Source organism: Halocatena salina, from assembly GCF_023115355.1.
In the GTDB taxonomy this organism is placed as follows: domain Archaea; phylum Halobacteriota; class Halobacteria; order Halobacteriales; family Haloarculaceae; genus Halocatena; species Halocatena salina.
Genome location: NZ_CP096021.1, coordinates 345,031 through 402,701 on the forward strand (window position 1 = coordinate 345,031; position 57,671 = coordinate 402,701).

Consider the following 57,671-nt stretch of genomic DNA (forward strand, 5'->3'; position numbering starts at 1 on the left):
AGAACAATCGTCCAAAGTCGAAGAAGTTGGGGAATACTCGCAAGCCGTGTTAGGACAAGCGTTACAGGGGTAAGTGTATTTTCCGTGAACAGCTGATAGCTCCCGAGAACGATGATTACAAATCCGAGCGGATAGAGCAGGTTCCCCATCACGGTTGGATCTGCTGGGTTCGCCGCGGTCATGGCCGAGCGTGCAAGAAACGTTGCCCCGATACTGAGACCCGCAGCGAGTCCACTGAAGAACAATAGTCGTGTGCTTCGTTCGACCTCGTCATCCGCAGTTGCTGTTACTCGTTGGAAGATTTCATCGGCTGAAAACCTATCACGAACGGCTTCACCGGCGGCTGGGGCGCCTCGACGGGAGCGATCGATAGTCTCTCGAAGTTCTCGATCCTCCGGTTGCATCGAGCGCTTGATGTCCATGAAATTCCCCGCATCAGCGATCGCAGCGAGCAGGGAATCGAATTCGAGTGGGCCATCGTAGCGTTTACCGTTGATATAGAACGTTGGTGAACCGTTCACACCACTATGGATTCCACTTAGAAAGTCATCCCTGACTCGTTGGGTGTACGTTCCGGAATCGAGTTCCTCTGTGAACCGAGCGGTATCCAAATCGAGGTCTGCAGCATAACCAATGAGATCATCTCGAGCGAGTGCGCCTTGATTCAGATAGAGGAGATCGTGCATATCCCAGAACCGATCCTGTGCGCTAGCAGCCTCGGCCGCTTCAGCCGCCTGTTGAGCGTACGAATGTTGCTCTGTAAGCGGGAAATTCCGAAACACGAATCGGAGTCGAGTCCCGACTTGATTCTGAATCCGCCGTACAATGGGATAGATGTCGCCACAGAAGGGACATTCATAATCACTGTACTGTACGAGTGTTACCGGCGCATCGTTTGATCCACGAATGTGATCGCGTTCACTGACTGGCTGCGTTAGCGTGGATATCTCGGTCTGACTCATCTGATTGATTCACCCCACAGTCGCCGTTACGACGATCTGGTTGAAATGATACAAACGCAAGGGCACGATAGTGATGGGGATGCCCCAGTCAAATCCTCCCTTGTCCCGTTTGCGGTGCGCTCTTTGGTAGTAAGATAGCACGGGTAACTCCCGTGTGTCTACTAGCAAAGAAGAAGAATAACTCTATCGACGACAATCTCACGCCTGTTTTACCAGAATTCAATAGCGCTTATCACAGGTGAAATTCATTTTCATGCCATAGTTGAATGAATATTTACCATATACTATCTGATAATCTTCACAGAGGGAATCTTAACACGGATAACTGAGCAGCCAGCCATGAGTGATTCGAGGGAAATCACGTTCCGGTCCCGATCCAGTTCTTCAGCGAGGTTCAGAATCGCCCGAGAAGAGATAGTGAATACGCTTTTATCTATACATCTATATAAATATACATATGATCGTCTGCGTATAATGATGGAGTTTAACAACGCCGAGCGGAAGATAGTTCACTCGCCCGTCTAGGTCGGCATTGGTGTTGCTACTGTTGACAGCAAGCGAATCGGTCGTCCGCCGTTCGGCTATGCCATCGAGGGAAGGTTTCTCTAGCATATTTCCTCGGAGCGTCTAAACCTTCATCTGCGAGGTGTAAGCCGCCCGCAACATCGTCGGAAAGGCCGTTGCAGACGGATACCATACACATCGAGCGATTGTACGAGGCCTAAAACGACAGGCACCAGTACCGAGCGCTGGCTGACTACCTGCTCACACGCTAGCAGAATGCGAATGAGATTGCAACGACCAAAATCGACGACAAACCGAGCGTGGTAGACGACGTTCGCCAGCGTGGCATGACAGCCGGGGGACCGGAAATCATTGAACAGCCCCTCTCGTTAACAGTCAATACGTGTGGTTGGCTAATTGGAACGTAACAAGATTGCTTCTCCCAATCGTTCGGACGGCATCATCCAAGCGGGTCATCTGTAATACTGATGTTGCCGCGGTCCTCGTGCTCGCCGAGACTTTCCGGGGAGATATCGAAATCGAACACTCCTTTCGGAAGCGCGAGGGTTGAGCAGGCATTAGGAACATCAACGACCCCGCTCTGTCGCCCCTCGATGGGAACCGTGCTCAAGAGGTGGTAGGCCTGCTGGCCGGTATATCCGAACTTCTTCAGATAATCGATCGCTTGAAGCGAGGCGCGCCGATAAGCAGTGTGCGAGTCGATATAGTGTTGTTCTCCGTCCTCTGTTACCGAATATCCACAGAAAGTGACATAGTCTTCGAACGTCGGCCCTCGATTCCCCGGCTCGAATATTGGGTGATCGACGCCGTACTTGTTCATGCCGTCTTTGACCACATCGAACTCGACATCGATGTATGCAGCCATCTCGATAGCGCCACAGAACGAGATTTCTCCATCACCTTGAGACGCGTGGAAATCCCCAATTCCGAACTTTGCGCCCTCCACGTAGACCGGAAAGTACACCGTGGACCCAATAGAGAGGTCCTTGATGTCGTGGTTTCCTCCGTGTTCACGGGGAGGAACGGTCCGTGCTGCTTCCTCTGCAGCCGCTTCAGCATCATCTGCGTCCATTTCCCCCATCAGAGCGCCTTCCTTCGTCGGGGGATTCGCAACTGGTGGTTCTGCTTCGCCGGTCGGATGATCGTGGGTCGATTCAGGATCTTTTTCGTGTTTGTCGATGAGTTTCTGCTCGCGCTCGTTCCACTCCTCGAGGAGTTCCTGATCCGGAGCACATCCAGCCAATCCAGGATGGATCTTTCCTTGATAACGGACATCCGGAATATGCCGGGACGAGACAGTGTATCCCTCGAGGTCCCAGATCGACTTCGCTGCATTGGGAAAATGATCGGTGAGGAATCCACCGCCGTTCTGTTGCGAAAACGTGCCTGTGAATCCGAATTCCCAACGGTCGTTGAGCGGCCCCATATCGAGGAACTCGACCTTCAGCAAGTCACCAGGTTCGGCACCGTTCACATGGACTGGTCCAGCGAGGTAGTGGACCTGTGTGAGATCCACGTCACGAATCTCGTTTGCGTTGTCGTTGTCCCGAATCTGCCCGCCGGTCCAGTCAAGCGCTTCGAGACGCATGGTCTCCCCTGGGTCGGCCTCAACGACAGCAGGAATATCCGGATGCCACCGATTGAAGGGGTTGGAACCGGGTTGCTCATCGGGCGAACTGTCCACGTCAACTTCGAATGTTACTTCGGGCATAGTTATCACCAATCAATGGACTCCGCGTATACATTTGGGACCTCCAATCTTAATAGTTATGTACAATAATATCTATTTAATTTTATAAACAAAGTATAAAAATGATATAATATATCGATAACATTCCTGTAATTCAGGCCCATGGCCAAAATCCAGCGGCCATGAGGTAACCAGCAGCGGCGGTTACTGTTCCGACAATTGTTGTGAATCCGCCGATCGATCCGGTGTATTCGGTACGTTCTAGTCCGAGAAGGATGAAGAACGTTGTCCACAGGACGGCCCAGATCCACCACAGAACTGCAAGCCCGACATCTCCATCCTGTAAGACGAGGAAACCCGTTGGTACAGCCACGACAGCGACGAAGGCACAGTACCAACCGAACGACCGTTGATCTTCGATTCCCCGATATGCGTTTACCCCAAGCCAGAGATACGTGAACGAAAAGAGCATCGTCCCTGCTGCTTGGAACGGTGTTCCTGCTGAAGCTTCTCCTCCAAATCCCCACCAAATTACGATTGCAAATGTGATGAGTCCAGTAAGGAGATTAAATATGGCAACATCGGAACCGTCACCACGGCCAAGTAACCAAATTCCATTCACGATGAGAACACCACCAACAAAGAGAAGTCCCATACCAAGAACGTCATACAACGCCATGTTGTGTTACCTCCCATCCTTTATCCATAGCTATTATCTGTATCAACAGCTTGTAGTATATTATAATTTTTTATCGTACCTTGTCGGAAAACACCGTCTACAGATGGCTATCCATGGACTATTGATCATTGAAACGATCCAGTGTCGCATAGGCAAACGCTACTAATTCGCGAATAAGTCATTACAAACGTATGTGTGTAATGGAAAGCATTGTGCTTTTTAAACATGGCTGTTGTTAGAGCATCAGCCAGTAGATGAGAGGTAACCAGAATTCTTGAAATTTCTGTACTACTGCCTCTGTACAGGGACGCTAGGCGGTTCACTGCCGAAGTAGAGGAAGCTTTACGTCATTCATCATGGCAGAGCCGTCAGTAGCACTGATGATGTCGAACGTAAGCTGGTAAACGATTACTAGCTAATGAGCCCGTTGGACACACCAATTTCGGAGGTGGCCGAGCAGTTATCCAGGGGTACCTATCACAGTTCACACACTCCTACGTGTGGTCGGTGCTGCCGTAGTAGTTATGCGCTTGCTGTGGTCGTTCGGGCGCAGACAGACACGTTCGTTCTCATTCCCTCACAACAACGACAGAGCTTTGGAAGAGTCGGGTCTCTACGGCCAGTGGCTGTGCTTGCCTGGTGGTGATCACCACGGTATGAGCGCGATCGGGTGGGGCCAAAGTTGTAGTCGGTCTGGATCAGAAAAGAAAATTTCCCGCATCCGAATCGTCCACTTTCTACCCCCTGTCTATTATTTATTCTTTCTATGATCAAGTGAATATTTACAACTATCTATAACTGCGTCTGAGTTGTATGTGAGCATGCATCATGCCAGAAACAGTATTTGAGGTCGACGTCGATGCAGATATCGACGAACAACCCGATCCGATCGTCAACCGCTGGCATCCTGATGTGCCACCAGCCGCGAGCGTAGAGCCGGGAGAGACGTTCAGGGTGGAACAGCTAGACTGGACGGGGAATCAAGTGCACAACGATGACAGTGCGAACGACATTCGAGACATGCGTCTCGATCCGAACCACCACTTGAGCGGACCGATTGAGGTCAAAGGGGCCGAACCAGGCGACGTACTGGTGGTCGACATTCTCGATCTCGGTCCGTTCCCCGACAACGAATGGGGTTTTACAGGTATCTTCGACTTGGAGAATGGTGGTGGATTTTTGACTGATCATTTTCCCGAAGCCCGAAAAGTCATCTGGGACTTCGATGGCGTCTACGCATCGTCCAGACACATCGACGACGTCCGGTTCCCAGGACTCGCCCACCCAGGGATCATCGGGACTGCGCCGTCACACGAACTTCTCGATGAGTGGAACGAGCGCGAACAGGCGCTCATCAACCGGGGACCCGAGGCGGAGACGGGCGTGAACCACGAGACCCGCGAGGATCAGCCCCCGCTCGCTCTTCCACCCGAGCCCAACGAAGTCCTCTTGGGTGACATGTCCGAGGATGAGGTGGAAGATGCCGCCGAAAAAGCCGCCCGAACGATTCCACCGCGTGAGAACGCTGGGAACTGTGACATCAAAAACCTGAGCCGTGGCTCACGAGTCTACATCCCAGTGTTCGTTGAGGGAGCTAACTTCATCGTTGGCGATCTACACTTCTCGCAAGGTGACGGCGAGATCACGTTCTGTGGTGCCATCGAAATGGCTGGCTTCCTCGATCTTCAGGTTGATCTCATTAAGAATGGTGTCGAGAGGATGGGAACCGACTACGCCATGTTCAAGCCGGGCTACCAGGATCCTCACTTCTCAGAGTACATCGTATTCGAAGGCTATTCCGTCGATGAGGACGGTACACAGCACTACAAGAACGCCAACGTTGGTCTCCGGCGCGCCTGTCTCGATGCCATCGACTATCTAACGAACTTCGGATACACGCGCGAGCAGGGGTACTTCCTGCTGAGCACGCTGCCCGTCGAAAGCCGAATCGCGGGTATTGTCGATCTCCCGAACACCTGTGTCACTGTGTCGGTTCCACAGGAAGCCTTCGATATCGACATCGATCCAGACACACTCACTGACGAAGCCGGCGTCGCGGATCGTGGCAGCGTCGCCAAGACATCGTAAGCGAGCGATTGTACACATCAGCGGACCTCTCCCCCTACGCTTTCTTGGAACCGTTCCGATCGGCGGAGAACGGCAGTGTGGCTGATGGTCGACATAGCTGGTGTATGAGTCAACAGTCCGTCGTAGTGCCCGCTCTCGCGGGATTACTCGCTGGCCCTCACTTGCATCCACCAGAGACGTTGATGGACGTTCCACTCTCCGCTTTGAAGGTTCTGCGATATCGTGTACCTGTTGCCCCGTGAGTCAACAACCGTGACGGAGTAGCGATCGGTGTCTACGATCTCCAGTGGTTCGTCGTGATCGTTGAACAGCAACTCGTCCCCTATCGAGGCGTTTCCGATACGCTTTGTGAGTGTCGCGGGCGAAAGTGCTTCGCGCCCGCTCTCATCAGTAGGATCGTTCGTGCCCATTTCGACCACCCGATGTACGTTCGTCTCGTGAATGTCTTTTCTGGTCCCCCTCAGACCCGATGATCATACGTTCTGAGACGAGCATACTCGGGCAAGCCGAGAAGACGACGAGACCGAGCGTAGCTAGTGCCCGTGTCCATGCCCGCCCATCGAATGTCCGATCGCCCACGGATACCCGTCCGTTGATGTGTGAACAGTATCGGAATCGTGCTCGTGTTCCTCATCGATGTCACGATCTGACGACGCCGCAATAATATCATCAATCCTTATAATTACGTTCGAAGCCTCCTGAGCGTTTGTGACCGCACGCTGTTTGATCGCTAGTGGCTCCAGCACTCCTGCAGTAATCATATTCCGAACGTCTCCCATTAAGACATCGAGTCCAGCGGTGTGGTCGCCTGCGTGCTGTCGGGTACGGAGATCGACGAGACTGTCGATCGGATCCATCCCGGCGTTTTTCGCGAGCGTTCGGGGGATGGTCTCGAGTGCGTCAGCGAATGCCATAACGGCCAACTGTGTTCGCCCTCTGACACCCGCGGCGTAATCGCGGAGGTCTGCTGCAAGCATGGCCTCGGTCGCACCACCGCCGGGAAGTACCTCTCTATGTTCTATAGCCAATTCGAGCGCGGCGATGCAATCCTCAAGAATCCGCTTCATCTCGGTAGTAACGTGTTCAGTCCCCCCACGGAGGAGAAGCGAGACCTGCTTGGAATCTGGGCCACCTGTAACGATCACCAGCTCCAGATCGCCGACCTGTCGACGCTCAACGACCTCCGCGAAGCCGGTGTCGGCGGTGGTGAGAAGGTCGATCGACCCCACATGCCGGGCGCCGGTTGCGCGCCCGAGTTTGAGCAGTTCGTCCTTCCGCGTTCGCTCGACCGCGAGGACGTTCTCACGTGCGAGGAGATGCCGGATCGGATCGTCAATGCTCTTCTGACAGAACACGACATCCGTGCCAGCGTCTTCAATCGTTGTGACACACTCCTCGTACACCTGATCCTCGTATTCGAGCAACGCCGAGCGTCGTTCGGGATCATCGAAGCTGACCGTCCCGAGTCCAGTGGCTGTCTCGACTGTCAGTTGGGAATCGATGAGCGCAATCGTAGCGTCTTCGATTCGTTGTGGAAACGCTGTGTCTGGCGACACCATAGATGTCGAGGAACGCTCCGTATCGATCACCAGTCCATCGATGACTTCTGAATCGCGAGAACTGCCGCCGGCGACGGCCTGTTGGGTGATGTTCCGACGATCGACGATCCCATCACGCTCGATCGCCTGCACCGCTCTGACAGCGAGGTCGGCGAGAAACCGGGCATCGTGATCGTCCCACTTGCCCGTAATGACTGTCTGAGCGATCTCTCGGAGCTGGTCGGGATCATCAGCGTCAATTCCGATCGTGGCTTGCCGCAGGGTTTCACACGCGCGCTTGGTTGCCAAGTGATAGCCATCAGAGATAGTGGTGGGATGAAGCCCCTGTTCGATGAGATCTGCTGCATTCCCAAGTAGTTCGCCCGTCAAGAGTACAGCAGTCGTGGTTCCATCGCCCATCGCGTCCTCCTGAGTTTCGGCCACACGAACTACCATCTCAGCGATCGGATGATCGATATCCATCCGGTCAAGAATACTCGCTCCATCATTCGTGACGACAATCTTCCCGTCCGAAGTGAGTAGCATCTTGTCCATACTCTTCGGCCCGAGTGTGGTCCGAATCGTCTCGGCGAGTGCCTGTCCTGCGGAGAAATTGGCGTGTTGGGCGTCTACACCTTGGAGACGTTCGGCGTCCTCGTTCACTGCCGGAAACAGTTGTTGGATGCTACCTCTCCTCATTGCAATCTCGTTCTACTACAACGACGGCACCTCATAAAAATATACCTCGTAATCGGCCCACCATCCTCCGGTTGAACGGTACACCACACACATCACCCACACCAATCATAATATTTTAATTCCATTATGATGATAAAGTGGGTGTGGTATGAATTGGTGTAGTACGTTACTGTAGGACATGAAAAGCAACAATCATAGGGGGAAGGGATGAACGACGTCACTCCACACCGTCCTCGGAATGGGATTATTGTTTGTCGGCGCGGTACTGATCGTAAACAGCATCGGTTGCTTGGGAAGATAAGCAGTCGTAATATGGCAGTAACAACCCCCAAGAATTATGAGTCCTGTCCACTTTTTTCTGTAGTAATGTCATTCGATCCCGACCGTGTGACGACGATTACGTTCGATTCGCACAGCGTCTATTCATGACTGATTACAGATGGTATAGATGATTCTAATCTAATACTACAACAATCATATCAATTAGACACCATTAGGGTGTAAGGCAGTAAAGAACCGTTCTGCGATGTTGGTAAACAGTAGATCGTACAGGGGCCCATCGTCCGAGAGCGTATCCCCGAAGATCCCGAGTGGAATCTGTGCCCCAGCCATATCTCGATGCCCGCCAGCGCTTCCGACGTCATCGAACGCATCAGCGAGGACCTCACCGAGATGGAGCTGCGGATCGATGGAGCGGGCGCTGAGTCGCACAGTATCCTCAACAACACCTTCGACAAGCACTGTGTCCACCCCTTCGAGATGTAACAGATAATCGGCTGCCTGAGGAAGCGCATCGGCCTCCGTCGTCCGTCCGACGCTAGTCACAAGTCGTGAGCCTCGTACCTCACGGCGGCGAATCGCCTCACTGATCGCATCGAGCGTCGCGGGCGTGTACGCTGCGCTGTAGAGTTGGTCGATCAGTTCGCTGTCGACATATGGGTGAATGAACGAAGCGGCATTGTATTCGCGTATCGTCGGCGATCGTGCGTGATCAAGCCGCTCTCGATGGAGCGCGAAGAGCAACGCGGAGGCAACCGTAGTAGATGGATCAAGATTCAACTCCTTGAGATAGTCGATCACGATCGTCGCCGTTGCACCGTAGTCCGGGCGTCGATCGACGAATCCAGCATCAGAAGTATCACTCACAGCGTGATGATCGATAATGATCTCAATAGAAAATTCGGAGGGATGGGGAAACTCCGGATCAAGTTGTGAATGGTCGACGAGCGCCAGCGATGAGTACTCGGAAATCGATGGAACAGCGGATGGATGATGGAGTGGAATATTGAGTAAATTAATGAACGCTCTATTCTGTTGGTGAGATACTTCCCCACAATATAATAATTTAGTATTGGATACACCTTCGCTGGATGCGATCTCTTCCAATGCGAGTGCACTTGCGATACAGTCGGGATCCGGATTCGCGTGGTTGACGATCGCAAGTGAATCACACTGCTGAAGTCGTGTAAGTAATTGATTGGTCTGCTCCATAGCAAATCACCCCCGTGGAGTATTCCCGGGTATGGCTCGGTTCAGCTCGTTGTTTTATTATTAGTCCACCAACAGTTGAGCTATAGATCCTTACACGCATAGACATTCGCTTGCTCGGTGGAAACTGGATAGAACACAGCACGCAAGATATAGACCGATCTATATATGTAACGCAGATACCCACCCCTAGTCTAATACGCCATATATTTAATAAATTTTTATATATGGATAATGTATTCCGGTATGATACTCGATCTAGGTTATTCGGCGCAGTGTCTTCTCAGAGTGCTCGCTGGATTTGGAAAATATCTGACATCGACAGAGATGTTCATCGGTGATTCCGTGCCCTTCGATGGAGAGCTGACTATCGGGAAGCGTGGTTCGGCTGGGTTCGCTCGACTGTCCACCTCAGCCAGCCATCGGTATACAAACCGAACGAACTACACCTTTAGATCGGTCAAAACGACGGCGTTAGTAGATTGCGAAACCAGTACCGTATTGGAGTTCACTGTTCGACGAAGTAGCCACACGACACCCACGTCAAGCGGCAGGAACTCACACGGAATCTCAAACCGACGACAGACCGTTATCACTGACGGTCAGGGGTCGAGGCCATCTTCTTTGCGCTCAAGCAACGGTACGGTAACGTGCTCCCGGCTCGAACATGGTTCGGACAGTTCCGAGCACTCGTTTTCGAAAGCGACTGTGAGAACGTCGAACTTATTTCTTAACGATACTGATAACTACGCTACCGAACGTCCCGAACGACCACAGAACGAAAGCAACACGACTCGGCGAACCACCGCAAGCAATAGCGTGTCGTGGCGCGCTGTCACGGCTGACCTACAGGAGAAGCGCTGAGATCTTTTGCAGAAGCTCTTGGACTACCACCTCCGAAAGTACGCTAGAAACACTGGAGATGGCGGGTCGTTTCACATGCAACAGTGGTGGGTTCCGGTTCGAAAAACAGGGTATCTCCGTTTGAGCGGGACATCGGGATCGGCTTACTCATCGACGGACAGGGACGACCGATGACACCTGTACACACCGGATCGCCGTTGTTGTCCGCCCGATAGCGCGAGGATTCCCATATGCAATCGTAGGAATGTAATCAGCCTGAATACGTAGCTGTTTCTGTGGCTGTTATGTGCTATGTGCTCTATGAACATGTTCATTTGCACCAAGAAGGCAGATCGCTGTCCTGCGACGCTGGTGTCATTTCAACGTCGATCCGTATGTCGAGGAGGTGGTGACTGACTAACTATTCCTTACCCGAGAGCGTTCCCTTATTCAACGTCCTACGTTCAAATGGAATTAATATTTGGATATCAATGTCGCGTCTGAATTAGCCTCTAAATTACAATACTGTATACTGGTGTTGTGGGATACGTTGCGTTCTGGGGGAAGGTTGTATCGGAGAATGATCGACAGCGAGTGATCGCGGAAAACCCCGGAAAAACGGGGAACCAATCATGAAGGTTCTCGTCCTCGACAGCAATGGGCAGGCGGCCCTCAGCATCGTTCGGTCGCTTGGCAGACACGGCGTCCGTGTTACCGCCGGAACGGATAGACGGTTCGCCCTGGGGCCGATATCGAAGTATGCGACGGATGCATACATCCACCCAGATCCGGACGATAACTGCTACGCCTTTCTCGACCATCTTCGAACGCACTTAGCGGACAACGACTACTTCGCGGTCGTTCCAGCTACGGACAAGACGACAGCGTTGTTGTCCCGACACAAAGCCGACCTCGAACGAACGGGGACGGTCGTCGCTACTGAGGATTGGGAAACCTTCTCGCTCGTGTATGACAAGGCGAACACGTTCGATCTCGCCGCAACACTCGATGTTCCGATCCCGGCGACGTTTGCTCCGGAGTCGCCGGCCGATCTCGATCGGATCCGAGATGAACTGTCGTATCCGGCGGTGATCAAATCACGGAGCAAGAGCATATGGACCGAGAACGGGGAACATGAGTTACGCCGCGTCGACGGCTCCCATTACGTTCACTCGCCGGATGATCTTTGCTCGACCTACGAAGCGTTTTACACGGCGAACGACGCGTTCGAGGAGTACCCACCGTTGATCCAAGAGTACGTCCCCGGCGAGACCCAGACCACGGTCGTCTTGGCCGACGAGGGCGAGATTCTCGCACACTTCCAAGAGCGACGGCTCCGAACTGATCCTCCGAGTGGTGGGAACTCGACACTGCTCGATGGGGTCCGAAGCCAACGGATGTTCGAGTCCGCTCGGTCGCTGATCGAACGATTGGAGTGGACCGGGCCGGCACAGGTCGAGTTCATGAAGCGGCCCGATGGAGAGTTTCGGCTCATCGAGGTTAATGGCCGGTACTGGGGATCGCTCCCACTCGCAATAAACAGCGGGGTTGACTTTCCCTGGTTGCACTATCGACTGTTGCGCGGCGAGCGTCCAAAGGCGATCGGGAGCTATCGGACGGATGTCGTCCAACGGCGCTTGCTGTACGGCGATCTCAACTGGCTCCAACACCACCTCGCAGAAGGTGAACTCCGTGCGGTTGGACCGTTCTGCCGGGACTTCGTCGGTCCAAAGCACACATTCGTGTCGATCGATGATCCGTTGCCTACCGCTATCGCACTCGGACAGATGGTCGAACTTGGCGCCGGATGGATCGGAGAAACGCTTCGACCGAAAACGTCCGAGCTCGGGCAGATGGTTCGCTCACACATGACCAGCCACAAGGGCCTATTCGACGGCCGACGCCTCACTGGGATCGTTCATGACGAGCCGAACCGCCCCACATCTTAATTAGAAGAGTCGTTTCAGCTTCGCGCCGTAAGCGCACGACAGCGCAACTCAGTCTGGAATTGGCGACCGAACATGCCACACCAACACCCCCAATGACGAACATCATCTGGATCACGATCGAAAGTACTCGGGCGGACCACACGTCGCTCCACGGCTACGATCGAGACACGACGCCGAATCTCCGACGCATCGCTGACTTAGATACCAGCCGATCGTTTTCACAGTGTATGAGTCACGGGATCTGGACGCGTTCGTCGATCGCATCGCTTCTCACTGGAACCTGGCCTTCCCGTCACCGGGCAGGGATGGACAGCGAACGAATCCCTGCCAGTCTGAAGACCGTTCCTGAACTACTGAGCGCGGAAGGGTATCACACTGCTGCTATTTCTCCGAACGCTAATTTGAGTTCGGCGACTGACCTCAACCGCGGGTTCGACGATTTCGTCTGGCTCGATAAGTCGACTATTCTTGATGAAGTGAGCAAAACGACTATCCTTAAAAATCTGGTCAACATCAGGACCCATGGAGGTGGGGTGACGAGCGACACGAGGCGGCACAATACGGGATATATGATGGAAGAGATGGCCAAGCGGCGGCTTCGATCGTTTACGAACTCGAATGAACCGTTTTTTCTGTACTTGCACTTTGGCGACCCGCACCACCCGTATTACCCGCCGCTTCCGACACTGAAACGAGAGGCCAACCGTCTTAGCCTCACTCCGAAAGAAGCCGGAGAGCTCGCCCTCCATCATCATTCCCACATCGATGAACTCATCGCGCAGGGATGCCCGTACACGGAAGGGGAATGGAGAACGCTCACAGCATTGTACGACGGAGTTATTGAATACGCCGACAGGCTCGTCGGAGAACTCTTCGACTACACCACAGCACTGAATCTCGACGATACGATCGTCGTCATCACGGCCGATCATGGTGAGTCATTCGGAGAACAGGGACTACTCGGGCACAGAATCGGCGTGCATGATGGACTTATCCATGTTCCACTCGTTATATATGGTTCGGAGGAGGCGCTAAACTACGAGGGGGATATGATACAGCATATCGACGTCATGCAGACGCTCCTCAAAGAGATCGGCTCCGATATCAGTCAGTTTCAGGGAATCGATCTCAGCACCGAGATACGAACGCACACCATCACACAGCGGGGTGCACGTCGCTGTCAAAAGCTCCTCGACATCTATCGGGACCGTAATCCTGAGTTCGATGTCGCACGGTACCACCCTGGAACACTTACCGTCATTCGAACAGCCGAATTTAAATATTTGAAGGGTGACAACAGCTCCAAACTCATCCGGTTACCGGATGAAAACACGGACGTGACCGCTCACTATGACGGGGTTACCCAACGACTCGACAAGAAACTAACTCGATGGTTGGAGAGCGACGGAACGCCGATCACCGAATCCGAATCAGTCGACGGAGCGTTCACCGAAGCGATGCGCGAGCAACTTACCGATCTCGGCTACTTTGTCGACTGATACCGTAGCTGTGACAATCGTGCCCCGCTCGGAGAAACGATTACGATCGTGATAGCCACACGACAAACACGGCTGCTATCGCTGTAAAACGGTCCTAGAGATGGTCTGTACATGAAAATGAAACGTGGAAATCGTACTGGTTGGAATCGGCAACGGTAAAAAACAGCGTGAGTTCCTGTCTCTGCTGATGGATGGCTGCTACTTTAGCAGTGTTCTCGGGTCTATGACGGGATCGAAGACACTCCCATCTATCCAACATCAAATACTGTAACTAGAATAATAATGTTTAATAATACCCGACCACTAGATTGCTATATGAGTGTTGTCAGCGTCTCGATGCCTGAAGCGTTGCTTGAACGAATTGATCAGTTTGCGGATGACCACGGTTACACCGGTCGGAGTGAGGTTCTCCGTGAAGCGAGCCGTAATCTGCTTGGTGAGTTCGAAGATAAGAAACTCGAGGATCGTGATTTACTGGGTGTCGTCACGGTCGTATTCGACTACGAGACAACGAGTGTCGAGGAAAAAATGATGCGCCTCCGGCACGAGCACGAGGAGATCGTTACCTCGAACTTCCATAGTCACGGCGGTAGCCATCACTGTATGGAGCTATTCGTCCTTGAAGGATCGCTCGAAGATATCTCCACATTTGTGGGGAAAGTTCGAGCCACAAAAGACACACTCACCATAGATTATTCGGTGCTGCCTGTCGATGATTTCGGACCGCTCGCCGACATAAACTGATTCTATCGTCGGTTCGTAGATGTAGCTGAGATCAACATCTAGTACTCTCCATCTGGAGATTTCAGATGATATTAACAACCCACCCCTGAATCGCAGAGATTATTATAATCTACACCAATATTAGCAACACCGATGAATCATATTACACGACGGAGGATGCTCCGAGATGTCGGCGCAACTGCTGTCATTGCTCCGGGTCTCACCGGTTGTCTCGGCCGGAGTGATGGAAAATCGCTTGACTCCATCACAGTCGCCTACGTTCCGATCTATCCGAATATGCAACACTATGTAATGGAGGAAGTAGGATATTACAACGACATACCGACTGATGTCACTGTCGAGCGCTTCAGCGCTGGTCCAAACGTCGTGAAGGCGTTCGCTAGCGGTGATGTCGACGTTGCAATGTTCGGCATCACTCCAGCAATGGTACTTGTCGACAAGGGCACTGAAGCGGGCGTCCTCGCAGCGAACTCCCGGAACGGGTTTAAGATCATGGCAACGAGTTCAGTTATTGACTTGTACAAACAGAAGGGACCTGCCGCATTCGAGCAATTTGAGGAGGAACACGATCGGAAGATTCGATTTGGTGTACCACCGGATGGAAGCGTCCCAGATGTCGTCCTACGGTACTGGATTCAGGAAGACCTCGGGGTAGGTGAGATGGAGTCCGTCATCCACAAGTCGAACGTTCCGCCAGCACAGGCAGTTCAGGCGATCCAGTCGGGAGATATCGATGCAACGATCATCCAAGAGCCGTTTGCGACAATCATCAACCAAGACGACGGGTTCGGCGAACTCACGTGGTCCGGTACTATCCTAGAGAGTCATCCAGTAACGGTGCTGTTCGCGAATCAGCGGGTTATCGACGCGAGCGATGTCTCACGGTCGCTGGTAGAACAGCACATAGCAGCGACCGAGTTTACAGCGGGCTCACCGGATGCATCAGCCAGTCACGCTGCATCGATTATTGGATCTGGTGTGAATGAAGCCCTCGCCAAGGCTGCCATGGAGTCGCGTGCGTCTGATTTCCTCTCGAATCCCCATTCGATCACCGACCAAGCGGTGACGATGGGCGAGTTCGTCGCGAACGTTGGAAACATCTCCGGTTCGGTTGCGGCGAAGGACCTGTTCGCCTTCGAAGCCTACGACGCGGTCCAATCATGAGTTTGCATACAGACCCCAGTACTGCCGTGGTTGACGGTTCTCGATTCGAGGGTGACGTACAACGATATCTTCGCGGTGTCGGTGGATTCAGTATGTTTCTCCTCGTCTGGTGGATCGGTGCGGCAATGACCCACCCGTCGTATCTGGTACCGGGACCTGCAGACTCGGTACGGGCATTCCTCGATTTGTTTGCAACCTCGACTGTGATTGTCGTTCCTATCGCTGGTTCGGAGGTTGTTCTTCCGACGGGCCTCGCTCATCTCGCACAGACCCTATTTCATTACGTGCCCGGGTTACTTCTCGGCGCAGCCGGGGGTATCAGCCTTGGACTAGCGATGGGCTGGAACAAACTCCTCGACGACTGGCTACAGCCGCTCGTCCGGGTGCTTCGTCCGATTCCACCCTTGGCTTGGGTCGTCTTCGCGATCGTCTGGTTCGGAATTCACCATACCGGCGCAGCGTTTATCGTCTTTGTCGGCGCATTCTGGATCAACTTCTATGGTGCCTATGGTGGTGTCGAGGACGTGTCGGGAGAATTGATCGACGCCGCGTCGACGCTCGGTGTGGAACGTGATCTCTCGATGCTGAAGCTCGTCGCGCTGCCAAGTGCGGCACCACAATTGCTGACGGGCTTCCGGACGAGTATTGGCCGGTGCTGGATGATCGTCGTCGGTGCGGAACTGTTCGGCGCACCCGGTGTCGGATACGAGATCATCAACGCATCGAACAACCTTGCGATGGCGACCAGTGTCGCCTATATGTTCCTCATCAGCCTCGCCTTCCTTTGCATGGACATCGGCTTCCGACTCGTGGAACGGAGGATACTCGCATGGCGCTGAGCGATACGTCACCTACGACGGAAGAGTCTAGACAGAAGATCACTGTCCGGAATATCAGTAAGAAGTACGAGTCCGTCCACGCACTCGCCAATGTCTCGTTCTCGGTTGCGAACGGAGAGTTTTGCTGTGTTGTCGGTCCGTCGGGGTGTGGAAAAACGACGCTGTTGCGGACGATCGCCGGGCTTGACGATCCTGACAGCGGCTCCATCCTGATCGACGAGCAGTCGATCACTGAACCTGGGCTGGATCGAGGAATGGTGTTTCAGGAGTACGCACTGTTCCCGTGGCGGACTGTCCGTGGGAACATTCGCTTCGGCCTCGACCGTCCCACGTGTGACTGCCCGGACTGCGCGGCGCGGGTGCGGGAGCTGATCGACCTCGTCGGACTCGAAGGGTTTGAGGACGCGTACCCGAAGGAGCTGTCCGGGGGAATGAAACAGCGCGTCGGTATCGCCCGCGCTCTTGCTGTAGATCCGGAGATTCTGTTGATGGATGAACCGTTCGCGAGCGTCGACACTCGGACACGCGACCGTCTACATACCGAACTGCTTGATATTTGGACACAGACGGAGAAAACCGTCGTATTCGTCACTCATGACATCGACGAAGCCGTAAGGCTAGCTGATCGAATCATCGTCATGGCAACAGCCCCCGGCACTGTTCGATCAACTCTCACTATCGATCTGAATCGCCCACGTGAGCGGACTGCTCATACCTTCGTCGACTACGTTGCACGCATCAGAGATGAACTCACCAGCCCACCGGATGCTGATCGTTGATGCCCGAACCCGGATAGTTATTGAAATAACTATCTCATAACCACTATTTCCATCATAAATATGAGATATTTAATATATAGTTATTGTGATATCTGTGGTGGTGGAACGACTTCGGGGCGACCTCGAGCGGTTTGCCGAAGAGCACGGAGACAGCGGACGAAGCGAGATTACTATCTTTGCATATGATGCACTCGAAATCGAACTCGCTGGCAACACAAACTGTGTTGAAACGTTCGCCATCGAAGCCGAGTACGCGGATGTCTCACGCTTTATCGCGACCGTTCGAGGAACCGATGCGTCTGTCTCTGCTGAATATACGGCCATACTGATCGATGTGGTGAGCACTGAGATCGTAGAGCACGTAACGGAGTAGAGTAATCAGTGAAAGGGGTTGGGGTACGAAACGTTCCTATCAACATTGTCTCTACAGATCCCTTAAGATTGTTAATCGATGTTCTTGAAGAGGGCAACTTTATTATATTCGCCATCAGAATTACCAAGCAGCCATGGCACACATTCATCTCGGAGAAGGATCGTTCCCGCTGTGGGCACTGATCGTCTGGACTCTGCTCGGCGTCGGGCTGATTGGCGCTGTCGTTTATCGGATCCGAAAAGGCGGCATCAAAACACACCAGATCGCGCTCGCTGGAATCGGGACGGCCGCGAGTTTCGCGGTTTTCCAGCTGAATATCCCCGTGTGGGGCGGCGTCCACATGACCCTCACAGGTCTCGTCGGCATCCTCGCCGGTCCGCTCCTCGGAGCACTCATCGCGCTGGTCGTGAACATCTTCTCGGCGGCACTCGGTCACGGTGCTGTCGGTCTGCTCGGCGCGAACACGTTGGTCAACGCCACTGAAGCCATCGTCGCGTATTATGCGTTCAAAACGCTGATTCGGATGGACTGGAACAGCTTCCCAGCGAGTGCGAGCGCCGCAACGCTCGGCCTGTCGGCTGGGGCGATCTTGATGGGTGCAATCATCGTCATTAGTGGTGTGAACGGGAGCACACTGCCCCGTGGTGACCTGACCATTGCAGTTGCCGGACTCGTTGGGCTCAACCTCGGCGTCGCCGTCATCGAAGGAATGCTGACTGGGTTCATCGTCCAGTTCCTCGCGTCGGTTCGTCCCGATCTTGTCGGTCTCGGCGACCACGCTAGGGAGGAGTCTGCGGGGGTGATGCTCTGATGCAGCGCTGGAAGCAGTATGGTGGGCTTGTCGGCCTGTTCGCGGGCTGTTTGGCCGCCGGACTGTGGGGCTTCACGTCGACTGGCGGCGCACTCCCGTGGGCCAAGCGGTCTGCAAAGACGCTCCAACGTGGCGTCCAAGACGGCGGTGGCACACTCATCGACCTCAACCGGGGAATCATCATCGCTGGTCCTATTCGGAAAGGTGGGATGATGCTCGAATTCCTCGGGGTCGTTGTCCTGCTCGCCGTCATCGGAATCGGACTATATATCTACGTTGATCGCTACAGTGGTCTCGACGAAGAGGAGAGCGCGGCTCAATAATCGTGACGACACTCTCAAACCACGTTCCCGACCCACGGCTCATCACGGCGTTTGCCGAGCGTCGCGACGGACCACTGCATCGCATCAACCCATGGACAAAAGTCGGAATCGTTGGCGCACTCGTCCTCGCGGTTACGGTGTTCGACCGGCTCGTCCTGCTGTCCGGACTGTACGGGGCAGTCCTCCTCGTTTATGGCCTCGCGGGCCTCCCGTATGGCCGGCTGGCAGGCTGGTACGCCTTTCCGATGTTGTTTATCGTCTCCGTCGCTGGTCCGCTTGCCTTTCTCGAACCGGGGGTGCCGATCGGTGGTGCGCTCTCGACGCCTCTCGGTGCGCTCTCGATCACGTGGGGTGGCGTAGTCTTGTTCGCAGAGCTCAGCTTCCGGTCGCTGACGGTCGTCACGTTCGCGCTGACGGCGTCGATGACGACGACGTACACTGATGTCGCCTACATACTCGGTCGATTGCTCCCCCGACCGATCGATCAGATCGCACTGCTCACGTATCGGTTCACGTTCGTCATAATCGAGACGTTGGAGGACCTGGTGAAGGCTGCGCTCTCCCGGGGGGCGAACTTCTCGGAGTTCTGGTCGAACAAACGCCTCTACGCCAGGATTCTCGGCATGACGATGTTGTCGGCAATCGAGCAGTCCGAACGGCTCGTCACGTCGATGGAAGCCCGCGGCTACGACGGTGACATCACGTTGTACGGTGACGTCCCGCGGCCACCCGTCCACGAACTCCTCCTGGTCGTCGGGTCATACGTCGCCATCGTCGGATACACAGCAGTCACGATGGACGGGGGAGGGCTATGAGCCAAGACGAATCACCGCTCGTTTATCTCCAGTGTGGCGCCCACACCTACCCGGACGGGACCGTCGGGATGCACGACATCGAGTTCAGCGTCTATCCCGACGAGGTCATAGCACTGGTCGGCGGCAACGGCGCTGGCAAATCGACACTGCTTGAACATCTGAACGCGACGCTCGTTCCTGACGATGGCGAACTGGTCGTCGATGGAACGCCGATCACCGAGGAGAACAAAGCTCACGCGCGAAAGGAAGTCGGATTCGTCTTCCAGGATGCCGACACACAGCTGGTTGCCCCCACGGTGTTGGACGACGTGATGTTCGGTCTCCAGAACTACGGCGTTCCCGGTGACGAAGCGAAAGGACGTGCCAGGGAGGCGCTCACGACCGTCGACGCGAGTCACCTCGAAGATCGGATCCCGCACTACCTGAGCGGCGGCGAAAAACGGCTCGTCGGTCTCGCTGGTGTACTCGTGCTCGAACCGCGGGTGGTCGTCCTCGACGAGCCGCTCGCCGGTCTCGATCCCGAGCGGTCGCGACTGGTCGCAGAGCGCATCCACCAGATCCACGAGGACGGTATCAGCGTCGTCCTTTCGACACACGACCTCGAATTCGCCGCTGAGGTCGCTGATCGGGTCTGCGTGATGGCTGACGGCAATATCATCGGGAGGGGAACGCCGAGTGAAGTGTTCTACGACGACGTGCTGTTGGACGAAGCAAATCTGCATCCACCGAGTTCGGTTCGCGTGGCCCGCGATGTGGGATTGGATGCGACCGTACAGCCAGTGACAGAAGATGATCTCGTGGCACTTCTCACGGACATAGCCGTCGATTCGGAAACGATTCAGACCCGCTCACTCGATGGCAGCGGTCACGACTGACAACGCTCCTTGGTACCTCGCATTACTTCCTCGGCAACTCGAGACAGTTAACCGACAGTACGCCTGAGTGATCGTTGCGATCAATCTCGCGGGAACAACGTTCGGCTTCTGGTACTACCTACATCCCGCAGTTCAGGTTCGAACCCGTTGTGGCGGTGTCTTGAAATTCCTCTTTTGCCGTGACCTGCAGAACGTATAGGAGAAATCACGTATCGACTGCGCGATTTCGATGCAGTGAGTCGAGTCAAACTGATGCTCCTCGCTGAGCACTAAGGCGTACTCAAGACTGGATAGAATGATCGGGGAGATCCTCAGCGAGTGACGTGATCGAGTAGTCCACCGCTCGGACATCGGAAACTGACCGAACGGTGTTAACGAACCCTGATATCTCTTCGACACTCCCCTCTAAGACGAATAGTTCTATACAGTACTGCTCTCCGACGTGTGCATGAGTGGTCGCGGAGACGGTGGAATCGTTCTCATGTCGTATGCCTCTGAGACGCTGTTGAACCGTGAGTTGACAGTATTCGAAAATAACTATCACTGTGCATATGTGTAACTGACCGTCAATCTCTCGCCGCTGAAACTCCTCGAGGAGCGTTCGTGTACCTTCGCGTACGACCTCACTACGGCCGCTATACCCATGTTCGTCAGCAAAGGAATCGATACGAGCCAGCAACGCTTCGGACATCGAGATGCTAGCGATAGTCATATACTAATATAGGCCCCTAAGTTAATATCTTTTGTTATGCTGTATCCCACAGAACATAATAATTAGTATTTTAGTGGGGCAGATTCATAAACCGAGTATGGTGTCGAACAACACCCCGATTCCAGTAACGATTTTGAGCGGAAGCCTCGGTGCCGGCAAGACGACGACGCTCAACAACGTCCTCAACAGTGAGCGAGAACTGAACGCCGCTGTCGTCATCAACGACATGGGTGAAGTGAACATCGACGCCGACCTCGTTGAGCGTGAGTCAGAGCTCTCTCAGAGCGACGAGGAGATCATCGAACTGTCGAACGGGTGCATTTGCTGTCGGCTTCGTGGAGACATGCTAGACGAGGTCGGTCGGCTGGCCAAAGAGCGTGACTTCGAGTATCTACTCGTCGAATCATCTGGAATCAGCGAACCGATTCCGGTCGCACAGACGTTCGCTCGTGGATTCGAAGACGCGGAGTTCGACCCCACTGGCGTCTACGAGCTCGACACGATGGTCAGCGTCGTCGACGCGCACAGCTTCTGGCAGGGATTCGATTCGGGACAGGCACTCACGGACGACTCCATCGATCCCCAAGGCAATCGCGTCCCGGAAGAAGCACTCATGGACCAGATCGAGTTCTGCGACGTCCTCCTGTTGAACAAATGCGATCTTGTTCCTGAAGAAGAACTGGAGGAGATGGAAGCGGTACTGCAAGCACTCCAACCCCGAGCGCAGATCATTCGAACCGAACACGGCGCGGTTGATGCCGCGGAGATTCTGAATACGGGACGATTCGACTTCGAGCGGGCCAGCCAATCCGCTGGATGGAAGCGCGAGCTACAGGACGGTCACCATCATGAGGCCGCTGCCGAGGAACACGGGGTTACGTCGTTCGTGTTCGACGCCGACCGACCGTTCCATCCCGACCGAATCGCGCGTCTGTTCGCCGATCTCCCGGAGGGTATCGTTCGAGCCAAGGGATTCTTCTGGTCGGCCGGTCGTGAGGACATCGCAATGGGTCTCGACAAGGCAGGACAGTCCGTTCGAGCCGGGCCGAGCGGAACCTGGATTGCTACCCTCCCCGAGGCCGAGCAACAGCGCTATTTCGCGATCCGTCCCGGCATCAAAGACGACTGGGACGAGCACTGGGGTGATCGCGGTATCGAACTCGTGTTCATCGGCCGTGAATTCGATGAGGAGTCATTGATCCGACGACTGAACGACTGTCTCCTCTCGGATGCGGAGATGGATGAGGACTGGAGAACGTATCCGGATCCGTTCGGTTCCGATGAACAGCGCGAACTGGCGCTGGCCAACAACTGATGAGCATCGACGATCAACCCCCCGTCACGATCCTGAGTGGCGGGCTCGGGGCCGGAAAGACGACACTACTCAACCACCTCCTCACCGTCGGCAGTGAACAGTACGACATCGCCGTCCTCGTCAACGACGTCGGTGAGGTGAACGTCGACGCCGATCTCATCGAGAACGGCTCCGAACTCTCGATTGACGATGGAGGCGTCACCGAACTCTCTAACGGGTGTATTTGCTGTGGCCTTCAAAACGAACTTGATCAAGAGTTGAAACGTCTCGCTCTCGATGAGGAGTTCGATTACCTGGTCATCGAAACCTCAGGTATCAGCGATCCAGTTCCGATCGCACAACGGTTCGTCTCACCAGCGCGTGCTTCCGCGCTGTACGAACTCGATACGACCGTCACCGTGGTCGATGCCCACCAGTTTCACCAAACGTTCGTCCTCGGCAACCCACTTAATCCGACTGACGACGCTCGACCACTCTCAGATTTGCTCGCCGAGCAAGTCGAGTTCTGCGATGTTCTCGTTCTCAACAAATGCGATCTCGTCTCTGAGAAGGAGTGCGAGGAGGTAGAACACGTCGTCCGAACATTCCACCCTGGAGTAGACATCGTCCAAACGACTGAAAGCGCCATCGAACCGGATCGAGTCCTCGGGACGGGACGATTCGATAAGGAGGAGACGAGTAATGCTGCCCGGTGGAAACAGGCAATTTCCACCGGTCACGAGGACGACACAGACGCCGAGACGGAGACACACGACCACGATCATCTCCACCCACCCGAGGAGTTCGGTGTCGATTCGTTTGTCTACGAGCGTCATCGACCGTTCCATCCCGAGCGGTTCCATGAGTGGCTCTGCTCGCTCCCTGACTCCGTCATCCGGGCGAAAGGGCACTTGTGGGTTGCTGGACGCGAGCGCTACGCCCTCAACCTGAGCCAGGCAGGAACACAGACTCACGTCGACGTCAACGGTCGGTGGGCGGTGACGCTCCCGGCGTTCGAGCGTGAATCCTACCGTGAATCGCGGCCACATCTCCACTGGGACGAGCAGTGGGGTGATCGGGAAGCAAAACTCGTCTTCATTGGTGCAGAGATGGACGACACCGCCATCATCGACGCTCTCGACGAGTGTCTCCTCTCGGAGACGGAGATCGACGAAAACTGGGACGTGTTCGCAAATCCGTTCCCGGGAACGATGGAGTGGTCCCACCCCCCGATCGAACAACGCCTCGTGGTAGGTGAACAGTAGTGAGCGGAAGCGACCACGAACTCTCCGCGATCGAAGATCGGCGGACGACCGACACCGACGGGCACGACTGTATCGACCCGATCGGCGTGGCCATCGTGACCGTGTCTTCGTCTCGCAGTGAAACCGGCGAGAAGCCATCGCTCGATTCCAGCGGCGATACCATCGCGAATGTCCTAGAAAGCGCAGGACATGTCGTCACACATCGTCGAATGGTTTCGGACGACTACGTTCAGATAAAGTCGACTGTGAGCGAGTGCCTAGATCAACCGGATGTCGATGTCGTTGTGACAACAGGTGGAACAGGCGTCACTGTTGACGACATTACTCCAGATGCAGTCGAGAATCTCTTCGACCGCGAACTGCCGGGCTTTGGAGAAGCGTTCCGGTGGCTCTCGTGGGAAGAGGTTCGGACGCGTATCGTCTCAACCCGTGCGACCGCAGGTATCGCCCGTGATGTTCCAGTGTTCGTGCTACCCGGAAGTGAGAATGCCGTCCGGCTCGCCACAGTAGAGATTATCTCCGAAGAAGCTCCGCATCTCGCTGGACTTGCAACCCGACACATGGCTAGTGAGTGCGATGAGTGAGAACACGACCCGGTGCTCGGATTCGTATGGCGGGTGGATCACGTGACCCTGTACGGAATCGGGCTCGGATCGGGTGCAGTCGGCCTGCTCACGGTTCGTGGTCGTAAACAACTCGGAGTGACTGACATCGTCTACTCACCGGGGCGGCGCTCACAGGGCGTCGCAGTGGAGTACATCCCCGAATCGAAAGTAGAGGATTTCGAATTCCCGATGAGGAGTGCCCCCGAGGAACTACGAGTGGCGTGGAAAACAGCGGCTTCCGAGGCCGCGCCGCGGGCACGGGATGGTGATACTGCGTTCGTCACACTCGGTGATCTGTACATCTACTCGACGTTCGGTCGTCTCCGGCGGACACTGCAGGTGGATCACTCTGACGTTGATATCGAGGCGGTTCCAGCCCGTCATCGGTTGACTGTGGGAAGGCCCAACGTGTTTAAATTTGAAACCACCAATATATCAAATGAGCTTGTTCTACTACAACCCGAATTGTTTTATGTGTCACGGAAGTCGTACGGAGTGATGGCCCACCTATCGATCCCATACGAAGAAGAGGCCGATCAGGCCGTTGTCCTCCACCGAATACCTGATCGTATCGAAGCCACCCAGGAAAAGCTTGACTACAAACGATGTGACCGAAAACGCCAGATTTCGAGAATTAGAGGCTCCAGTCAATGGCGCTCACAGGCGGATATATCGGGCGCTTTAGGAGACATAGAGTATGAGCAACAACGATCCGTCGGCCGTAACACTCAGCGGTGTCAGTATCGATGAGGCGGCGACGACCGCTGGGTTTTCTCGCGACGGCCAAAGCCGGTCAGGAACTGTTCGAGACAGCAGTGGGTGAACTACAAGGGCTCACCGAGTGGTTGCAGGACCAAACCGCACGTTCGAACGACCGACAGAGCGACGAAGAACGCGAGCGCTAATGACGAATCTACGAAACTACCGAAACAGTCGACGAAGCGTGCTGAAAGCAATGACGGCTGGTCTCGCCGGACTTGCGGGTTGTAGTAGTGTCTTACAAGGAGATGAAAGCGATTCGACTTCGGAGCAGAAGACGACCTTTCACATCGGAACACCCTGGAATCCGGACTCCCTCGATCCGCTCGTCAAAGGGTGGATGTTCCGGAAGCTGAACATCATCGAACCACTTGTGATCGCCGATTACGATGCATCGGTCAAACCGGGCCTAGCGTCCGAGTGGACCACGAGTGACAACAAACTCACCTGGGAATTTACACTTCAGGAAGACGTTTCGTTCCACGATGGAACCCCCCTAACTGTCGATGCGGTAGTCAGTTCCCTCCGGAGGAGTTTCGAAGCTGATTCGCTGGCGAATCTGCCCGTCGAGTCCATTTCTGCGAAGGGAGAGCGTGTCGTCGAAATCGAAACGAGCACGCCGTTCGCACCGCTTCCGGCACATCTCACCCGCGCACCGACCAGTATCGTTGCGGAGGATTCGTACGACAACGACGGTGATATCAAAAAACCGATTGGTACAGGACCGTTCCAGTTCGACTCATGGACGCAGGGTGAGCGAATCACTGCCGTGTCGAACTCGTCCTATCGTGGCCAGACGCCAGCGATAGACACACTCGTCTATGAGAGTGTTCCGGACGAGCAGACGCGGGTACTGAAACTCGAAAACACGGAACTCGACATGGCGCGCGCACTGTCGGGATCGACGATTTCCACACTGGAAGACCGAGAGTACCTTGAACCCGTCGATTATGCGGTTCCAAGATCTCGATATCTCGTCTACGACACGACATCGTCTCCGTTCGACGATGTGAAAGTGCGCCGTGCAGTCATGCACGCGATCGATCAGGAGGAGATCGTCGGAAGCGTGTTGAACGACCTCGGTCCGGCTGCCATTGGTCCCTTCCCACCGGAGGTTACCGACTGGGCTAACACAGACCTCGAACCGTATCCGTACGAGCCGCAAACAGCCGAACAGTTACTCGCCGAAGCCGGATGGAAGGCGACGGGGAACGGACGAGAGAGAGACGGAGAGACACTAGAGATCGGCCTCTGGACCTACGATGCACGGACACTCCCTCTCGTATCCGAGGTCGTCCAAGGGCAATTGTCACAGGTCGGGTTCAGTGTGAACCTTCAGGTGATGGATTACAGCACTATCGACGAACGTGCGAACAGCGAGGAGTTCGACCTTGTGATGTGGTCGAACTCGCTCCTCTGGTATTCGGATCCAGACCGACTCGCAGATTTCGTCCACTCCAAGGACGCGACAATGTTCAGTGGGTATGCCAACGACCGCGTCGACACGCTACTCGAAGAGGCGAGGCGGATTCCGGATGCCAACGAGCGGAAACGACGATACGACGAGGTGCAGTCTATCGTCCAACGAGACGTCCCCATCGGCTGGCTGACGTACGTCACAAACGTGGTCGGGATGAACGCCGGCATCGATGGGTACGAACCACTGCCGACGGAGACGTGCTATCATCTTGAAAACATCGAGTATGACATGGAGAAATAACCGCCGTTACGAGCCACTCTCTCGAAGTTGGCCTTCAGTAAGCAGACACAACATATGATAGATGGTATAATCGACACCGCTCGTACGACCCAAATGATCAGAATGCGGAATCACTCATCGGATATTACACTACAAGTCATTCAGGAATAAAGCGTATGAATCGATACTTACTGAAACGGTTCGGGACGACCGTTCTGGTTCTCATCAGTGTATCTATACTCACGTTTAGCATGGTTTTCGTCACGCCAGGGGACCCAGCTGTCACTGCACTTACCGAACAGATGGGTCATCAGCCGTCAGAAGAGGCAGTGTCGGAATTTCGAGAGCAACACGGTCTAAACGACCCGTTCGTTGTCCAGTACGTGAATTGGCTTACCGATGTACTGAGCGGCGATCTGGGGGTGTCGTATAGCTCCGAGCAGACGGTGGCTTCGATGATTGGACAGCGGCTACCGAACACGATTACACTCGCTGTCGCCGCGATGGCTGTCGCTATCGCGATCGCGCTGCCCGCTGGTGTCGCGAGTGCGACGAATCCAGGCAGCCGAATCGACTACGCGGCACAGTTCGGTGCGCTGGTGGGCGTCTCGATGCCGAACTTCTGGCTCGGATATCTGCTCATCATGATCGGTGCCCTCTGGCTGAATATCTTTCCTGTCTCCGGGGCTGGCGATCTCGCACATCTTGTCCTCCCAGCGGTGACCTTAGGCTCGGGAATGGCTGCGGTCATCGCGCGGTTGGTACGAACAGCGATGCTCGACGTATTCGACGCCGCGTACATCGACACTGCCCGGTCGAAGGGGTTACGGGAGCGAATCGTGGTGTACAAACACGCACTCCGGAACGCACTCGTCCCCGTCGTAACCATCGTCGGACTGCAGTTCAGTTACGTCCTCAATGGGGCCGTCGTCGTCGAGGTCGTGTTCCAGCGGCCGGGCCTTGGGACGTTGCTCGTTGACGCGATCTTCGCGCGAGATTATCCTGTAATTCAGGGAGTGACGCTGCTCGTCGGCGTCATCTTCGTACTGACAAACCTGATCGTCGATCTGACCTACCAGTTTCTCGATCCGCGAATCGACCACGGGGGTGAGCCAGTGTGAGTGGAGAGGTCTCTAGCGATGCGTCTCCAAGACCAATCGGAACGCGATGGCGGCAGTGGTATGAGGCGCTAACGACGACGCGGCTCACACAGCTTGGTGCCAGCATTGTGTTTGCTCTGTTCCTACTCGCGGTATTCGGCCCGATCATATCGCCGTACGATCCGACTACACAGGCACTCGCTCACAGGCTAGAAGGTCCGTCGCTCGTACACCCGTTCGGCACCGATCAACTCGGACGTGACGTGCTTACGCGGCTTCTCCACGGCGCACGTCTCTCTCTGGGTATCGCTGTCGTCGTAACCAGTGTGCGCCTCACACTCGGAACGATCGTCGGGCTCGTCGCTGGGTACGCTGGCGGCTGGATCGATGAGGCGTTGATGCGACTTGTCGATACACTACTGGCATTTCCGGGAATCGTCCTTGCACTCGTGATCGCTGGCATCCTCGGCCCGAGCCTCACGAACGTGATGGTTGCACTCGCGGTCGTCGGCTGGGCCTCATATGCCCGCTTGGTTAGGAGCAGCGTCCTGTCGGCTCGCGAGCGGGAGTTCGTAACCGCGTCGCGGCTTCTCGGCCGCTCGCGCGCTCACGTGCTCGGTCGACACCTAATTCCGAACGTCATCGCACCGGTCGTCGTTCTGGCGACACTTGACATCGGTGGCGTCATCTTGGGAACGGCAGGGCTCTCCTTCCTCGGACTGGGTGCACAGCCGCCGACGCCCGAATGGGGGACGATGCTCGCATCAGGTCGGAACTATCTGCGGACCGCGTGGTGGTTGGTAAACGCCCCCGGTGTCCTGATCATGCTCACTGTCTTCGGGTTCAACCTCCTCGGCGACGGTCTCAGAGACGCACTCTCGCCGACTCAGTCGGTCCAGATCGAGCAACTATGACGAACGAACTCCTCCGCGTCGAAGATCTGCAGACGCAGTTTGACTCAGACCAAGGTACTGTCCACGCCGTCGACGGTGTCTCTTTCGGCGTGAACCGTGGCGAGATTGTCGGTCTCGTTGGCGAGAGTGGGAGTGGTAAGTCGGCCACTGCTCGGTCGATCGTCCGACTGGAAGCCCCGGGGCAGATCACCTCGGGAAGAATCACACTCGATGGACAGGACCTGACCGCCGTTGACGAGGCGACGCTTCGTCGCATCCGAGGCGACGATATCTCCATCGTGTTTCAGGACCCTCACGAGACGCTGAATCCGGTGTTTCCCGTCGGTGAGCAGATCGCTGAGGCGGTTCGAATCCACGAAGAGGGTTCGTCACAGGGGCTCCTCGACTTTCTGGGCGTCCCGCCGTTCCGAAACCGTGCTGCGTGGGAACGAGCCAAAGACTATGCCGTCGAGTTGATGGAACAGCTCGCTATTCCCGATCCCAACCGTAGCGCTGACGAGTACCCCCACGAACTCTCCGGCGGGATGCGTCAGCGGGCGACGCTCGCTGTGGCACTGGCTGGCGATCCAGATCTACTGATCGCTGACGAGCCAACGACGGCTCTGGACACGACGACGCAGGCTGGGATACTACGACAGATACGGACGCTTCGGGACCAACGGGATCTGGGAGTTTTGCTGATCTCTCACGACATCGGCGTCATCGCTCAAACCTGTGACCGAGTTGTCGTCATGTACGGCGGACAGGTGATGGAAACCGGACCAGTCGACGAGGTGTTGACTACGCCAGAACATCCCTATACCCGAGCGCTCCTCGAGTGTTCACCGCGGAATCTCGCTCGTGGCGACCGATTCAGGCCGCTCGAAGGAAGCCAACCTAACACAATCAGCAGTCACGACGGCTGTCCGTTCGCGGACCACTGTCACCTCGCGACTCCTGACTGCCGTAGAGGGGACATTCCAGTCACCGAACGCGAACCCGACCACCGCGTGGCCTGCATCGAGACACCCTTGGAGCCATGCAGAGACCCGACCGCCGCTGGCGAAAGTCCGAACAAGGTCGCCCCCGACGGTGGTGACAACGAGTGACAGCGTACACCACGAAAGATGTCGATCAGCAACGCGACACGACGATCGTCGAGCTACGAAACGTCGATAAGGAGTTCACGACGACTCACTCGATCCTCGACCGGCTATTGGGCAACCCCTCGCCTGCAAGAGCGGTGTGTGACGTCTCGCTTTCGGTCACCCAGGGAGAAACAGTCGGCCTCGTCGGCGAAAGCGGGTGTGGAAAGTCGACGCTGGCGAAGCTCGTTACTGGTCAGCTGACACCGGATAGCGGAACTGTCCTGCTCGATGGCGAGCCTGTCGATGGATATACGACCCGATCCGACACGCAACTTCGTCGTATTGGCGTTGTGTTTCAGAACGTCCGCGAGAGTTTCGACTCTCGATGGTCTATCCGGAGATCGATCGCAGAGGCGTTTGGTCCAAAGCAACAACCCGACGCTACGACCGACCACATCGAAGACCTACTGGAGCAGGTAAATCTCGACCCCAAGGTCAGGAGACGATATCCAAGCGAACTCTCAGGTGGACAGCTCAAACGGGTCGCGATAGCACGCACACTCGCTCATAACCCGGACCTTGTGGTGCTCGACGAGCCCGTTTCCGGTCTCGACATGGCGACGCAGGCTACCATTCTCGACCTACTTGAGGACCTGCAGCACCAGTACGAGGTCGGATATCTGTTCATCTCTCACGATCTCAACGTGGTTCGGTATCTCGCCAATCGGCTGGCAGTCATGTACGCCGGGGAGATCGTCGAACTCGGACCGGCACAGACTGTCTTCGAGCAGCCGGGCCATCCCTACACGGATGCGCTGATGCGCGCGATCCCGAGCAACGATCCGGCTGATCCGCCGCCGGAGCCGTTACCAGGAAGTCCACCGGACCCGTCAAACCGACCGACTGGTTGTCCGTTTCATCCCCGGTGTCCGTACGCAGATAAACAGTGTGAGCGCCACCACCCGGAGTTCGAACGTGTCCACGATGTTCAATCTCGATGCCACTACGCTGAGGATGTAGCCGAAGGAACCCAGACGAACAGCCCCCGAACGAACGACAGGGATCAGCAGTTTCACCGATCCAACTCATGAATACGTACTCACCGACCCCACAGTCGATTCGTCACGACGGCAGACGCTGCACAGAAGTACGGTGTCCTCATTATCAGAGGTGGGTCCACGGGATCACCAGCTGGTGTATTCATCACCCGCGGGCCTCAACACTGTCGGACCGCTCGCACGGAACATCGGATGCATAGTCTATCTACAGAGCACACGGATACGAGCATAGCGTCAAAAAAATCAGTCGAAAGCTGACTGAGTGACCGGGCCATCACTATTGTCAGCCCAGTTGAACGCCGGTTCGTTCTATTCCGACGGCGATACCCGGTACTAGTTCTTCTTGTGCTTCGAACAGCGCGATTCTCCGCTCGGGACGGATTCACCACATTTTTCGCATTTCGACATGCAGCCATATTTTGTATATGAAGATACTTAATTATTATCATTAAAAGCAATTTTATTAATGGAGGCTAGATGTGCGATTCTCACAAGTGTCTTTTAATACGGCTGGTTCGTCTTGTATGCCATCGGTTACAATAACGAAGCGATCGTTCAGTATCGAGCCCGGTGAGCGAGATCGTTCGACGGCCGTCAGTTTTCATTCGCTTTAGCATCTGTCCCTACGCATTTTGTCTCGTTGCCGTACACAGTGAGACGTCGTGCGACCCGACGTGTCCCGATCTAGAAATAGCGCGCTAATGGCTTCAGTCATCTCCCATCGTCTTACACGTGATACCGACCCGTCCATGGTCTCTCACTGATAATGGATACGGTATATTATGCGAAGATTAGCATCTATGTTCGTTTATTTCCATCATAGATAATAATTCTTAAGAAGGTTTTATTATCAAGTCCCTCTAAAAGAGAATGATGACCTACCGAAAAGTGAACTACGCCGATGTCGAACCCGTCTCTGATGCGATGCATTTTCTGAGTGAACCACTTGGGTGCCAGCAGGTCGGCGTCACGATTTCGCGGTGTCGTCCTGGATGGCGAAGCAAACCACACGATCACGCTGACGACGGGCACGAGGAAATTTACGTCCTCATGCGAGGGACTGCAACAGTTCGCATTGACGACGAGTATGTGTCCGTTGAGGATGGCGATGCTATCTGGATCGCACCAGAAGCGACGCGACAAATCCAGAACGGAGATACCGAAAGCGCATTCGTGCTCGTCAGTGCCCCCGAATTTCATTCGAATGGGAACGGGGACGCCGATGATGCCTGGTCACTCACTGGCTTTCATGGGTGAGTTGCAATCCGAACGAGGTCACAGATGAGATAGTCGTTTAGGGGCAAACGCCGAATACGCTGAAGAGTCCATTCATCTGATGGACAGGGGTCTGTCCTGAGCGGCCACCCAGCTTTTCGAGCAGCCATCTCACCGGTAAGATGGCTCCAATCATCAGGGGGATCGTTGGAGAGTGTCTGTGGTAATCCACCGATCGTAACGATTCGTCTGAAAGTGCTGACAAGCATCGTCACACCAACATATTGACTAGTCGGTCGCGCGAAATCCATCCACGAGGTGACGCGCTTCGAATGCTCGTACAGCGTCGTGCTCGACGGTGACAAGTCCTACGTACCGTGCCCATCGCCCCGCGTCGACGATGGCAGACCGCGGTTGTTGTAGACGACGCAGTGCTGCACGCTCGAACGCGAGCGTCATTGATTCTGATGCCATTTTTTAGAATATGAACGCGCCACCACACTGATAAGCAGCGAGAAACTGGCGGCAGCTGCTGTCTGACGAAGCATCATACGCCCTGCGTACCTCGAAGAGAGTCCCTTCGTAACCGTGATTGCCGTGACCAGACAGGGAAGCAACACCCCTAGATAGACGGCCGTCAGTACCTGTACAGAAGTCATCGCGGACAGCGTTGAGCTGAGTCCATCTGACTGTAACAGGAGCAATCCGTCCTTACGGATCGATGCCAGAACGACAACGGGTGCCGTCTCACCGGGGAGGTTGAAGAGCCCATTGGTAAGAGAGCCTAACCATCACGTTCAGTAGGCAGAAACAGTCGACCAGAGTATGACGAAGGCTAGACGACCTACGAAGACCGATTCCCAACCTTTAGAAGGATATCGAGGACTCCGACGACCAGTCCGATACCGACATAGGCAAGAAGTCGGGTCGGCTGACTGAGACGGTAGGAGTATACGAATACTTTCAGAAATCAGTTGAGAAAAAGATCAACAGTGAAAGAATTACTGTCAACACTCTCGTAAGGGATGGCATAGAAACACAGTAGAGACCTATAGCGGATAGATAACCCCACCACACGGCCGCCTCATAGATATCATGAATTCAGTTATAAATAAAGTGAATTAATCAAATATTGAATGATACTGATGTCATCTGTCTGTCGCACGGTCAAACGGATCCCGGAATAACATATGTCGAATGGATGAAACAGGAAGACATCACTGTAGAACAGGCGACGTCACAGCTAGACGTGGATGAGTGTCTAGTGCTGTTCGTGCCGAACGAAAACGGTAACACTCAGCCGTTCATCATGGACAACTGTCCCAGCGCGATCCCGGCGTGGAAGTTCGCACCCGCACGGCGACCGGGAATACCGCCGTCCTCAAGCCAGCCTCACAAGCACCCATCAGGGCGAAGAAATTCGTTGGATATCTCGGTGAGTCGGCCTCCCGGTAGTAGTTCATTCCAGCTGATAGCGGAATCACTACTGACAGATCATTGAATTCTGTGACGGAAATTCCACCCGCCCTTTACAAACATACTGCTGTAATGCAATCCTGACTCCGTTATAAACTCCTACTACAGTATCTATAAATTATTATATTAGTTGTAGGGTGATGAAGTGAGTGGATGATACTAGCATTACCTAATGTCGATTTCCCGGGACAGATCATCAACGTGCAGTCAAGCCGTCCAGATTCAACGACACGATATCCGCCGGCCTGATAACCACGAGATCAGTGGCGGAAGCGTCAACTCAGTCATCCCAGTTCCCCCTGACAGACGGAGGCGATCGAATCTCCATAGTCCTCGCGAGTAGCGATCTCATTAGGCGTGCTCAAGGCCTTCTCAGCCATCATACGTGGGCATATGTGACAGTGTAGACGCAACGAAAGCGCTAAACGACGGACAACATCTAACGTGACAGGTTATTCCTCTGCCACCGATCACATCACTTCAGTGTTAATAGTATTAGATAGATCCAGTCAAAGAACATGCTGGTTCGACGGAAAACATTGGTTTCTAGAATATCGTATTTAGGTCCCTGAGGGGCAGTTTTATTAGCAACCCTGTGAATCACTGCTTATGATCGAATACTGTATCGATAACGTAGATGCTGCCACTCACAGCCAGCTTTCTAAATTGTCAGGGGTGCAGGCAACGCCCTGTCTCGGACATTGCGGACTCTGTTTTGAGAGCCAATTCGTCGTAATCAACGGCGAGTTCCGAGCCGTCGAGCCCGACGAAGACGTATTTGCAATTAATCGAGAAAAGAAAAGATGAAGGTTCTCTTGCTCTCGATCGATAGCCTTCGACGTGATTTTCTCAGTGCGTATCAAGATACACCGACGGTCCTCGATTACGAGGTCAATACGCCGAACCTTGACTGGTTCGCCGAGAAGGCCACCGTCTTCGAACAGAACTACGCTGGTAGTCTTCCGTGTATGCCCGCAAGACGTGAATGGCACACGGGAATCCAAGAATTTCTGTGGCGGCCATGGGGTCCTATCGAACCCTTTGACGACACGCTTCCACAGTTAGCCCGTAAACAAGGAATTCTCACAAAGCTCATTACAGACCACTATCATTATTTCCAACACGGGAGCCACGGATATTACGAGGATTACAACGGTTTCGAGTTTATACGCGGACACGAGACAGACGCGTGGAAAACAACTCCACAGCACCCCAATGGGAGGCTTCTCGATCAGACTACGAATGCCCGCACCGATCCACCAGACAGCGTTCAGTTCATGAACCGGGTACAGTACGCCCGGAATATCGCCAACTTTGATGAAACGGACGAGGAAGACTTCTTCGCTGCGAAGGTGTTCTCTCGAACGGCGGATTGGATCGCCGAGAATCAGGAATGGGATGACTGGTTCTGTTTCGTCGATAGCTTTGACGTGCATGAACCGTTCCACTGTCCGGAACCATACGCCTCGATGTATACCGACGAGGATCCACGTGACGCGTCACTGCCCACCTGGCCCTACTACGGGCGGGTTGATGAGGGACAAAGCGAACTCTCAGATCGGGAAATCGACTTCGTGAAATCCCAGTTTGCCGGAAAAGTAACAATGGTGGACCACTGGCTAGGAACAGTATTCGACACCCTGACCGAACTTAGCGCGTGGGACGACACGATGGTGATAGTCACTTCCGATCACGGATATATGCTTGGTGAACACGGCTGGATAGCAAAGAACATCATGCCGATCTACGATGCGATCGCAAATACGCCGTTATTTGTCTGGCATCCTGAATCGGTTCGTAACGACGATCGTGTGAGCTCTCTAACAAGCGCAGTCGACATCTACGCGACAATTCTCTCTGCGCTGGGAGTGTCGGTTCCGGATCAGACTCACAGCCAAAGCTTCCTCCCGTTACTCGAAGGGAAGGCAACCAACCATCGTGAATGGGCTCTCTATGGGATGTGGGGATCGTCCGTGAACGTTGCTGACGGTCAGTACACGTATATGCGACCCTGTAACCCGGACGAACCCACCTACTGCTACTCAACCACGATGATGGATGCGTGGGGGTATTTCACACCGACAGAGCCAAAGCAGGATGTTGAATCTGGGCGGTTCCTACCGTATACGGATACACCGGTCTGGCGGTTCGAAGGGCCATCATTCGAACAACACGACGATATCAAACTCTACGATACCGATGCCGATCCGGAGCAATCGACGAATCTCGCTGGGAACCATCCTGCCGAACAGCAGATGGAAGACTTACTCGCCGATGCTCTTCAGGTTCTCAAGGCCCCGGAGAATCAATTCGAACGGCTCGGATTAACACCGCCAGAGGCTAAGTGAGCACTCGGTCTCGAAAAGCATCTTCACCGCTGTTACGATTTCTACAATATTCGTTGAATGGTGCTCCGGTGTGGTTATGCTCGAATATGCACCATTGAACCGGGAAGTCTCACCAACAATTTCTTTTTCTTCTGTTCGAGGGATTCGTAGAAACCTCCGGGATCGATATCGTGGACTGCTGTGTCCTTGCAAGGCATAGCCTACGAAGATACGATTGCATACCCTTCGAGAGTAAATACGAAATCACTGATCTCGTGTGCACACTGGGCTATCCATGCTGTGTAGCGCACTAGAAGCCGTCCGCCATCGCATTGCCGCTCATCAAAGCACTTCGAATCCTCCCCCGACTATCTCACCGTCGCCCTCCCGCCGAAGACGCCGCCACATCCGCGAAGACTACCAGCGTTTCACCAGCATCTGAGTGAAGGAGAGACACCCCCTCATACATTATTGATTAGATAATGCTGGAACACCTTATCCTTAGATGATAAATGCATAAATATTTTAATTATATTAATAATATTTAATTTATTATTTCATGCTACGAGAGGGAGTCTATCAGTATAGTAGTCAATTTCAGATACTGGGCCGAACGTTCCGCGAGTAGCCGGTAATCGGTGATTCATCGGAACTCTGATCAGCAAGCGGTGGAAGGTCTTTCTAACATATCACCTGATCCATGGGAATTCTGTTTAAGTCCAAGCACGTGAGGGGTGATCTGAGTGAAAATGCTGACAAGTTAACCACGTCATCGAGTGTAAGGCACTGACTGATCTCTCATGTCCTCCACGGACTCAATTACGTCTACCCGACAGTATAAATTCCTACAGCAGTGTGTCATAGTATGAGGCGAGAGGTTCTCATCAGTGATGACAAGACTGTCGATCCATCGGTTCAACAGAAGATCCTCGCCGAAGTTGATGCCGAAGTAAGACAGGCCAAAGCACGAACGGTAGAGTCCGTCGTGGACGCAGTTCTGGGTGCGGAGGGACTCATTGTAGATGCGGCGACACCCGTCACCGCGGATGTGTTCGAGGCCGTCGATTCGCTTCAAGTGGTTGGACGGGCCGGCATCGGCGTCGACAACGTCGACATCGACGCGGCAGAATCCCATGGCGTCACGGTAGTTCACGATCCGGCCTACTCCGTGGACGAGGTGGCGACCCACGCGCTCGCGTTACTGCTTGCGGTGGCTCGGAACGTCCACATTTTTGACCGTCAAACCACTGATGGGGGATGGAACTGGAAGGAGGGCCGACCGATCCACCGTCTCCGTGGATCAACACTTGGTCTGGTCGGGTTTGGAAAGATCTCGCGCCGGCTCGCAGCGATGGTTCAAGGAATGGGACTCGACGTTCTCGCATACGATCCTTACGTCCCGGACCACGAGTTTGCGCATTTCGATGTCGAGCCAGTCGGCTTCGAGGACCTGCTTGCTCGGTCAAGATACGTTTCCATCCACGTTCCGCTGTACGACGACACCCGACATCTCTTCGACAGGGCGGCGTTTGAGCAGATGCGCAACGACGCGATTGTGATAAACACTGCCCGTGGTCCCGTTGTCGACGAGGATGCGCTCTTGACCGCGCTCGATACTGACGAGATCGCTAAGGCTGGTATCGACGTGATGGTGTCAGAACCGCCGGACGAGTCACCTTTGCTTGACCGCGAAGACGTCATCGTTACTCCTCATACCAGCTGGTACTCGGAAGCCTCGCGGCGCGACTTGAGCAAGCACGTGGCCCGAGATGTCGCCCGCGTACTGGCCGGCGAGGAGCCGCGGTCGCCGGTGAATACCTCCGTAGCGTGGCTCTGAACCAGGGATGTATCAGAAATATCAATATTGTGATGGTGTGCAGCAGATCGTGCTGAAACTGGTCAAACAGCACTTACGGCTAGTACCCACCGAGTGAGAGAACACCTCGCCGTGTCCGGAGGACGAAATGCTGTTTATTTCAAATACTACCATCCTATTAGAATCTGTTCGTGGATCACGTCGCCGCGACCACACGACAGACGCTCAGTGGCGTCGGCCACTCACTGACTGCTCTCTTCCAGTATAGGGAGCAAAAACGGATTCGGATGACGTGGTCAGTCGACACGTCTGTCCTCACAGCGCCCGCATGATCGAGGTAACACATGATATCTCGCCGGAGATTCTATCAACACAGGTGTCGGAAACCATTCCTACCGACAAGATTTACTCAGGTTCCGCAACAGTCATTACGGGAACCGGCACAGAGCGCACAGTCTTTTCAGCAACACTGCCAAGCAGTATGCGCTCCGTGCTTCGTTTCCCTGTCGTACCCATTCCAACGGCGTGTATGTCGTTCGATTCGATACAGTCAAGAATTTCCTCGACAGGCGTGCCGTGTTCAATATAGCCAACGGTATTGGCAACTCCACGTGTTTCAGCCTCGGAGACGACAGTGTCAACAGCGTCGGTCGCAGCCTGTTCACTTTCCTGTCCAGAAATCGTCGACCGGATATCCGGCCCGAGTGCGGAGTCGTCCACGACAGAAAGGACGTGTACGGTTGCATCAAGCGACGCCGCAAGCTCAACGAGATGCTCGGTAGCATACATCGCAGCGGAACTCCCATCCGTCGGGATGAGGATGTTTTCGTAGGGGAAGACGATCGTCTCATCGGCCTGCAGGTGGACTGTGAGAACAGGAACCGAAGAGAGCCGGACGACCTTCTCGGATACACTTCCAATGAGGTATCGTGAGATCCCCTCGCGGCCGTGGGTCGGCATCACGACCAGATCCTGATCATACCGCTCGGCGTACTCAACAATTGTCGGGGCCGGATTGCCCTGGACGATGTCGGTGTCGTATGAAACTCCGAGTGTGTCCAGCGTTTTTGCGGCCTCGTCGACGATTTCCTCACCCCGTTGTACAAGCCCATCGACCGTATGGCCGTCAACGGTAGTGACACTGTGGCGCGTCGTGTCGGCAACGTAGAGCACTTGGATGGTCGCGTCGGCCCAGTGAGTGAACTCGCTGGCGTGATGAAGCGCCTCAGCTGCGCCCTCGCTACCGTCGAACGGAAGGAGGATGTTCTCGTACATGACTCGATAGGCAAGGGTACGTTTGCCGGCTTCCTAATGGTTTTCACCCATCTTTCGAGGTAGTGGCTTCCAACTGGAGGAGATCGACTCAACCGCTGAGATACCGCCAATCAACCAGGGGTGCCCTCTCCGACCGACGGCCTCTCTTCGACCGGATCGGCGACGTCGCGGTCGACGGCCACCCGGACCTTCTGAATGCGGGTGTTTTCCACCTGTTCAGCCCGCAGCGTCACGTTCTCGTGGCCAAACTCCTCTCCTTGCTCGACGAGGCGGCCCGCCCGATTGAAAATGAAGCCCGCGATGGTCTCGAACTCCTCGCCCTCCGGTAGTACGATGTCAAGAATCTCGTTGACCTCCTCGATGTTGACCGAGCCATCCACCAGGACTGTGTCGTCAAGGAACTCGATCGGGTGGTCCTCGCCACCCACCAGAATCTCGCCAACAATCTCCTCGGTCGTGTCCTCCATCGTGATGAGGCCTTCGGTGGCTCCGAATTCGTCGATGACGATGACCATGTGCATCCGGTTCTCACGCATCTCTGAGAGGAGTTCATCGACGTTTTTGGACTCGGGGACATGGAGCGTCGGGTTGACCACGTCCGCCACCTCAAGGTCAGCGAAGGCACTGTAGTTGGACTCCTCCAGGTCACGGATGTCGAAGATGCCGATCACGTTGTCCAACGAGCCCTCGTAGGCCGGCAGGCGGGCGTGCCCCGACTGGATACATTTCTCAATGGCCTCCTTGACAGTCGCGTCTTGGGAGATGGCCGCCATGTCGAGGCGAGGAGTCATCACCTCCTTGGCAGTGGCATTGGTGAATCGCAGAGCACGGTGGAGCAGTTGGCGTTCCTCCTCGTCAAGGATCCCCTCGCGCTCGCCTGTCTGAATCATATTCCGGATCTCGTCACGAGTGACGTACGAGGATTCGATGGACGAGCCGCCACCGGTAATCTTGTTTACGGCATTTGTCAAATGGTAGAACAGAGTGACGAGTGGCCACAACGCTTTCCCGACGAATTTTAACGGTGTGGAGACGGTCCGTGCCCATGAGTCGGTGTTCTTGACGGCGTAGGACTTGGGTGCACTCTCGCCGAACAGCAGGACTATCGACGTGATACCGAACGACGATACCAGTACTGCCGTGCCCGCGTCGAAATAGAAGCCGACGATGGTAGTCGAAATAGAGGACATTGTAATGTTGACGAGGTTATTCCCTACCAGAATCGTCACGAGCAAGCGGTGGGGGTCCTCTTTGAGAGACTTGACTACCCGTGCGCCACGCTTATCCTCCTCAACCATCGCGTCGATCTGATGGGCCGGTAGGGAGAATAATGCAATCTCTGACGATGAAAAGAATCCAGACCCCATGATAAGAATCAGGATCATGAAAATACCGATCACGGTAACTTCCGTCTGCCCCAGTTCGACACCGACGACCGGTACAGTGTACAGTGTGATACTGGCTTCAGACGCTGCTGTAAGCACAGATGACCACCATCATTACCACCCATTACTAGAGCCGAAAAGTAACTCTTGTGTAACCGGGTCGGAGTCGCCGTAGAAGCCAACGAGTTCGTCGTAGAGGACCAGAGCAAGTTTCTGATGATCTGTAAGCGTAGTTCGAGAAGCACGATCTCCTTGTGGGATCTCTCGCAGCCGATTGTCTGAATTTCGATACATTGGTGGAGAAACAGTTGGTCAAAAAGGGTAGCACGAGACAAACGCCCCTCAGGCTAGAAAACAGAGGAGATATCCCATATACCGCACGGGAAGGGAGACGATAATCACCGAGCGTCGGAGATAAGATATGTCCAACACACTTAAGAGGAATTAGGGAAGTTTTACGATTCCAGGCGTAAAACCACCAATATCTCGACTAATATAACAGAATTCATAACAGTAATGGGAAACGAAAACGAATATCAGTCTGATCTCATCGTAAAATCATCATTCCCAACAAAACGGGTGAAGCTTGAGCCGGGGATGGGACTGTTCGCAAATCGACGGGTCTGGGCGATCGTGAAGGAAGCAAATAAGAAGATAAACACAGAGCACGTGCCGGAGGGAACGTGTGTCGGACAGATCCACTGGCAAGATGATAGGATCATCACTCACGACCTTGATAAGACGTACCTGACTGATTAATGTGCCGATAATTTATCAATCTTTAATTTTTCTCAGCTCCTATCTCAAAACCACTGAGCAATTAGGTAATTTATAGAAAATTATAACAACTCCGGTTATAAAGGTAGGTATGTGGTAATGGATAGCAACACAGTATTCGTCACGGACGATGTTCGTGCTCTGGGCATCAATCCCGTGGGGTGTCACATCCGGAATCTCGACGTTCAGGCAGAAACAGACGCATTGGATGCGGAAATCAACGAAATCAACCAGCTGACTGGTGATGCTTCGGAGGTGGTAGAATCCGATGTGGTTAGTGGGTCACGGGAGTTGTTCCGTCGGCTTGGACGACCCGATCAAGAACCAGCTGGGGAACAACTCGTCAAACTAATTGAGGCGAGAGGTTTTAATCGCAACAACAACGTTGTCGACGCGTACAACATTGTAGGAGCACGATCGGGCGCGATCATGGGAATGCACGATGCAGGTGACATCAGCGGCCCGATCACGATCCGTCGGGCAGAGGGTGGCGAGACGATGCTCCCCATCTTCCACGAGGAGCTAGAGACAGCCGCAGAGGGCGATCTTATCTGGGAATCCCAAGAAAGGATCCTTGCGCTCCTCGGCCCTATTAGCCGGGATGCTGCCCCATTCAAAGTCACCAACGATACCACGGAGGTGGTGATAATGGTGCCCGGTAATCCGACCATGTCTGAGGCAGACGGCCGTGCTCTCTGTCAACAGACATTCGAACTGATCAAGCGCACGTGTCCGAGCGCAGAGATGGAGTTTCTTGATGTGCAGCGTGTCAGGGCTATGAGCAACTGTGTAGCCACGCCTGCGGACGACTGAGACAATCGTTGTCCTCAACTCCGGTCCTCGTTTCGTGAGTGTGATAGTCGGAGCCGACCAGAACACGACAGCAGTAGCATCACTTTTCGGTCCAGCTATCGAGCATCGTTCTTGCTGTCATCGCCACTGGCGTATCTATGCAGAGCCAGCAGACGTCAGTTGGCCCACCGACCAAGTCGCGCTTGAGCAACTCTACGAGCCGGTTGTAGACAGCTTTTCACGAGCGACTGCCGACACTGTGCTTGCAGAGCCCGATCACGTGTGGCGGCTGGTGGATCTGCTTCCGCCAGTGTAACGGTACTCAGAACGTTCACTCCCACAAGAGGACGCATGGGAGCGTTTTGGGATCTATTATTCGTAACATTGAATATCCAATTCCAGAGATACCATGGAAAAAGGTCGGATCTATTATTTCGGTTCCATTGAACAACGTTTGATAGGTACCAGTCTGCCGCTTTCGTTCGAGTGCCCCTCCAAGTAACTCACGCGCCATTCCGGAACACTGGTTGTATCGTTCGTTAGCTTCTATCAAAAACTCAGCCCGTCCTGCATTCCCACAGCAGAGGTGATCAAACGGTCTTGCTTCATCTGATACCGCACCGTTTACGGCGCGCTCGATTCCCTGTGTGATCAAATCATCGGTGGCGTACTCTGCCATACCGAGTCGTGAGAGACCGATCCCGCTTCTTCCATAACACCACTGGTCTGGATAGGTCTCCTCAGTTCGTTCCCGTTCATCTGGCCAATTTTTGGCCGTCTTTGAATATGTTTGTGCCTCATATTCGAGAGCTTCGAGGGCTGCTTCACGGTATGTCCTGTCCTCAGTGGCGTCCCAAAGACGAAGCAAGGCATATGCGATACCGCTAATACCATGGGCGAATCCGGTTAATGGGGGTGAGTCGTTTAAAGTCTTCCAAACACGACACCCATTTTTCGTAACCCGGTTATCGAGTAGATGATCGCCACACGTTGCCGCAGCCGACACTAATTCGGAAGAGTTCTCTCGCTCATGTGTAGCGAGTATTCCATGGATTGTACCAGCAGCTCCTGCGATGACATCGTATGAGTCATCCATTTCAATGAGATCCTCTGTTATAAAATCCACAGAGCGGATGGCGTCTGCGAGTATTGTTTGCTCATTGAGTAAATCACTAACAACTGTCAGTCCATACGCCACGGACCCAATACCGACTGCGCCCCCAATATTTGAGAGAGCTGGAACCCTTTGTTCTGATTGGACTGCCTCACGAATAGGGCGGACTGTCTTGAGCGCGAACTCACGATACTGATCTTCGCCAGTTAGATGATATAAACCGGCACCGAAGATTGCAATACCGCACCGACCGATATACACCGATCCGTCAGTAGGTCTAAGCGTTAGCGGTTCAGTTTCTGCTGTTTTTTCAGGTTTGATTGAGGTCCAGTGATATGTCCCATCATTAGTTTCGGTAGCCATTGTACGTACATGTTTAAATATTCTCTCTGCCTCTTGTTGTAATTGTTTATTATTGACTGATTTGCGCTCAACTGTTGGCTCTCTTACCATATCCTGTGACGCAGTTGGTGTCATCTCGAAACAGCGACGGATCAACTCCACCTGTTCTCGCATATCTGCGCGATCAGCCGATTCGATTCGATCTCGGGATCGCTGCATTCCCGAAGTATCAGCTTTCACATTGAGTTGCATCCCATCCATCCGAATGGCTGTCTTGTCCGTCTGACACGTAAACCGAGGTGGATCATATCGCTTCAGGGCTCGCCGTTCAGCATCATAGAGTGGCCACGGTTGGGGCTCAGTGACTTGTCCATCACAAAACGGTACAGCCAACTGCTCCATCTCGATGCCGAACCTAGCTCCATCCTGGAGACACGCCCGGGAAGACAGTGACCTAAGGATACTCGCATAACGCTGTGTAGGTCGGTACACGACACGGTTTTCAACCGATTCAAAGGCAGTATAGAATCCAATTTCATCGGCCAAACACCCACTATCCCGGAGATTCATTATGGTCTCATAAGTACTCTTAAAGCCATTCACAATAGCAGCTAAGTACTCTTCAGGAGGCTGATCAGTGTTATTAATTTTAGGAATGTTATCATCCCGTCTGATTCGGCCTGGCTTGGGTTCGACAGACATCACATCCGTATTACTTGCTTTTATCTGTGGGAAAGATAATACATCAAATATGAAATCTTCGGAGGATACTCCTATTCCAGAAGCCCCACTCAGCATCTCAACATCAATATCATCATACATATCCTCACTACCGTATGGAAGCAAACTACTGAGAAGGACACTATTATCAACTAACATTCCAGGCCCTGATCGAGTCGGTTTCCGACTTATACCGATGTATGGATGAAAAACCGTCTCGGCGTCGACTAGTACTGGATATTCACCTGTAGCAATGAAATTCTCATAATGACAATCTGAAAACTCTAAGAAATAGGATATAGATATTAGAGACCCTACCCTCTGATAATACCGCTCAACTGCCTCTCTGTCAGGACATTCCCCGTTCTCAATCCATTCCATCCAACCATAGTCATCACGAACGACGTATGTTGGTGCTTCGAAGTCGGGGACAGGAAGGTAGTCATTAAGCTGATCAAGTACTTGATAGAAGATTGCTCCAGCTTTGACGCTCCGAGGTTTGTACACAACTGTGTGGCCAGATTTGAATCCGACACGCATCACCGCACGTCCATCACCATGTGTATCGTCGGCAAGCGGTTTGAGATCTATTACATCACCAAGACCCCCGTCTATGTCAAACTGATCGGCTATCAGTTCTCGATCTTCTTGTAGACGGTTGCAAAACTCCCGGAAATGCTCTTTCCATTGCTGCATCTGTATCACTAGCAACCGTGCAAAGATAGGATACTCTACACACAGATCAGCTATCCCACCTGTAAATATATATTTAATAAACTCATCATAATATTCAGTGGGTAATTCTTCGAATTCATCAGGGTTAGAAAATGCTAGCTCTCTATCATGATGTGCGATGAACGACTTGAATTCAACATATAGGATTCGAGTAAAACGGATCTCGAAACGGTGTCGGAACCACTCAATCATCACATCAATAATTTCTTTGGAAAAGGCATTTCTAACCGATTCTTCCAAAAATTCATCTCGAACGTGTGCTGCGATAGCGGCCGTTATCTCTCTAAAATGTCTATCATTTCCCATCTCATAGTCAGATTCCCTCTGGTCGAGAGTGAGGGAAACGTTTTCAGGATCTCGCTTCTGCACCGCTGCAACAAGTTCGTCAAGAAGAGAGATCCACTCGGGCAGCGTCTCACTGCTGTCAAGTTTTCCAGAGCTGATTGCTTTCCGACAGTCCTGCCTCGACACTCCCTCATGCTCCAGCCGTTGATCAAATGCCTCTTCACTTGGAAACATTTCTTTCCAAGCCTGAAAGACTTCCTTTACTTCCGCCTCGTTTCGCTCTCCATGTACAAGAGCATCAGGATTAGCAATCCGCTCAAGAAGTGTTCGCGATCGCCCGGCGATAATACGCTTCTGCCTTTTGGTAAATATCTCTGTCATGTATTAGTGGCTATTGGATGGGGGGTGAGTCCCCAGTCTCGATAGTAGTTCTAACATGTGATGCCCGCACTGTTCGCGGAATTTCCAGAGATGGCATTATTGCTATAGTTGATCTAGCTATTGAAATCTTTGACCTCATTGTCTTATATATTAATGTACTTGTATATATTATTTTCCTTTCCAGCAACATTTTAGTGGGTGAGATACCACCCGAAAATCGATAAAAGGAGAAATCCTATATTAGTACTTAGAATATTATAAAAATAATAGATAAAATTAGATAGTTAATGAGATAGCAGAATAGAGAACACTAATACAAAGCAGCAGTGAGAGAGTGTGTCCAGCCCCATTGGTATCGGTTTAGCGCAGGCACTATTCCATAACACGGTGGGACTGAATTAAGAGATCAATGCTGCGAGATAGGATCATTCTCGGTCTCTGGGATCCTCTATGCTGGAAAGCGTGAATCAGGTGTAGTTAGTCAGTGAGATTCCCGGTGGACGTTGATAAATACGGCTTCAGCATTCGTCGACGTCCATTCTTGTGTCAGATCCAGATCTAGCATTTCTCATTCAACGAATAGAACACTGTCATCTGATCGGAGCAACAGATCATACAAGCTTTCGTGGCTAAATAACTTATTAATATTCATTATTACTCACATAAGGATATTATTAATTGTGATCCAGTTCTGCTATATACAATACTATAAATAAAGGGAAAATTTTAATATTATACATGATATCTGTATCTATGATGTCAGCGACTCAATCAAGCACTGACACGACGTACAACTCAACGAACACCGATCTCAAATCTGAGTTTGATAGCGAATTCAAGACAAACGGTGGTAGTGCTACTGACCAGACGTCTCCAGCTAAATGTCCGACAGCAATCTGTACCTCTGGATGTTCATGGAGTTTTGCCTGTAATTGTTAGTAAGAAATAAGGAGTATGGAGTTTGTGTAAGACGGACGGTTCTATGACTAGAGATCACCACAAAGAGGTTGTCTGACACTTCGGTGAGGACGATCTCGATCGGTTGCTCACAGAAACCGCGACGACAAATCAGTGGGCGGCTTATTTTCGTAAAGCGCCTCTACGAAGGCGCAATGCAGAGGGTTTCGCAGACATAGTCAGCAAGTCCTCCACGCCGGCACTCGTTGGGCGTGTCGATGGAATGAGGACGGAGTCAAGGTCCTCACGCCGACTGGATCGGCAGGCTCAGCGATAATGAGCAAGAACAACTCCATGATGGCCAACCGTGAAGCAAACGGGAGATTCAGCACCTCATCAAGTGGAGTTCGACGTCGAGATACATCGTATTCTTAACCGTGGGATAACTCGCAGCGGCTCTACTACGTTGATAATTCACCCATCACCCGACCGCTGGTTCCCATCTTGGAACTAGCGGTCGGCTTCTACACACTCAACAGTGGGAAAGTACAGTCAGCTTTCTCGAAGATCAGACGAAAAAATTCATCTGCGATATCCGAACGGATCCGCGAGCAGAATCCCTGTGTAGATTCCACTCGTCTTAGAACACCACTTCGCGCGTGTGAATACACGCAACCGTGCCTATCAACTCGTGACCGACTCCATCTTTTTACCGATCGGACCCTCTGATCCCGATCCAATCAGACAGGTCTAGAAGTAGCCGAAGTCGGAAGCGTCGCCGCTTATCGTCGAGAGCGCGAACGAATTCCACGCCCGCCGGTGATCTCTTCGAATAACTAACCACCTGCGTGAGCTTCGCCTAATCATGAATCGGTGAGCTCAGTTTTAAGTTTCTCGGCAGTGCTGATATCAAACAGCAGTGAGTGGTGGTTGATCGAGACGATCGGATCGACAATCTTGACGCTGTAGCTGTCAGAGACTTTGTCGCCGAACGGTTCGAATGTATATTATGTCGCAATCCAGAGACCGTACTAACTCTCCACAGCACGCTCTTCTGTAGATCAGCGGAATAGCGTGTTGGCAATCCACACTCTGCATTACGTTCCGGTTTAAGAGCTGAATAGATGAGACAGACAAGCGCCTATTCTAACAGTTCGAGCTAGTTCTGTAGCACTATCAAAAGAGATAATAATAAAGAAACAGAAGTAAGTGAAAAAGAAGATTTAATACCTAGTAGTGTATCTTACTGATTGATGTCAGCAACCCAATCGTCTGGCATGTCGTACAAATTGATGAATACCGACCTTAAGAGTGAGTTTGATAGCGAGTTCGAAACAGATGATGATCTCGACAGTCAGCGTGCAGCCACTGCATTTTTGTGCGCCACAGATTTCTGCACGTACACTCCAGGTTGTCCATAAATACTGCCTCAATTGTTAGCCAATTTTTTTGATTTCTTCGACAGCAGGGTGAGAACAATAGAGTTTGACTCGAGCATATCGGTTGTGAACTGGCAGTCAACAGGTACCGTTACAGACCACCACAATCCCGCGTCAAAGCTCCGGCAGTAAGTCAAGGCGTTCCTTCCAAACTGTGTTATTAGAGCCGACGTTGATACAGTCTTTCCTGATAGCACGAAATGTTACAGTCCGAGGATGACGAACGCTTAGATCACTCATCCAGGCAATGCTCGGTGAAGAGTCCTCGTTTAGGTGTTCACCGGACACCTAGGAGCACCAATTTGATATTCTTCTTAGGACACAAAGAGATCAAATAGGGTGACAGCCGTTTCATCTACGAGCCTCCGTCTTGAGGCATCATCCAAAAGTAAGTAGGCGGCGATCTGCGAGTAGCGCGCAGTCGAGATCGGAAGAAGCATTGCATCAGTTATGGCTCGTCAACTTTACCAACCAAGAAAATCATCAAGCGTTTTTATCGATATAATTTAGAACTCAGAAAAAGATATGAACTGTAATCTTCTGATAGAGACTACTAGGAGCAAACTTCAGACCGGTTTGCGACGCGACCGAGATATTAGTAGTCGCCCAGAACGCCTAGGTGTCGAGAGCGCCTCGTTGCGAAGATCAACACTACGTAGCCGATTCCCAGGTAGAACACTGCTGATCCGAGGAGGATAGCTAATTCCAAGGGGGGAAATTCCCAAACACGGACGCCATTTTTCATCGCTCGTTGAAGGAGAGAACTTCCTTGAGCGAGTGGAAGGAACTTCGTCCACCATAAATCGAAAACCGGTGCTGATATCAATCCGATGAATGCGAACTGCAGGATATTGGTAATGTTACTGATCCGTTTATATAACACGCTAAGACCCCCCATGGCAAAACCAAAACCCAGCGCAGAAGCAATTGTTAGTATCGCTACCGTAATGATGGTTAAGAGATGCAAATTGAGATTGGTTCCAGTCAACAGTAGCATCGCTATGAGGACGAGAAAGGACGTAAGAAACGTCCTGAAAAGGATGGCTACTGCCTTGGCGAAGATCACCGGTCCAAAACCGAACGGAGTGATATAGTGTCGTTCGAGTGTTCCCCAATTGGCCTCAGACTGAATGTCTTTGGCAATTCCCGCATAGGCACCAACTGATAGCGTCCATAAAAAGTACCCAACGATAAGACCCTCAATAGAGTCATTGATTGCCTGACCTGCGATTAAGGATCCTCCGTAGAACATCAACCCAAAGAAAAAGACGTTCATGAATAGCCCAAGTGCAGCGTCAACGGGATATCGTAGCCAGATTAGCAGATCACGATAAACTACAGCTTTCAACAGGTAGTAGTATTCATCCGGATCCCTCACCCAAGCGATATTTGTCATTAGTCACCATCACCCTTCTCGATCGTGTTTGGCTTCATCGATGACTCGCTGCTCTTGGTCAGTTCGACGAACGCCTCTGCTAAGTCCGGCTGGACAGTCTCAATGGAGTCAATATCAATTTCATGATGCTCCATGACATCAGTCAGCCGGTAGAACGTTGCTGAGTCGGCAGCGATTTCAAAACGTGTCTTCCTATTCGTTTGTTCAATGCTTGTCATTCTAAATCGTTCGCGGAGATCGGCAAGGACCACGTCATCAATGTCCCGAACAGTGATCCGGTAGCCTTGTCTCTCGAAGTCTGCAATGAGGGCCTCGACCGTATCGTTGGCAACAATATGTCCTCCACTCATGATCACTACACGGTCACAGATTTCCTCAATAACATCCATGTTGTGACTCGAAAGGACAAGGGTCAAACCACGTTCCTCAGTAAGGCGAACGAGCTCCTGCTGGAGTTTTAGTGAACTCTCGACGTCCAGCCCGAGTGTCGGCTCATCAAGAAACACAACGGAAACGTCCCCAGCCAAGACGCTTGCTAGGGACACTTTTTGTTTCATCCCCCGTGAGAGATCACGCACAGCGGTGTCAGCCTTCTTATCGAGGTCTAGACGCTCCAAAAGCGACTTATGTCGGTCGGCGACAACGGCAGGGTTCTGACCATGGATCGCGGCAAAGTATCGTAGATTCTCTTGGACGGTCAACCGCCAGTAGTCGTTGCGGGCCCCCTCCAGCATCGCGTCGACGTGCTCGTAGGCCTGCTGAGGACGGTCGTATACGTCACTGCCTTGGATTCGTACCTCACCCTCATCGGGAAGTACTAGTCCGAGGATTGACTTGAGTAGAGTCGTCTTCCCAGCGCCGTTGGGACCGAGGAGACCGATAACTTCTCCGGGAGCAACAGCGAAAGAGACATCCTCAACAGCAGTCACAGCGTTTTTACCGCTCCCAAAAGTTTTTGTGAGACCATCAACGTAGATGGCCGCCTCGTCTCGTTCGATCATTGGAGAACTGGACACCGACTCACCGGTGTCATCACTTAGAGAATCACGATTGTTCTCTGTTTCGATTGATCTACTAATCATCACTGGTTAGATAACCACTATTATCTTGGCGAAGGCATGAATTTGTTGATCAATAGGTCAACCAATGATAATGAGCTCACTACGGAGATTCTGCTTTTGGTGACGCCCGACATCTCTCCTCCCACGCTGGACTCTACCCGCCTTCTAGCTCATGCTAGACGCTGTCGGCAATCGTCCCTCGCCAGCATGGCGTGGTGGTCGCTCCACGTCTGACAACGCTAACCAAGGAGACGCGGTCATTCTAGACGAGTTCAGTTTTATGAGGTGCTACCAGAGCCAGATTACATCTCGCGTTTTTGCTTCTGGACAGTCTCATCCAGACCTACAAATCTAAGTATCGCTACAGAGAAATCTCGTTATGGACAAACCGACCGTACCGAAAGCGTGTGACATCACACGAACGGGTCCACGGTGATTTGCCTATGACACGACACGATGACCGTTTCCATGAACACCGATTCGAGACGATCGCCGTCGGGGCAGTTGAGAACGCGACGCCCGACGAGAGCGGAACGAGCGATGTCATTCCGCCAGTGCATTTTTCAAGCACCTTCGAGTGGGGCAGCGGAGACGATGCCAACGAACACGAGTACTCTCGCGAGAGCAACCCGACGCGGGTGGCCCTTGAAGAGCAGTTAGCCCGTCTTGAAGGCGGTGAGTACGGGTTGGCGTTCGCTTCGGGAATGGCCGCCATCTCGACGACGATGCTGTCGCTGGTCCCGCCAGGGGGCCACCTCGTCTCGTCGGACTCCCTCTATAGCGGGACCGAAAAGCTGCTCACGGAGTTCGTTGCCAGGCATCTCGGCGTTGATGTCGAGTTCGTCGATGCTCGTGAACCGGAAAACGTCGCTGCGGCAGTCGATTCGGACACTGACTTGATCTGGGCAGAGACACCGACGAACCCGCTGATGCGTCTGTGCGATATCAGCTCGGTTGCCACCATCGCCCACGACTACAGTGTGCCGTTCGGGGTCGACAGCACCTTCGCGAGTCCATACTTCCAAGCTCCGCTCGAACAGGGGGCCGATATTGCCGTCCACAGCACGACCAAGTACATCAACGGACATTCCGACTCGATCGGGGGTGCCGTCGTCACTGATGACGACGAGATCTACGAGGAGCTGGCGTTTTGTCAGCGGATCGGGCTCGGGAACATGCTCTCGCCGTTCGACTGTTACCTCGTTGGGCGAGGCATCAAGACACTGCCGGCACGGATGGAACACCACGAGGAGAACGCGATGGCAGTCGCTCGCCTCCTTGAGGCCCACGACCGGGTCGCTCGCATCTACTATCCGGGTCTTGAGAGTCACCCACAACACGATCTTGCGGCTGAACAGATGTCGGGATACAGCGGGATGCTTTCCTTCGAGTTCGACGGTACGCTCGATGAACTAGAAGAGTTCATCGAAGGTCTTGAGATGTTCACTCCAGGGGCCAGCCTCGGTGGCGTCGAAAGCCTCATCGAGGTACCATCGCTGATGATCCCCAACGAGGTCAATCGCGGGTCGGTCACCGCGGAGATTCCCGAGACCCTGGTCCGAATATCGGTCGGCATCGAAGATGTCGACGACCTTTGCGAGGACCTTCGGACGGCGCTGCCGTAGGCGCACGTTCCTCTTTCCTCCCGACCGGCCCGAGATTGGCAAGCAGGTCGACTGTCCACCGGTCGTGGCAGCCGCAAGCGGAATACGAACCGTTTCTACCCAAAAGAGTACGAATTATTCGAGCGGTTCGATGACATCTCCGGGGCGAATCATCCCATCTTCAAGAATGTCTGCTCGGAGCCCTCCTCGGTGAGTGAGTGCCTGCAATACGCCATCTTGAGTGATGCGCTGAAGATGATTACACGGTTCACACAGCCGATCCCCTCGACAGATGGCGTCACCAACGCGAAATCGTTGTCCAACGAGATGATTGAGTGCGACATCGCGAGTTTCGATGTTCCGTCGGTGTTCTCCCGGTGCGAGTTCGATTCCCGCTTCACGTTCGATTGCTGTAACAGCCTCCTGCTCGATCAACGTGAGATCGTATCCATCGTGGCGTTCCTCGTCCGACTCCCACTTGACGAAGGTCCCGGTTTCGACTTCACGGAAATATCTGTCACCCCGAAGGCCACTTCTAGCGACGGCCTCAACGTCACTGCGTTCGGTCATTTCGACTTCAGGCTCAGGAGCAGTGAAGATGTGTTCGACAGTTCCAACACCATTCATACTCACAGGGTGTTAGTCCTCTACCAAATGAGTTGCGCATGTGTGAGATGGCGTCTCAGACAGCTTGTGGACAGTATTTCAACTGTACAGACCAGTCAGACGGATTCTTGAGCGTGTCGTGGTCGACATCTCGTAGTGACTACGGTTCGTGAGATCCGGCAGACTGTCTTTCGATGAATCACCATCGGTCGCACGCTGAAGGGACAGACAACGATCTCGGTGAATTGGTCGCGGCTGTCACTACCATCGCGCAATCGGAGAATGAAAGCAGAACGCGCAGAATAAAGGCGTAGACACCGCTGAAACGGTCGTCCTCGAGATGAACCATCCGTACGTGACCGCTCAAACCGATGACGAACGGATGGACGCGAAGGCGTTCATCCACATGATCCATCGCTACCGTCACCAAGCAATCCTACAGCCTCGGTCCGCCCGACTGACGCCAGAATCCTTCGTGTCCGTCCACATCGTGAGCGGCGGCGCTGTGGTTGGCTACTTTGTTTCACCCTATATCAGAAAATACAAAATGGTAGACTAATTCAGGCTGGCGTCAATTATCATCGTTGATTAATAGGTGGGAAAATCCTAGATTATGCATTACAGAGCCACATTCCCAACTTCAGAAGCCGTAGGTGAATAGGGCGAATTATATCCGTCCGACTTCATACACTCTCAAGTCGATTCACAATCCATCTTGGAGGAATCAACCGTCGGAATATGGTGCCAGTAGTAAATCCGAGGATCGTGATTGGGATACCTAAGAAGAGCGCACTCTCTAGCCCCCAAGCGATAGCATCGGGAAGTGTCATTGGCGCATAGCTCAGTCCAGGCTCGTGAGGATCTATTACCGGTACTGGGGTACCGATTCTGTTGACAAAGAGACCGAAAATAGGCCCCATCACGAGTGCAGCCGTTGGCAACAGACCACTGTTCAGATAGGTACTCACAATTGCTCCGAGCAGGAGCACAACTGCTCCAATAACGAAAATCTGATAGATACGGTTGCCGCTGAACGTAGCGGTAAACCTATCCCATAGTTGTATATACGAGGGAGACTGGAGTACGATACTTCCATCAACAGTCGGTCCAGTCGGGGTGTATCGAACCGTCGCAACCGCCACAATCGCGGCAACGGCAACAGTGCTTACCAGCGCGACGGAGTAAATCCATGCTGATACCCTGGGAGTATGTCCGAGAAGGATAGCTCGCTTGCTGGCAAGGAATGATTTGATCCTACCGCTTTCGTTAGTTTTCGAACGCTTGTTGGTCGGACTACGCATTATTTGTATCTTCTATGTTTCCGAATTGATTGGTAATATTCCAGTTCATATTGGATTCTTATGTGCTAGTAAACGCATAAAGAATGATGATAAGCCCGATGATGGTGAGTAGTTGGGAGACGAGAGTCCCCTGTAACAGTGTGAGTGCATCTGTCACTCGGATCCAACTCTTTATCACGAACGGGATGGCCGTCAAAAACAGGATGCCAACGGTAAGAAACAGCAGCGTCCGATTTCTGTTCCGCATGTATCCACGGTAGCCCTGATACGCGACGAAAAGACCAACAACTGCAAGGAATCCGGCGATGATGACGGGCACTGTCGTCGCGTAGCTATCGAGAAGAGCCGAATCGAAACCTGCTATGAATTCATTCATTGCAGACCACCTCGGTCAGTTTCTCAACACTGGTGCATCTCCGGTAACTCTGTTCGGTCCAGGGGTTGGGCGTTGTATTACTGGTCATAGATGGTCACGAGGATGATCACGAGGCCGAAAAGCCGGATGAGATTGACCGTCGTCTCGACAGTCCATCCGGGCACAGCTGTAAGCGTCGTGAGAGCGACGTTGATACCAGCGGGAACCCCGCTCAGGAGCAAGATTCCCACTGTGAGTAAAACGATTCCGCGGTCGTGAGACTCCCGATAGCTCCGAACTCCCTTGAGTCCGATGACGAACGAGAGAACGATCGACACGAGAAGACTGATAAAAAACACTACCACGACCATCGCGTTGCCTGTCGCCGTTTGGAGAGGTAGTACCATCATGACTCGGTCACTTGAGATCCTCGACGAGGTCGGAAAAGCGGTCAGCCGCTTCCCGTTCTGTCCGGGTTATTTCGACGCTATACGTTCCATCCTCAAGGTTGATGGTCACCTGTTCGAGACGAGCTTCGTACGTCTTATAGTGATGGCCGTCGGGATCAAATCGTTGCTGGTCCGTAAGGAGGTCATGCTCTTGTAAGCGCTCGATACGGCGATAGATCGTCGGAAGCGATGCGTCACAACGCTCGCTCAACATCTTTGCCGACATCGGCTCACTGCTCGCCTTCGCAAGGATATCGCGTGCATATGGATCGTCGAGCAGGTCGGTGATCTCATCCAGATCACCGTCCGAAGTCATCAGCCAATTGTCGTTTTCTCGACAATTTATCCGCGAGCAGTTCTCGTTGTGAAAGCATGTCTCTTGGAGATGAAGACGGCTACTTATAAAATCAGATGGGAGACTTTCTGAGCCTGAAACCGTACTTGTCGTTTTATCCTAACTGCAGGAGTATCGTTCGATGAAGCATGAACGGACCGACACCGACCAGCCGTCGAACCATGACCTCAGGTGAGTAATATGGCAGTACTCGAAATACGTGGTCTCACCAAACGGTTTGGGAATACGACTGCTGTGCATGATCTTACCCTTGATGTCAATAAAGGCGAGGTGTTCGGCTTTCTCGGCCAAAACGGCGCTGGAAAGTCAACAACAATCGATATGCTCCTTGACTTTATTCGTCCAACAAACGGTACTGCTACAATCTCGGGTCATAATCCACAACACGACCCACGTACAGTACGGGAACACATTGGCATCCTCCCAGATGACTATAGCCTCTACGACCAGCTCACGGGGCGAGAACATATCGAATTCGCTATTACGATGAACGAAAGTGATGAGGACCCGGAAGCGATACTTGCTCGCATCGGACTCACTACCGCCAGTGACCGGCCGACTGGCAGCTATTCAAAAGGAATGCGTCAGCGGCTCGCTTTCGGAATGGCCCTCATCGGTGATCCGAGCGTCCTGATTCTTGACGAGCCGTCGACTGGTCTCGATCCGAACGGAGTAGAGGAAATGAGGGCGATTATCCGTGAAGAGGCTGATACTGGAACTACAGTCTTCTTTTCAAGCCATATCCTTGATCAAGTCGAGGCTATCTGTGACCGGGTAGGAATCATTGATGACGGCGAACTCATCGCTGTTGATACCGTTGAGGGACTGCGAAACACCTTCAACACCCGATCGACGCTCATCCTCTCGGTCGATTCTGTGCCATCTAGCCACGGAATATCTGATCTCGAAGGTGTCGAAAATATAAAATATACTGATAAAACTATCGAGGTCAGTTGTACGAATCCGGAGGTAAAATCATCAGTTATTGCTCGCGTGGAAGCTACTGGAGCTTCTGTAACTGATATTACTATTGAGCAGACCTCACTCGCTGAACTGTTTAGTAAAATCACAACCGGAGGTAAAATTGAATGAGATCATTACAAGCAATCGCACGAAAGGATTTTACGGATTCTTTGCGGACCCGGTCGCTGTGGGTGATTACTGGACTCATGACACTCCTAATTGTCTCGACATGGTGGGCCAATATGTCTTCAGGCGTTCTCCAGCAGGTTGATCGACCGTTCACGCTCGCGATTGCTCAATTTAGTTTGTGGCTTCCACTCGCTGCGATTGGTGTTGGGTTCAAATCAATCGTCGGTGAACGCAGCTCGGGAAGTATTCGTGTGCTTTTAGGTCAACCATGTACCCGTCGTGATGTCGTATTCGGTACATATGCCGGCCGATCGTTGATCCTTGTCGCTTCCGTTCTGATTCCCTTGTTGCTACTATCCGTTCTCGTGATCACCGATTTTGGGACGATAGCGTACACCGAAGTGCTGGGCGGAACACTTGCGCTCCTTCTTTACGCGCTCGCCTGGATTGGGATGACCGTAGGCGTATCGAGTTCTGTTACCAGTGAGAGTCGGACGATCGGTCTCCTGATCGGCATTTATGCACTGGTCGAGCCACTTTGGACATCCTTCGTCCTCCCCCTATGCTCATTTATCTTCACTGGAAGCAGGCAGATACCGAGTCAGTTAGCGTATCTGCGATCGCTCAAAGAGCCCACGTGGTATCTGTACGTAAACCGTCTCAGTCCGTCCAATGCGTTCAACGCTGCACGCCATTACGTTCCGGATCTACTGGAGGGACTCCTACACGGCACGACGGTAGCAGGACCTCACGCTCCGAATGTATTCGGGATTGTCGTGTTATCTGTATGGATGACTGTGCCTGTCTTCATCGGATACCGACGCTTTAAGCACACTGAGTTGGGATAATTCCATGGGATTACCCCGTTGACTTTCTCGTAGTACCAGTCAGGACAATCAAATGGTTGCTATAGTGCTTTCGAACGATTTCGAAAATGGCTTTATCTCGTCCATTCATCGTTCTTTACATAGTAGGTATCCCCTCGTCGACGAATCGCTGGGCATCTCATCGGGGAAGATCGTTATTACGGGTTCAAAGCGAGGGCTCTTCTACTGGTACCAATTCAGCTCATCCATAACGTTCCCATATCTGTACTAATATGTCGTCGTTTTCTGTAACTTATCTAGAATAATATAGGTCGTCACTATCTCCTTTCTCTGTACTCGGAACGACTCTAGGATGGTTGGTAGGGCACAGCAGATGTCTCATACGCAGCAGCACCCATACTGATTGGTGTTCCTGCAGAGAAAAACAACTAGAGAGGAAGATGCCGTACCATGAGAGCGCCGAGAACGTATACGAAAAGACGGAAGGACAGAA

The 57,671-nt window shown here is 53.2% G+C and carries 50 protein-coding genes and 2 pseudogenes (1 of these 52 running past the window's edge); 33 read left to right on the top strand and 19 right to left on the bottom strand.

The annotated features are described in order from the left end of the window. The 3 genes from MW046_RS16810 to MW046_RS16820 all read right to left on the bottom strand — a co-directional run. Positions 1-962, bottom strand: partial view of a formate/nitrite transporter family protein gene (locus MW046_RS16810; RefSeq protein WP_247995347.1) — the 5' portion only. It extends 610 nt beyond the left edge of the window; 962 of the gene's 1,572 nt are visible here — the first part of the coding sequence; it begins with the start codon at positions 960-962; the stop codon falls past the left edge of the window. Positions 963-1,926: 964 nt separating this feature from the next. Further along, complete coding sequence (gene fmdA, locus MW046_RS16815; RefSeq protein ID WP_247995348.1) at positions 1,927-3,198, bottom strand: formamidase; 1,272 nt, start codon at positions 3,196-3,198, stop codon at positions 1,927-1,929. 133 nt (positions 3,199-3,331) lie between these two features. Then, positions 3,332-3,856 (bottom strand): AmiS/UreI family transporter, encoded by a 525-nt coding sequence (locus MW046_RS16820; RefSeq protein ID WP_247995349.1) that lies wholly within the window; start codon positions 3,854-3,856, stop codon positions 3,332-3,334. An 828-nt stretch (positions 3,857-4,684) separates the two neighbouring features. On the opposite strand from MW046_RS16820, the gene fmdA (MW046_RS16825) reads away from it, so the two are divergent. After that, positions 4,685-5,944: a formamidase gene (gene fmdA / locus MW046_RS16825; RefSeq protein ID WP_247995350.1), complete on the top strand. Its 1,260-nt coding sequence runs from the start codon at positions 4,685-4,687 to the stop codon at positions 5,942-5,944. Positions 5,945-6,087: 143 nt separating this feature from the next. Here fmdA (MW046_RS16825) and MW046_RS16830 read toward each other — a convergent pair whose 3' ends face one another. From MW046_RS16830 to MW046_RS16840, 3 genes are all read right to left on the bottom strand, one after another. Continuing rightward, positions 6,088-6,354, bottom strand: a complete 267-nt coding sequence (locus tag MW046_RS16830; RefSeq protein ID WP_247995351.1) for a hypothetical protein — start codon at positions 6,352-6,354, stop codon at positions 6,088-6,090. A gap of 123 nt (positions 6,355-6,477) precedes the next feature. Then, positions 6,478-8,181 (bottom strand): thermosome subunit alpha, encoded by a 1,704-nt coding sequence (gene thsA / locus MW046_RS16835; RefSeq protein ID WP_247995352.1) that lies wholly within the window; start codon positions 8,179-8,181, stop codon positions 6,478-6,480. Positions 8,182-8,664: 483 nt separating this feature from the next. Next, positions 8,665-9,672: a DHH family phosphoesterase gene (locus tag MW046_RS16840; protein WP_247995353.1), complete on the bottom strand. Its 1,008-nt coding sequence runs from the start codon at positions 9,670-9,672 to the stop codon at positions 8,665-8,667. Between the two features lie 1,472 nt (positions 9,673-11,144). Between MW046_RS16840 and MW046_RS16850 the strand changes: the two genes are divergently transcribed. The 12 genes and pseudogenes from MW046_RS16850 to MW046_RS19645 all read left to right on the top strand — a co-directional run. Continuing rightward, on the top strand, positions 11,145-12,461 hold the full coding sequence (locus MW046_RS16850) for a carboxylate--amine ligase (protein WP_247995354.1): 1,317 nt from the start codon (positions 11,145-11,147) through the stop codon (positions 12,459-12,461). Positions 12,462-12,553: 92 nt separating this feature from the next. Continuing rightward, positions 12,554-13,960: a sulfatase gene (locus MW046_RS16855; RefSeq protein WP_247995355.1), complete on the top strand. Its 1,407-nt coding sequence runs from the start codon at positions 12,554-12,556 to the stop codon at positions 13,958-13,960. Positions 13,961-14,275: 315 nt separating this feature from the next. Beyond that, positions 14,276-14,704: a CopG family ribbon-helix-helix protein gene (locus MW046_RS16860; protein WP_247995356.1), complete on the top strand. Its 429-nt coding sequence runs from the start codon at positions 14,276-14,278 to the stop codon at positions 14,702-14,704. A gap of 132 nt (positions 14,705-14,836) precedes the next feature. Next, positions 14,837-15,868, top strand: a complete 1,032-nt coding sequence (locus MW046_RS16865) for an ABC transporter substrate-binding protein (protein WP_247995357.1) — start codon at positions 14,837-14,839, stop codon at positions 15,866-15,868. Beyond that, the gene (locus MW046_RS16870; RefSeq protein WP_247995358.1) at positions 15,865-16,707 is read left to right on the top strand and encodes an ABC transporter permease; all 843 of its coding nucleotides are present in this window, start codon (positions 15,865-15,867) and stop codon (positions 16,705-16,707) included. Before MW046_RS16865 ends, MW046_RS16870 begins: the two co-directional genes overlap by 4 nt. Next, complete coding sequence (locus MW046_RS16875) at positions 16,698-17,486, top strand: ABC transporter ATP-binding protein (protein ID WP_247995359.1); 789 nt, start codon at positions 16,698-16,700, stop codon at positions 17,484-17,486. Before MW046_RS16870 ends, MW046_RS16875 begins: the two co-directional genes overlap by 10 nt. Positions 17,487-17,583: 97 nt before the next feature. Beyond that, positions 17,584-17,859: a hypothetical protein gene (locus MW046_RS16880; protein WP_247995360.1), complete on the top strand. Its 276-nt coding sequence runs from the start codon at positions 17,584-17,586 to the stop codon at positions 17,857-17,859. 133 nt (positions 17,860-17,992) lie between these two features. Beyond that, the gene (locus MW046_RS16885; RefSeq protein ID WP_247995361.1) at positions 17,993-18,670 is read left to right on the top strand and encodes an energy-coupling factor ABC transporter permease; all 678 of its coding nucleotides are present in this window, start codon (positions 17,993-17,995) and stop codon (positions 18,668-18,670) included. Beyond that, positions 18,670-18,993 (top strand): cobalamin transport operon protein, encoded by a 324-nt coding sequence (locus MW046_RS16890; RefSeq protein WP_247995362.1) that lies wholly within the window; start codon positions 18,670-18,672, stop codon positions 18,991-18,993. The genes MW046_RS16885 and MW046_RS16890 overlap by 1 nt, the downstream gene beginning before the upstream one ends. 2 nt (positions 18,994-18,995) lie before the next feature. Next, entirely contained in the window at positions 18,996-19,808 is an 813-nt protein-coding gene (locus MW046_RS16895) for an energy-coupling factor transporter transmembrane component T family protein (protein ID WP_247995363.1), read from the top strand. Beyond that, positions 19,805-20,683 (top strand): energy-coupling factor ABC transporter ATP-binding protein, encoded by an 879-nt coding sequence (locus MW046_RS16900; RefSeq protein WP_247995364.1) that lies wholly within the window; start codon positions 19,805-19,807, stop codon positions 20,681-20,683. Before MW046_RS16895 ends, MW046_RS16900 begins: the two co-directional genes overlap by 4 nt. Before the next feature lie 160 nt (positions 20,684-20,843). Continuing rightward, a pseudogene (locus MW046_RS19645) lies at positions 20,844-20,956 on the top strand (CopG family ribbon-helix-helix protein); the annotation flags it as partial. Between the two features lie 7 nt (positions 20,957-20,963). On the opposite strand, the gene MW046_RS16905 reads toward MW046_RS19645, so the two are convergent. Then, a complete protein-coding gene (locus tag MW046_RS16905; RefSeq protein WP_247995365.1) occupies positions 20,964-21,395 on the bottom strand; it encodes a CopG family ribbon-helix-helix protein in 432 nt (143 codons plus the stop codon). Between the two features lie 97 nt (positions 21,396-21,492). Between MW046_RS16905 and MW046_RS16910 the strand changes: the two genes are divergently transcribed. The 11 genes from MW046_RS16910 to MW046_RS16960 all read left to right on the top strand — a co-directional run bounded on the left by MW046_RS16910 (position 21,493) and on the right by MW046_RS16960 (position 32,413). After that, positions 21,493-22,710 carry a GTP-binding protein gene (locus MW046_RS16910; protein WP_247995366.1) on the top strand — a complete coding sequence of 406 codons (1,218 nt, stop codon included), beginning with the start codon at positions 21,493-21,495 and terminating at the stop codon, positions 22,708-22,710. After that, positions 22,710-23,954: a GTP-binding protein gene (locus MW046_RS16915; protein ID WP_247995367.1), complete on the top strand. Its 1,245-nt coding sequence runs from the start codon at positions 22,710-22,712 to the stop codon at positions 23,952-23,954. The genes MW046_RS16910 and MW046_RS16915 overlap by 1 nt, the downstream gene beginning before the upstream one ends. Further along, positions 23,954-24,538, top strand: a complete 585-nt coding sequence (locus tag MW046_RS16920) for a MogA/MoaB family molybdenum cofactor biosynthesis protein (RefSeq protein ID WP_247995368.1) — start codon at positions 23,954-23,956, stop codon at positions 24,536-24,538. Before MW046_RS16915 ends, MW046_RS16920 begins: the two co-directional genes overlap by 1 nt. 42 nt (positions 24,539-24,580) lie before the next feature. Beyond that, positions 24,581-25,309 carry an SAM-dependent methyltransferase gene (locus MW046_RS16925; RefSeq protein ID WP_247995369.1) on the top strand — a complete coding sequence of 243 codons (729 nt, stop codon included), beginning with the start codon at positions 24,581-24,583 and terminating at the stop codon, positions 25,307-25,309. Continuing rightward, positions 25,306-25,464, top strand: a complete 159-nt coding sequence (locus MW046_RS16930) for a hypothetical protein (protein ID WP_247995370.1) — start codon at positions 25,306-25,308, stop codon at positions 25,462-25,464. The genes MW046_RS16925 and MW046_RS16930 overlap by 4 nt, the downstream gene beginning before the upstream one ends. Continuing rightward, positions 25,464-27,038 carry an ABC transporter substrate-binding protein gene (locus MW046_RS16935; RefSeq protein ID WP_247995371.1) on the top strand — a complete coding sequence of 525 codons (1,575 nt, stop codon included), beginning with the start codon at positions 25,464-25,466 and terminating at the stop codon, positions 27,036-27,038. The genes MW046_RS16930 and MW046_RS16935 overlap by 1 nt, the downstream gene beginning before the upstream one ends. A 155-nt stretch (positions 27,039-27,193) precedes the next feature. Next, a complete protein-coding gene (nikB, locus tag MW046_RS16940) occupies positions 27,194-28,138 on the top strand; it encodes a nickel ABC transporter permease (RefSeq protein ID WP_247995372.1) in 945 nt (314 codons plus the stop codon). Positions 28,139-28,173: 35 nt separating this feature from the next. Then, the gene (gene nikC, locus MW046_RS16945) at positions 28,174-29,031 is read left to right on the top strand and encodes a nickel transporter permease (RefSeq protein WP_247995578.1); all 858 of its coding nucleotides are present in this window, start codon (positions 28,174-28,176) and stop codon (positions 29,029-29,031) included. Beyond that, a complete protein-coding gene (locus tag MW046_RS16950) occupies positions 29,028-30,119 on the top strand; it encodes an ABC transporter ATP-binding protein (protein ID WP_247995373.1) in 1,092 nt (363 codons plus the stop codon). Before nikC ends, MW046_RS16950 begins: the two co-directional genes overlap by 4 nt. Then, complete coding sequence (locus MW046_RS16955; RefSeq protein ID WP_247995374.1) at positions 30,116-31,189, top strand: ABC transporter ATP-binding protein; 1,074 nt, start codon at positions 30,116-30,118, stop codon at positions 31,187-31,189. Before MW046_RS16950 ends, MW046_RS16955 begins: the two co-directional genes overlap by 4 nt. A gap of 840 nt (positions 31,190-32,029) precedes the next feature. Beyond that, the gene (locus tag MW046_RS16960) at positions 32,030-32,413 is read left to right on the top strand and encodes a cupin domain-containing protein (protein ID WP_247995375.1); all 384 of its coding nucleotides are present in this window, start codon (positions 32,030-32,032) and stop codon (positions 32,411-32,413) included. Positions 32,414-32,659: 246 nt separating this feature from the next. Here MW046_RS16960 and MW046_RS16965 read toward each other — a convergent pair whose 3' ends face one another. Both MW046_RS16965 and MW046_RS16970 read right to left on the bottom strand, forming a co-directional pair. Continuing rightward, the gene (locus MW046_RS16965) at positions 32,660-32,845 is read right to left on the bottom strand and encodes a DUF7124 domain-containing protein (RefSeq protein WP_247995376.1); all 186 of its coding nucleotides are present in this window, start codon (positions 32,843-32,845) and stop codon (positions 32,660-32,662) included. 3 nt (positions 32,846-32,848) lie between these two features. Then, positions 32,849-33,138 (bottom strand): annotated as a pseudogene (locus MW046_RS16970) (nucleoside recognition domain-containing protein); the annotation flags it as partial. Positions 33,139-34,456: 1,318 nt separating this feature from the next. On the opposite strand from MW046_RS16970, the gene MW046_RS19650 reads away from it, so the two are divergent. From MW046_RS19650 to MW046_RS16980, 3 genes are all read left to right on the top strand, one after another. Beyond that, entirely contained in the window at positions 34,457-34,654 is a 198-nt protein-coding gene (locus MW046_RS19650; RefSeq protein ID WP_368411435.1) for a DUF1450 domain-containing protein, read from the top strand. Further along, positions 34,651-36,195, top strand: coding sequence for a sulfatase family protein (locus MW046_RS16975; RefSeq protein WP_247995377.1), 1,545 nt, complete (start codon positions 34,651-34,653; stop codon positions 36,193-36,195). The genes MW046_RS19650 and MW046_RS16975 overlap by 4 nt, the downstream gene beginning before the upstream one ends. Before the next feature lie 844 nt (positions 36,196-37,039). Continuing rightward, the gene (locus MW046_RS16980; protein WP_247995378.1) at positions 37,040-38,011 is read left to right on the top strand and encodes a C-terminal binding protein; all 972 of its coding nucleotides are present in this window, start codon (positions 37,040-37,042) and stop codon (positions 38,009-38,011) included. Positions 38,012-38,395: 384 nt separating this feature from the next. Here MW046_RS16980 and MW046_RS16985 read toward each other — a convergent pair whose 3' ends face one another. Continuing rightward, positions 38,396-39,265, bottom strand: a complete 870-nt coding sequence (locus MW046_RS16985; protein ID WP_247995379.1) for a universal stress protein — start codon at positions 39,263-39,265, stop codon at positions 38,396-38,398. A 110-nt stretch (positions 39,266-39,375) separates the two neighbouring features. Beyond that, positions 39,376-40,650, bottom strand: a complete 1,275-nt coding sequence (locus tag MW046_RS16990; RefSeq protein WP_247995579.1) for a hemolysin family protein — start codon at positions 40,648-40,650, stop codon at positions 39,376-39,378. A gap of 516 nt (positions 40,651-41,166) precedes the next feature. Between MW046_RS16990 and MW046_RS16995 the strand changes: the two genes are divergently transcribed. The 3 genes from MW046_RS16995 to MW046_RS17005 all read left to right on the top strand — a co-directional run bounded on the left by MW046_RS16995 (position 41,167) and on the right by MW046_RS17005 (position 42,535). After that, positions 41,167-41,409 carry a hypothetical protein gene (locus tag MW046_RS16995; RefSeq protein WP_247995380.1) on the top strand — a complete coding sequence of 81 codons (243 nt, stop codon included), beginning with the start codon at positions 41,167-41,169 and terminating at the stop codon, positions 41,407-41,409. A gap of 117 nt (positions 41,410-41,526) precedes the next feature. After that, positions 41,527-42,240 carry a phenylalanine--tRNA ligase beta subunit-related protein gene (locus MW046_RS17000; protein ID WP_247995381.1) on the top strand — a complete coding sequence of 238 codons (714 nt, stop codon included), beginning with the start codon at positions 41,527-41,529 and terminating at the stop codon, positions 42,238-42,240. A 34-nt stretch (positions 42,241-42,274) separates the two neighbouring features. Continuing rightward, a complete protein-coding gene (locus MW046_RS17005) occupies positions 42,275-42,535 on the top strand; it encodes a hypothetical protein (RefSeq protein ID WP_247995382.1) in 261 nt (86 codons plus the stop codon). Between the two features lie 15 nt (positions 42,536-42,550). Here MW046_RS17005 and MW046_RS17010 read toward each other — a convergent pair whose 3' ends face one another. From MW046_RS17010 to MW046_RS17025, 3 genes are all read right to left on the bottom strand, one after another. Next, complete coding sequence (locus tag MW046_RS17010) at positions 42,551-45,796, bottom strand: type 2 lanthipeptide synthetase LanM family protein (protein WP_247995383.1); 3,246 nt, start codon at positions 45,794-45,796, stop codon at positions 42,551-42,553. Between the two features lie 2,931 nt (positions 45,797-48,727). Continuing rightward, the gene (locus MW046_RS17020; RefSeq protein WP_247995384.1) at positions 48,728-49,528 is read right to left on the bottom strand and encodes an ABC transporter permease; all 801 of its coding nucleotides are present in this window, start codon (positions 49,526-49,528) and stop codon (positions 48,728-48,730) included. After that, positions 49,528-50,529 (bottom strand): ABC transporter ATP-binding protein, encoded by a 1,002-nt coding sequence (locus MW046_RS17025; protein WP_247995385.1) that lies wholly within the window; start codon positions 50,527-50,529, stop codon positions 49,528-49,530. The genes MW046_RS17020 and MW046_RS17025 overlap by 1 nt, the downstream gene beginning before the upstream one ends. Positions 50,530-51,032: 503 nt before the next feature. On the opposite strand from MW046_RS17025, the gene MW046_RS17030 reads away from it, so the two are divergent. Then, a complete protein-coding gene (locus MW046_RS17030; RefSeq protein WP_247995386.1) occupies positions 51,033-52,214 on the top strand; it encodes a trans-sulfuration enzyme family protein in 1,182 nt (393 codons plus the stop codon). A gap of 114 nt (positions 52,215-52,328) precedes the next feature. On the opposite strand, the gene MW046_RS17035 is transcribed toward MW046_RS17030, so the two are convergent. The 5 genes from MW046_RS17035 to MW046_RS17050 form a co-directional block, all read right to left on the bottom strand. Beyond that, complete coding sequence (locus tag MW046_RS17035; RefSeq protein ID WP_247995387.1) at positions 52,329-52,820, bottom strand: MOSC domain-containing protein; 492 nt, start codon at positions 52,818-52,820, stop codon at positions 52,329-52,331. A 662-nt stretch (positions 52,821-53,482) separates the two neighbouring features. Further along, entirely contained in the window at positions 53,483-54,100 is a 618-nt protein-coding gene (locus MW046_RS19870; RefSeq protein WP_497007308.1) for a DUF8071 domain-containing protein, read from the bottom strand. 58 nt (positions 54,101-54,158) lie between these two features. Beyond that, positions 54,159-54,476, bottom strand: a complete 318-nt coding sequence (locus MW046_RS17040; protein WP_247995388.1) for a DUF7521 family protein — start codon at positions 54,474-54,476, stop codon at positions 54,159-54,161. 77 nt (positions 54,477-54,553) lie between these two features. Beyond that, positions 54,554-54,865, bottom strand: a complete 312-nt coding sequence (locus tag MW046_RS17045; protein ID WP_247995389.1) for a hypothetical protein — start codon at positions 54,863-54,865, stop codon at positions 54,554-54,556. 7 nt (positions 54,866-54,872) lie between these two features. Further along, the gene (locus tag MW046_RS17050; protein WP_247995390.1) at positions 54,873-55,220 is read right to left on the bottom strand and encodes a winged helix-turn-helix domain-containing protein; all 348 of its coding nucleotides are present in this window, start codon (positions 55,218-55,220) and stop codon (positions 54,873-54,875) included. A 219-nt stretch (positions 55,221-55,439) separates the two neighbouring features. Between MW046_RS17050 and MW046_RS17055 the strand changes: the two genes are divergently transcribed. Then, positions 55,440-56,351: an ABC transporter ATP-binding protein gene (locus MW046_RS17055; protein ID WP_247995391.1), complete on the top strand. Its 912-nt coding sequence runs from the start codon at positions 55,440-55,442 to the stop codon at positions 56,349-56,351. Continuing rightward, positions 56,348-57,199, top strand: coding sequence for an ABC transporter permease (locus MW046_RS19655; RefSeq protein ID WP_247995392.1), 852 nt, complete (start codon positions 56,348-56,350; stop codon positions 57,197-57,199). Before MW046_RS17055 ends, MW046_RS19655 begins: the two co-directional genes overlap by 4 nt. Positions 57,200-57,671 lie beyond the last annotated feature (472 nt).

Coding starts and splice junctions, on each gene's coding strand:
- fmdA (WP_247995348.1), bottom strand. CDS start 3,198: ATGCCCGAAGTAACATTCGAAGTTGACGTGGACAGTTCGCCCGATGAG.
- MW046_RS16820 (WP_247995349.1), bottom strand. CDS start 3,856: ATGGCGTTGTATGACGTTCTTGGTATGGGACTTCTCTTTGTTGGTGGT.
- fmdA (WP_247995350.1), top strand. CDS start 4,685: ATGCCAGAAACAGTATTTGAGGTCGACGTCGATGCAGATATCGACGAA.
- MW046_RS16830 (WP_247995351.1), bottom strand. CDS start 6,354: ATGGGCACGAACGATCCTACTGATGAGAGCGGGCGCGAAGCACTTTCG.
- thsA (WP_247995352.1), bottom strand. CDS start 8,181: ATGAGGAGAGGTAGCATCCAACAACTGTTTCCGGCAGTGAACGAGGAC.
- MW046_RS16840 (WP_247995353.1), bottom strand. CDS start 9,672: ATGGAGCAGACCAATCAATTACTTACACGACTTCAGCAGTGTGATTCA.
- MW046_RS16850 (WP_247995354.1), top strand. CDS start 11,145: ATGAAGGTTCTCGTCCTCGACAGCAATGGGCAGGCGGCCCTCAGCATC.
- MW046_RS16855 (WP_247995355.1), top strand. CDS start 12,554: ATGACGAACATCATCTGGATCACGATCGAAAGTACTCGGGCGGACCAC.
- MW046_RS16860 (WP_247995356.1), top strand. CDS start 14,276: ATGAGTGTTGTCAGCGTCTCGATGCCTGAAGCGTTGCTTGAACGAATT.
- MW046_RS16865 (WP_247995357.1), top strand. CDS start 14,837: ATGAATCATATTACACGACGGAGGATGCTCCGAGATGTCGGCGCAACT.
- MW046_RS16870 (WP_247995358.1), top strand. CDS start 15,865: ATGAGTTTGCATACAGACCCCAGTACTGCCGTGGTTGACGGTTCTCGA.
- MW046_RS16875 (WP_247995359.1), top strand. CDS start 16,698: ATGGCGCTGAGCGATACGTCACCTACGACGGAAGAGTCTAGACAGAAG.
- MW046_RS16885 (WP_247995361.1), top strand. CDS start 17,993: ATGGCACACATTCATCTCGGAGAAGGATCGTTCCCGCTGTGGGCACTG.
- MW046_RS16890 (WP_247995362.1), top strand. CDS start 18,670: ATGCAGCGCTGGAAGCAGTATGGTGGGCTTGTCGGCCTGTTCGCGGGC.
- MW046_RS16900 (WP_247995364.1), top strand. CDS start 19,805: ATGAGCCAAGACGAATCACCGCTCGTTTATCTCCAGTGTGGCGCCCAC.
- MW046_RS16905 (WP_247995365.1), bottom strand. CDS start 21,395: ATGACTATCGCTAGCATCTCGATGTCCGAAGCGTTGCTGGCTCGTATC.
- MW046_RS16910 (WP_247995366.1), top strand. CDS start 21,493: ATGGTGTCGAACAACACCCCGATTCCAGTAACGATTTTGAGCGGAAGC.
- MW046_RS16915 (WP_247995367.1), top strand. CDS start 22,710: ATGAGCATCGACGATCAACCCCCCGTCACGATCCTGAGTGGCGGGCTC.
- MW046_RS16930 (WP_247995370.1), top strand. CDS start 25,306: ATGAGGCGGCGACGACCGCTGGGTTTTCTCGCGACGGCCAAAGCCGGT.
- MW046_RS16935 (WP_247995371.1), top strand. CDS start 25,464: ATGACGAATCTACGAAACTACCGAAACAGTCGACGAAGCGTGCTGAAA.
- nikB (WP_247995372.1), top strand. CDS start 27,194: ATGAATCGATACTTACTGAAACGGTTCGGGACGACCGTTCTGGTTCTC.
- MW046_RS16950 (WP_247995373.1), top strand. CDS start 29,028: ATGACGAACGAACTCCTCCGCGTCGAAGATCTGCAGACGCAGTTTGAC.
- MW046_RS16960 (WP_247995375.1), top strand. CDS start 32,030: ATGACCTACCGAAAAGTGAACTACGCCGATGTCGAACCCGTCTCTGAT.
- MW046_RS16965 (WP_247995376.1), bottom strand. CDS start 32,845: ATGGCATCAGAATCAATGACGCTCGCGTTCGAGCGTGCAGCACTGCGT.
- MW046_RS19650 (WP_368411435.1), top strand. CDS start 34,457: ATGATCGAATACTGTATCGATAACGTAGATGCTGCCACTCACAGCCAG.
- MW046_RS16975 (WP_247995377.1), top strand. CDS start 34,651: ATGAAGGTTCTCTTGCTCTCGATCGATAGCCTTCGACGTGATTTTCTC.
- MW046_RS16980 (WP_247995378.1), top strand. CDS start 37,040: ATGAGGCGAGAGGTTCTCATCAGTGATGACAAGACTGTCGATCCATCG.
- MW046_RS16985 (WP_247995379.1), bottom strand. CDS start 39,265: ATGTACGAGAACATCCTCCTTCCGTTCGACGGTAGCGAGGGCGCAGCT.
- MW046_RS16990 (WP_247995579.1), bottom strand. CDS start 40,650: ATGATCCTGATTCTTATCATGGGGTCTGGATTCTTTTCATCGTCAGAG.
- MW046_RS16995 (WP_247995380.1), top strand. CDS start 41,167: ATGGGAAACGAAAACGAATATCAGTCTGATCTCATCGTAAAATCATCA.
- MW046_RS17000 (WP_247995381.1), top strand. CDS start 41,527: ATGGATAGCAACACAGTATTCGTCACGGACGATGTTCGTGCTCTGGGC.
- MW046_RS17010 (WP_247995383.1), bottom strand. CDS start 45,796: ATGACAGAGATATTTACCAAAAGGCAGAAGCGTATTATCGCCGGGCGA.
- MW046_RS17020 (WP_247995384.1), bottom strand. CDS start 49,528: ATGACAAATATCGCTTGGGTGAGGGATCCGGATGAATACTACTACCTG.
- MW046_RS17025 (WP_247995385.1), bottom strand. CDS start 50,529: ATGATCGAACGAGACGAGGCGGCCATCTACGTTGATGGTCTCACAAAA.
- MW046_RS17030 (WP_247995386.1), top strand. CDS start 51,033: ATGACACGACACGATGACCGTTTCCATGAACACCGATTCGAGACGATC.
- MW046_RS17035 (WP_247995387.1), bottom strand. CDS start 52,820: ATGAATGGTGTTGGAACTGTCGAACACATCTTCACTGCTCCTGAGCCT.
- MW046_RS19870 (WP_497007308.1), bottom strand. CDS start 54,100: ATGCGTAGTCCGACCAACAAGCGTTCGAAAACTAACGAAAGCGGTAGG.
- MW046_RS17040 (WP_247995388.1), bottom strand. CDS start 54,476: ATGAATGAATTCATAGCAGGTTTCGATTCGGCTCTTCTCGATAGCTAC.
- MW046_RS17045 (WP_247995389.1), bottom strand. CDS start 54,865: ATGATGGTACTACCTCTCCAAACGGCGACAGGCAACGCGATGGTCGTG.
- MW046_RS17050 (WP_247995390.1), bottom strand. CDS start 55,220: ATGACTTCGGACGGTGATCTGGATGAGATCACCGACCTGCTCGACGAT.
- MW046_RS17055 (WP_247995391.1), top strand. CDS start 55,440: ATGGCAGTACTCGAAATACGTGGTCTCACCAAACGGTTTGGGAATACG.
- MW046_RS19655 (WP_247995392.1), top strand. CDS start 56,348: ATGAGATCATTACAAGCAATCGCACGAAAGGATTTTACGGATTCTTTG.